This window comes from Pseudomonadota bacterium (genome assembly GCA_016195085.1).
GTDB lineage: Bacteria > Pseudomonadota > Alphaproteobacteria > SHVZ01 > SHVZ01 > JACQAG01.
Genome location: JACQAG010000043.1, coordinates 1 through 56,532, shown reverse-complemented (window position 1 = coordinate 56,532; position 56,532 = coordinate 1). Strand labels below are relative to the sequence as shown.

General features: G+C 64.5%; 50 protein-coding genes, 1 tRNA gene and 2 pseudogenes (1 of these 53 only partly in view). 13 read left to right on the top strand and 40 right to left on the bottom strand.

What is annotated here, in order from left to right:
• Nucleotides 1-855 carry the 3' portion of an EamA family transporter gene (locus tag HY058_13720; GenBank protein MBI3498355.1) on the top strand. 45 nt of this gene lie to the left of the window's left edge, so 855 of the gene's 900 nt are visible here — the last part of the coding sequence; the start codon falls outside the window, past its left edge; it ends in the stop codon at nt 853-855.
• An 18-nt stretch (nt 856-873) separates the two neighbouring features.
• On the opposite strand, the gene kynA is transcribed toward HY058_13720, so the two are convergent.
• On the bottom strand, nt 874-1,725 hold the full coding sequence (gene kynA, locus HY058_13715; GenBank protein MBI3498354.1) for a tryptophan 2,3-dioxygenase: 852 nt from the start codon (nt 1,723-1,725) through the stop codon (nt 874-876).
• A 155-nt stretch (nt 1,726-1,880) separates the two neighbouring features.
• Between kynA and HY058_13710 the strand changes: the two genes are divergently transcribed.
• Nucleotides 1,881-3,332, top strand: a complete 1,452-nt coding sequence (locus HY058_13710) for an aldehyde dehydrogenase family protein (protein ID MBI3498353.1) — start codon at nt 1,881-1,883, stop codon at nt 3,330-3,332.
• 54 nt (nt 3,333-3,386) lie between these two features.
• Here the strand turns inward: HY058_13710 and hisE are convergent, their stop codons facing one another.
• Complete coding sequence (hisE, locus tag HY058_13705; GenBank protein MBI3498352.1) at nt 3,387-3,863, bottom strand: phosphoribosyl-ATP diphosphatase; 477 nt, start codon at nt 3,861-3,863, stop codon at nt 3,387-3,389.
• Nucleotides 3,864-3,942: 79 nt separating this feature from the next.
• Here hisE and HY058_13700 point away from each other — a divergent pair, with 79 nt between their 5' ends.
• A complete protein-coding gene (locus HY058_13700) occupies nt 3,943-5,604 on the top strand; it encodes a Na/Pi cotransporter family protein (GenBank protein ID MBI3498351.1) in 1,662 nt (553 codons plus the stop codon).
• Here HY058_13700 and HY058_13695 read toward each other — a convergent pair.
• The 3 genes from HY058_13695 to iolG form a co-directional block, all read right to left on the bottom strand.
• On the bottom strand, nt 5,601-7,070 hold the full coding sequence (locus HY058_13695; GenBank protein ID MBI3498350.1) for an ImmA/IrrE family metallo-endopeptidase: 1,470 nt from the start codon (nt 7,068-7,070) through the stop codon (nt 5,601-5,603). The two genes, HY058_13700 and HY058_13695, sit on opposite strands and share 4 nt — an antisense overlap.
• A complete protein-coding gene (locus tag HY058_13690; protein ID MBI3498349.1) occupies nt 7,067-7,483 on the bottom strand; it encodes a hypothetical protein in 417 nt (138 codons plus the stop codon). Before HY058_13690 ends, HY058_13695 begins: the two co-directional genes overlap by 4 nt.
• A gap of 245 nt (nt 7,484-7,728) precedes the next feature.
• Nucleotides 7,729-8,730 carry an inositol 2-dehydrogenase gene (iolG, locus tag HY058_13685; protein ID MBI3498348.1) on the bottom strand — a complete coding sequence of 334 codons (1,002 nt, stop codon included), beginning with the start codon at nt 8,728-8,730 and terminating at the stop codon, nt 7,729-7,731.
• 116 nt (nt 8,731-8,846) lie between these two features.
• On the opposite strand from iolG, the gene iolD reads away from it, so the two are divergent.
• The gene (iolD, locus tag HY058_13680; GenBank protein MBI3498347.1) at nt 8,847-10,661 is read left to right on the top strand and encodes a 3D-(3,5/4)-trihydroxycyclohexane-1,2-dione acylhydrolase (decyclizing); all 1,815 of its coding nucleotides are present in this window, start codon (nt 8,847-8,849) and stop codon (nt 10,659-10,661) included.
• A 35-nt stretch (nt 10,662-10,696) separates the two neighbouring features.
• Nucleotides 10,697-11,278 carry a glutathione S-transferase family protein gene (locus HY058_13675; protein MBI3498346.1) on the top strand — a complete coding sequence of 194 codons (582 nt, stop codon included), beginning with the start codon at nt 10,697-10,699 and terminating at the stop codon, nt 11,276-11,278.
• A gap of 503 nt (nt 11,279-11,781) precedes the next feature.
• On the opposite strand, the gene HY058_13670 is transcribed toward HY058_13675, so the two are convergent.
• The 5 genes from HY058_13670 to HY058_13650 all read right to left on the bottom strand — a co-directional run bounded on the left by HY058_13670 (nt 11,782) and on the right by HY058_13650 (nt 18,215).
• Complete coding sequence (locus HY058_13670) at nt 11,782-12,852, bottom strand: ABC transporter ATP-binding protein (protein ID MBI3498345.1); 1,071 nt, start codon at nt 12,850-12,852, stop codon at nt 11,782-11,784.
• A gap of 13 nt (nt 12,853-12,865) precedes the next feature.
• Nucleotides 12,866-15,001, bottom strand: coding sequence for an iron ABC transporter permease (locus HY058_13665; protein ID MBI3498344.1), 2,136 nt, complete (start codon nt 14,999-15,001; stop codon nt 12,866-12,868).
• Between the two features lie 85 nt (nt 15,002-15,086).
• Complete coding sequence (locus HY058_13660; GenBank protein ID MBI3498343.1) at nt 15,087-16,133, bottom strand: ABC transporter substrate-binding protein; 1,047 nt, start codon at nt 16,131-16,133, stop codon at nt 15,087-15,089.
• 217 nt (nt 16,134-16,350) lie between these two features.
• Nucleotides 16,351-17,172, bottom strand: coding sequence for an inositol monophosphatase (locus tag HY058_13655; GenBank protein MBI3498342.1), 822 nt, complete (start codon nt 17,170-17,172; stop codon nt 16,351-16,353).
• A gap of 8 nt (nt 17,173-17,180) precedes the next feature.
• Entirely contained in the window at nt 17,181-18,215 is a 1,035-nt protein-coding gene (locus HY058_13650; GenBank protein MBI3498341.1) for a response regulator, read from the bottom strand.
• Nucleotides 18,216-18,688: 473 nt separating this feature from the next.
• Here HY058_13650 and HY058_13645 point away from each other — a divergent pair, with 473 nt between their 5' ends.
• Nucleotides 18,689-18,967, top strand: a complete 279-nt coding sequence (locus HY058_13645) for a hypothetical protein (protein ID MBI3498340.1) — start codon at nt 18,689-18,691, stop codon at nt 18,965-18,967.
• A gap of 110 nt (nt 18,968-19,077) precedes the next feature.
• Here the strand turns inward: HY058_13645 and HY058_13640 are convergent, their stop codons facing one another.
• From HY058_13640 to HY058_13545, 20 genes and pseudogenes are all read right to left on the bottom strand, one after another.
• A complete protein-coding gene (locus HY058_13640; GenBank protein MBI3498339.1) occupies nt 19,078-19,434 on the bottom strand; it encodes a carbohydrate ABC transporter permease in 357 nt (118 codons plus the stop codon).
• Nucleotides 19,367-20,005 carry a hypothetical protein gene (locus HY058_13635; GenBank protein MBI3498338.1) on the bottom strand — a complete coding sequence of 213 codons (639 nt, stop codon included), beginning with the start codon at nt 20,003-20,005 and terminating at the stop codon, nt 19,367-19,369. The genes HY058_13640 and HY058_13635 overlap by 68 nt, the downstream gene beginning before the upstream one ends.
• Nucleotides 20,006-20,117: 112 nt before the next feature.
• Nucleotides 20,118-22,175, bottom strand: coding sequence for a TRAP transporter large permease subunit (locus tag HY058_13630; protein ID MBI3498337.1), 2,058 nt, complete (start codon nt 22,173-22,175; stop codon nt 20,118-20,120).
• A 40-nt stretch (nt 22,176-22,215) separates the two neighbouring features.
• Nucleotides 22,216-23,223, bottom strand: coding sequence for a DctP family TRAP transporter solute-binding subunit (locus HY058_13625; protein MBI3498336.1), 1,008 nt, complete (start codon nt 23,221-23,223; stop codon nt 22,216-22,218).
• Between the two features lie 146 nt (nt 23,224-23,369).
• Nucleotides 23,370-24,140: a trans-aconitate 2-methyltransferase gene (gene tam, locus HY058_13620; GenBank protein MBI3498335.1), complete on the bottom strand. Its 771-nt coding sequence runs from the start codon at nt 24,138-24,140 to the stop codon at nt 23,370-23,372.
• An 11-nt stretch (nt 24,141-24,151) separates the two neighbouring features.
• Entirely contained in the window at nt 24,152-24,904 is a 753-nt protein-coding gene (locus HY058_13615; GenBank protein MBI3498334.1) for an SDR family oxidoreductase, read from the bottom strand.
• A gap of 163 nt (nt 24,905-25,067) precedes the next feature.
• Nucleotides 25,068-25,580, bottom strand: coding sequence for a GFA family protein (locus HY058_13610; protein ID MBI3498333.1), 513 nt, complete (start codon nt 25,578-25,580; stop codon nt 25,068-25,070).
• Nucleotides 25,581-25,734: 154 nt separating this feature from the next.
• Nucleotides 25,735-26,439: a glutathione S-transferase N-terminal domain-containing protein gene (locus HY058_13605; protein ID MBI3498332.1), complete on the bottom strand. Its 705-nt coding sequence runs from the start codon at nt 26,437-26,439 to the stop codon at nt 25,735-25,737.
• A 78-nt stretch (nt 26,440-26,517) separates the two neighbouring features.
• The gene (locus HY058_13600) at nt 26,518-30,321 is read right to left on the bottom strand and encodes a hypothetical protein (protein MBI3498331.1); all 3,804 of its coding nucleotides are present in this window, start codon (nt 30,319-30,321) and stop codon (nt 26,518-26,520) included.
• A 267-nt stretch (nt 30,322-30,588) separates the two neighbouring features.
• Nucleotides 30,589-30,669, bottom strand: a pseudogene (locus HY058_13595) (hypothetical protein).
• A gap of 1 nt (nt 30,670) precedes the next feature.
• Complete coding sequence (locus tag HY058_13590; protein MBI3498330.1) at nt 30,671-31,552, bottom strand: hypothetical protein; 882 nt, start codon at nt 31,550-31,552, stop codon at nt 30,671-30,673.
• A 218-nt stretch (nt 31,553-31,770) separates the two neighbouring features.
• Nucleotides 31,771-31,866, bottom strand: a pseudogene (locus HY058_13585) (hypothetical protein).
• Nucleotides 31,867-31,915: 49 nt separating this feature from the next.
• Nucleotides 31,916-32,320 (bottom strand): PIN domain-containing protein, encoded by a 405-nt coding sequence (locus HY058_13580; protein ID MBI3498329.1) that lies wholly within the window; start codon nt 32,318-32,320, stop codon nt 31,916-31,918.
• Complete coding sequence (locus tag HY058_13575) at nt 32,317-32,547, bottom strand: AbrB/MazE/SpoVT family DNA-binding domain-containing protein (GenBank protein ID MBI3498328.1); 231 nt, start codon at nt 32,545-32,547, stop codon at nt 32,317-32,319. The genes HY058_13580 and HY058_13575 overlap by 4 nt, the downstream gene beginning before the upstream one ends.
• Before the next feature lie 235 nt (nt 32,548-32,782).
• Nucleotides 32,783-34,330, bottom strand: a complete 1,548-nt coding sequence (gene guaA, locus HY058_13570) for a glutamine-hydrolyzing GMP synthase (protein ID MBI3498327.1) — start codon at nt 34,328-34,330, stop codon at nt 32,783-32,785.
• Between the two features lie 151 nt (nt 34,331-34,481).
• Nucleotides 34,482-35,024 carry a GNAT family N-acetyltransferase gene (locus HY058_13565; GenBank protein ID MBI3498326.1) on the bottom strand — a complete coding sequence of 181 codons (543 nt, stop codon included), beginning with the start codon at nt 35,022-35,024 and terminating at the stop codon, nt 34,482-34,484.
• Nucleotides 35,025-35,143: 119 nt separating this feature from the next.
• Nucleotides 35,144-36,514, bottom strand: coding sequence for an RsmB/NOP family class I SAM-dependent RNA methyltransferase (locus HY058_13560; protein ID MBI3498325.1), 1,371 nt, complete (start codon nt 36,512-36,514; stop codon nt 35,144-35,146).
• A gap of 129 nt (nt 36,515-36,643) precedes the next feature.
• Complete coding sequence (gene guaB / locus HY058_13555) at nt 36,644-38,110, bottom strand: IMP dehydrogenase (GenBank protein MBI3498324.1); 1,467 nt, start codon at nt 38,108-38,110, stop codon at nt 36,644-36,646.
• A gap of 264 nt (nt 38,111-38,374) precedes the next feature.
• Nucleotides 38,375-39,082 (bottom strand): RlmE family RNA methyltransferase, encoded by a 708-nt coding sequence (locus tag HY058_13550; GenBank protein MBI3498323.1) that lies wholly within the window; start codon nt 39,080-39,082, stop codon nt 38,375-38,377.
• Nucleotides 39,083-39,291: 209 nt separating this feature from the next.
• Nucleotides 39,292-40,356 (bottom strand): Ppx/GppA family phosphatase, encoded by a 1,065-nt coding sequence (locus HY058_13545; protein MBI3498322.1) that lies wholly within the window; start codon nt 40,354-40,356, stop codon nt 39,292-39,294.
• A 211-nt stretch (nt 40,357-40,567) separates the two neighbouring features.
• Here HY058_13545 and HY058_13540 point away from each other — a divergent pair.
• Nucleotides 40,568-40,641, top strand: a tRNA-Gln gene (locus HY058_13540).
• A 66-nt stretch (nt 40,642-40,707) separates the two neighbouring features.
• A complete protein-coding gene (locus tag HY058_13535) occupies nt 40,708-41,202 on the top strand; it encodes a hypothetical protein (GenBank protein MBI3498321.1) in 495 nt (164 codons plus the stop codon).
• Here HY058_13535 and HY058_13530 read toward each other — a convergent pair.
• The gene (locus HY058_13530; GenBank protein ID MBI3498320.1) at nt 41,131-42,120 is read right to left on the bottom strand and encodes an IS1595 family transposase; all 990 of its coding nucleotides are present in this window, start codon (nt 42,118-42,120) and stop codon (nt 41,131-41,133) included. The two genes, HY058_13535 and HY058_13530, sit on opposite strands and share 72 nt — an antisense overlap.
• 100 nt (nt 42,121-42,220) lie before the next feature.
• Here HY058_13530 and HY058_13525 point away from each other — a divergent pair, with 100 nt between their 5' ends.
• Nucleotides 42,221-42,463: a hypothetical protein gene (locus HY058_13525; GenBank protein MBI3498319.1), complete on the top strand. Its 243-nt coding sequence runs from the start codon at nt 42,221-42,223 to the stop codon at nt 42,461-42,463.
• Between the two features lie 3 nt (nt 42,464-42,466).
• Here the strand turns inward: HY058_13525 and HY058_13520 are convergent, their stop codons facing one another.
• Both HY058_13520 and HY058_13515 read right to left on the bottom strand, forming a co-directional pair.
• Entirely contained in the window at nt 42,467-43,855 is a 1,389-nt protein-coding gene (locus tag HY058_13520) for a hypothetical protein (GenBank protein MBI3498318.1), read from the bottom strand.
• Between the two features lie 167 nt (nt 43,856-44,022).
• Nucleotides 44,023-44,112, bottom strand: a complete 90-nt coding sequence (locus HY058_13515) for a homocysteine S-methyltransferase family protein (GenBank protein ID MBI3498317.1) — start codon at nt 44,110-44,112, stop codon at nt 44,023-44,025.
• A gap of 468 nt (nt 44,113-44,580) precedes the next feature.
• Between HY058_13515 and HY058_13510 the strand changes: the two genes are divergently transcribed.
• The 3 genes from HY058_13510 (at nt 44,581) to HY058_13500 (ending at nt 47,217) form a co-directional block, all read left to right on the top strand.
• Nucleotides 44,581-45,432 carry a transporter substrate-binding domain-containing protein gene (locus HY058_13510; protein ID MBI3498316.1) on the top strand — a complete coding sequence of 284 codons (852 nt, stop codon included), beginning with the start codon at nt 44,581-44,583 and terminating at the stop codon, nt 45,430-45,432.
• A gap of 341 nt (nt 45,433-45,773) precedes the next feature.
• Nucleotides 45,774-46,427: an amino acid ABC transporter permease gene (locus HY058_13505; GenBank protein ID MBI3498315.1), complete on the top strand. Its 654-nt coding sequence runs from the start codon at nt 45,774-45,776 to the stop codon at nt 46,425-46,427.
• Nucleotides 46,428-46,458: 31 nt separating this feature from the next.
• The gene (locus tag HY058_13500) at nt 46,459-47,217 is read left to right on the top strand and encodes an amino acid ABC transporter ATP-binding protein (protein MBI3498314.1); all 759 of its coding nucleotides are present in this window, start codon (nt 46,459-46,461) and stop codon (nt 47,215-47,217) included.
• A gap of 23 nt (nt 47,218-47,240) precedes the next feature.
• On the opposite strand, the gene HY058_13495 is transcribed toward HY058_13500, so the two are convergent.
• Both HY058_13495 and HY058_13490 read right to left on the bottom strand, forming a co-directional pair.
• Complete coding sequence (locus HY058_13495) at nt 47,241-48,176, bottom strand: homocysteine S-methyltransferase family protein (protein MBI3498313.1); 936 nt, start codon at nt 48,174-48,176, stop codon at nt 47,241-47,243.
• Between the two features lie 224 nt (nt 48,177-48,400).
• Entirely contained in the window at nt 48,401-49,417 is a 1,017-nt protein-coding gene (locus tag HY058_13490; GenBank protein ID MBI3498312.1) for a membrane dipeptidase, read from the bottom strand.
• A gap of 69 nt (nt 49,418-49,486) precedes the next feature.
• Between HY058_13490 and HY058_13485 the strand changes: the two genes are divergently transcribed.
• Nucleotides 49,487-50,590, top strand: a complete 1,104-nt coding sequence (locus HY058_13485; GenBank protein MBI3498311.1) for a mandelate racemase/muconate lactonizing enzyme family protein — start codon at nt 49,487-49,489, stop codon at nt 50,588-50,590.
• Nucleotides 50,591-50,891: 301 nt separating this feature from the next.
• Here the strand turns inward: HY058_13485 and HY058_13480 are convergent, their stop codons facing one another.
• The 5 genes from HY058_13480 to HY058_13460 all read right to left on the bottom strand — a co-directional run bounded on the left by HY058_13480 (nt 50,892) and on the right by HY058_13460 (nt 56,161).
• Complete coding sequence (locus tag HY058_13480) at nt 50,892-52,478, bottom strand: ABC transporter substrate-binding protein (protein ID MBI3498310.1); 1,587 nt, start codon at nt 52,476-52,478, stop codon at nt 50,892-50,894.
• Nucleotides 52,479-52,698: 220 nt separating this feature from the next.
• The gene (locus HY058_13475; protein ID MBI3498309.1) at nt 52,699-54,204 is read right to left on the bottom strand and encodes an amidase; all 1,506 of its coding nucleotides are present in this window, start codon (nt 54,202-54,204) and stop codon (nt 52,699-52,701) included.
• 92 nt (nt 54,205-54,296) lie between these two features.
• Nucleotides 54,297-54,560: an AbrB/MazE/SpoVT family DNA-binding domain-containing protein gene (locus tag HY058_13470; GenBank protein ID MBI3498308.1), complete on the bottom strand. Its 264-nt coding sequence runs from the start codon at nt 54,558-54,560 to the stop codon at nt 54,297-54,299.
• 160 nt (nt 54,561-54,720) lie between these two features.
• Nucleotides 54,721-55,056, bottom strand: a complete 336-nt coding sequence (locus HY058_13465; GenBank protein ID MBI3498307.1) for a peptide ABC transporter substrate-binding protein — start codon at nt 55,054-55,056, stop codon at nt 54,721-54,723.
• Between the two features lie 37 nt (nt 55,057-55,093).
• The gene (locus HY058_13460) at nt 55,094-56,161 is read right to left on the bottom strand and encodes an extracellular solute-binding protein (protein ID MBI3498306.1); all 1,068 of its coding nucleotides are present in this window, start codon (nt 56,159-56,161) and stop codon (nt 55,094-55,096) included.
• Nucleotides 56,162-56,532 lie beyond the last annotated feature (371 nt).

Genomic DNA, 56,532 nt, shown 5'->3' with positions numbered 1-56,532 from the left:
AAGCTCGACCCGACCGTCGTCGGCCTGGTGTTGCTCGCCGCCGTCATGCATGCGAGCTGGAATGCGGTGGTCAAATCCGATTCCGACCGGCTGGTCTCGATGGGATTGGTGATGGCGACCGGATCGGTCATTGGGCTGTTCGCGTTTCCGTTCGTGGCAATCCCTGACCGGGCCGCCTGGCCCTATCTGGTTGGCTCGGTGACCATCCACGCCGGCTATTACTTCGCGCTGCTTCGCGCCTACGCCCACGGCGATCTCAGCCACGTCTATCCGATCGCCCGCGGACTCGGCCCCTTGCTGGTGGCGATGTTCGCCGGTCGGCTGGTGCATGAGGAGCTGAGCTGGTCGGAAGCAGCGGGCGTGGCCCTGGTTTCCCTCGGCATCGCCAGCCTCGCCTTTGCCCGTGGCACGTCCTGGCGCGCCGATTGGCGGGGGACCGCCTTTGCCGTGCTCACCGGCTTCACCATCGCCGGCTACACCGTGGTGGATGGGATCGGCGGACGCAGCGCGGGCGACGTCTTCAGCTACATCGTCTGGCTCAACATCCTGGAGGGACCGTGGGTGATCGCCGTGGCGCTCTTCTTCAGGGGCCGCGCGCTCCTTCCCTATCTCCGGCGTCACTGGCGGCGCGGTGTGGCCGGCGGGATCATCGCCACACTCGGCTACGCCATCGCCATCTGGGCCTTGAGCGTGGGGGCCATGGCGCATGTGGCGGCGTTGCGCGAGACCTCGGTTCTGTTTGCCGCGGTGCTCGGCACGCGACTTCTGGGCGAGCGCTTCGGCCTCCGGCGCGTCGTTGCCGCCGGCGTGGTCGTCGCCGGCCTCTTGTTGATGAATTTGTCGCTTGGACGCTGAGCCGAGGTGTCGGCGATCTTAGAGTTCGGTACGCACCTGCCAGAGCTCGGGAAAGAACACGTGCTCGAGCCGGCTATAAAGATAGGGAACGCCCGCAGTGCCGCCAGTGCCGCGCTTGAAGCCGATGACGCGCTTGACCGTAGTGGCATGGCGGAAGCGCCATTGTTGCACGCTGTCCTCGAGGTCGACGAGCTCCTCGGCCAGCTCGTACAGATCCCAGTAGCGGGTCGTGTCCCGGTAGACCTTGAGCCAGGCGTCGCTGACCGAAGCATGCGGCTCGCGTGGCAGGCTCCAATCGCGCTCGAGACACTCCTTGGCGATGCCGAGGCCGCGGCGGCCCAGGAGCCGGATCGCCTCGTCATAGAGGCTGGGGCTTTCGAGCGCGCTCTGCAGCTGCCCATGAATGTCCGGGCGGTGGATATGCGGGGCCAGCATCGCCCGGTTCTTGTTGCCGAGAACGAACTCGACCAGCCGGTACTGGTAGGACTGAAAACCCGATGAGTGGCCGAGCTGATCGCGGAAGGACAGATAGTCGGCGGGCGTCATCGTCGACAGCACGTCCCAGGATTGGATGAGCTGCGAGAGGATACGCCCGACCCTGGCCAACATCTTGAAGGACGGCGACAGATCGTCGGCGCGGATCCGGTCGATCGCAGCCTTGAGCTCATGCAGCGCCAGCTTCAGCCAGAGCTCGGTTGCCTGATGGATGGTGATGAACAGCAGCTCGTCATGGCTGCCGGAGACCAGCCGCTGCGCCGATAGGAGCTGATCCAGCTGGAGATAGTCGCCATAGCTCATCTCCTTGGCGAAATCCGTATGCGCGCCGCTCTCGGCCGGCGACCCGGAGGCGGAAGACCCGCTCATTTGCATCGATCGAGAGCCATGGCGTCTCGCTCCTTGTGCTCACTCTTGCCGCTGTTGTAGCAACAACGCCCGGGCCGGACCATGACCCCTGACGGGCCGGGGTGGCGCACCGACATCGATTGGCTATGATGGCCGGCAACAGGATCATCGGAGGAAGCGTCATGGCGACCGCAGTCAAGGATCTGCACCCCAATCTCATCGGCGGCGAATGGCGGCCTTCCGGCGAAGCGGCGGAGAACGTCAATCCCTCGAACCTGGCCGACATCGTCGGCCTCTACGCCCGGGCCAGCGCCAAGGATGCGGCCGAGGCGATCGATGCCGCCGCCGCCGCCTTCCCGGCCTGGTCCACCGGCTCGATCCAGGCCCGCGCCGACCTCTTGGACAAGATCGGCACCGAAATCATCGCCCGCAAGGATGAGCTCGGCCGGCTGCTCGCGCGCGAAGAAGGCAAGACCCTGCCCGAAGGCATCGGCGAGGCGACGCGCGCCGGCCAGATCTTCAAGTTCTTCGCCGGCGAAACCGTGCGCATCCAAGGTGAGAAGATCGCCTCGATACGGCCGGGGATCGACGTCGAGATCACCCGCGAACCGGTGGGCGTCGTCGGCCTGATCACGCCCTGGAATTTCCCGATCGCCATCCCGGCCTGGAAAATCGCGCCGGCGCTCGCCTACGGCAACACCGTGGTCTTCAAGCCGGCCGATCTGGTGCCCGGTTGCGGCTGGGCGATCGCCGACATCATCCAGCGCGCCGGCGCGCCTAAAGGCGTGTTCAACCTGGCGATGGGCCGCGGCAGCGTCGTCGGCGAGACGATCCTCAACTCAACGAAGGTCGCCGCCATCAGCTTCACCGGCTCGGTCGAGACCGGCCGGCGCATCGCCCAGGTGGCGGTCGGCCGCATGGCCAAGGTGCAGCTGGAGATGGGCGGCAAGAACCCGCTGGTGGTGCTCGACGACGCCGAGCTCGACATCGCCGTCAATTGTGCCGTGCAAGGTGCGTTCTATTCTACCGGCCAGCGCTGCACCGCCTCCTCCAGGCTGATCGTGACCGAAAAGATCCATGACCGCTTCGTCGATGCGGTGGCCGCCAAGATCAAGGCGCTCAAGGTCGACGACGCGGTCAAGCCCGGCACCGATATCGGCCCGGTGGTGGACGCCAAGCAGCTGAAGCAGGACATGGACTATGTCGCGGTCGCGCAGAAGGAGGGCGGCAAGCTGGTCGCCGGCGGCGAGCGCTTGAACCGCGAGACCGAGGGCTTCTATATGGCCCCTGCCTTGATCAGCGAGACCTCGAATGCCATGCGCATCAATCGCGAGGAGGTGTTCGGGCCGGTGGCGAGCGTGATCCGGGTCAAATCCTACGAGGAGGCGCTGGCGACCGCCAACGATACGCCTTTCGGCCTCTCCTCGGGCATCTGCACCACCTCGCTCAAGCATGCGAGCCACTACAAGCGGCACGCCCAGGCCGGCATGGTCATGGTCAACCTGCCGACCGCGGGCGTCGACTACCACGTGCCGTTCGGCGGCCGCAAAGGCTCGAGCTACGGCCCCCGCGAGCAGGGCCGCTACGCGGCCGAGTTCTACACCACGGTGAAGACCGCCTACACCTTGCCGTAGACAGAAATCGGAAGTCAGAAGGTCAGAAACCGGAACGCGGTCGCCAGGGGCTCGCTATTCCTTCGCGGCTTCTGGCTTTTGAATTCTGATTACTGACTTGGGGCGCTTCTCGGCGATGCCGAGGAGCGCTTCGCGGCGATCCATCTCCGCCCACACGTCGCCGGGCTTGATGCCGATCGCCGACCACAGGACCGCCAGGTGATAGAGGAGATCGGCGCTTTCGGCGATGACGCCCTCGCGCTTGCTCTTGACCGCCGCGATCGCCACCTCGGCCGCTTCCTCGCAAAGCTTCTTCGCCATCTTGGTGCGACCGCTGCCGATGAGCCGGGCAGTGCGAGACGCGTTCGGGTCGGCCCCCCGGCAGGCTTCGATTGCCAGATGCAACCGCGCCAGGGGATGCGCTAGAAGCTCCGCCTCCACGGCCGTCCGTGCGCCCGCCGAATTCAGCGCGGGCACCGCTTCCACCGCCGCCAGCGGCGTCCGAGTTCTCGGCAGGTCCTTTGCCGTTGCATTCGCGGAGAATCGGGCCATGATATTCTTATTGTTACAGATTTATGAAAAACTGCCAACAAGTCATTGTGGATAACTTTTCCGGCGAGGTTATCGGTCCTTGGGCACTTCGGTTCTGATCCATCTCCTGGGCGGTGTCGCCCTCCTGTTGTGGGGCCTGAGGATGGTCCGCACCGGCGTGCTTAGAGCCTTCGGGGCGGATCTGAGACGGGCGGTCGGCGTCGGCTTGCGCAATCGCCTGTCCGCCTTCGGCGCCGGCTTTGCGGTGACCGGCCTCCTGCAGAGCAGCACGGCCACCGCGCTGATGACCGCCTCCTTCGCCGAGCGCGGCTTGGTGGCGACCGCCCCGGCCTTGGCGGTGATGCTGGGGGCCGATGTCGGCACCTCGCTCGTGGCCCAGGCCTTGTCGATCGACCTCGGCTGGCTGTCGCCGCTTCTGGTTTTGGCCGGCGTCGCCGCCTTCATGGTCAGCTCGTCCACCCGCTGGCGCGACCTCGGCCGGGCGGTGATCGGGCTTGGCCTCATGCTGCTGGCCCTCCGTCTCATCGTCGCCGCCTCGGAGCCGGTCCGCCATTCCGAGGTGCTGCAGGACGTGCTGCAGGCCCTCGGCGGCGAGCCGCTGCTGGCGCTCATCGTCGCCATCGGCCTGACCTGGCTCGCCCATTCCAGCCTCGCCATCATCCTCCTGGTGATGACCTTGGCCCAGGTGGGTCTGGTGCCCATCGGGCTCGCCTTCGTGCTGGTGCTGGGCGCTAATCTCGGCGGCGCCTTGCCCGCCGTGCTGGCGACCTGGGGCGGCGACGTGCAGGCACGCCGCGTCACCGTCGGCAATCTCGGATTCCGGACCGCAGGCGTCCTCGTCGCCATGCCCTTGCTCGACACCATCGGGCCGTGGGTCGCGCTGCTCGAGCCCGATATCGGCCGCCAGGTCGTCAATTTCCACACGCTATTCAACGTAACCCTGGCCATCGTCTTCCTGCCGCTGTTGCCGATTGCGGCGCGCCTTGCGACGCGTCTCCTGCCGGCCACGCCGCACCCGGATGACCCGCGTAAGCCGCGCTACCTCGATCCGATGGCGATCGACAGCCCGCCGCTCGCGATCGCCGCGGCGGCGCGCGAGACCTTGCGCATGGGCGATACTCTGGAAGGCATGCTGCGCGACACGCTCAAGGTCTTCAAGAGCGCCGACCGCAAGCTCGCCGACGAGATCTCGCGGCGGGACGATGTGGTCGACAGCCTGCACGAGGCGATCAAGCTCTATCTGACCCAGGTGAGCCGCGAGGCCATGGGCGATACCGACGGCAGACGCTGCATGGAGATCATCGCCTTCACCACCAACCTCGAGCATATCGGCGACATCATCGACAAGAACCTGATAGAGCTCGCGGTCAAGAAGATGAAGCACCGCCTCAGCTTCTCCGATGAGGGCCTGCGGGAAATCGAAGACCTGCATGCCTCGGTCCTGAACACGCTCAGGCTATCGCTGGCGCTCTTCATGGGGGGCGACGTCAAGATGGCGCGCCAGCTTCTGGAGGAGAAGGTGCAGTTCCGCGAGCGCGAGCGCGCCGCCGCCGAGCGGCATCTGGAGCGGCTCCGGAGCGGGCGGATCGAGAGCATCGAGACGAGCTCCTTGCATCTCGACATCCTGCGCGACCTGAAGCGCATCCACTCGCATCTGACCTCGGTCGCCTATCCCATCCTCGAGCAGACGGGCGAGCTCCGCCAAAGTCGGCTCGCAACCGAGCCCGCGCCCCAGGCTTAGGGCAGAGCCGCGTACCGATTTGGTGCGACGCGGTCGAGAATTCGTTTCAATTGAGGATTAACCTCCGAGCCGAGACCATGCTCGAGCTGCCACGCCGCGATGCTCTTAGTAACTTGATAGCGTGCACAGAGAGCCGTTAGAGCTTTGTTTACACCTTCTTCATCCATGGGGCGTCCATGCGCGTGCCACTTATCCGCAGCAACTGAGGGCAGCAATAGGAACGCAGCAGCGAAGGCACGAGCACGCTGCTCCACCCAATGAGCTACTCGACCACCAAGCACCTCTGCCGCAGGAAGTGTGTGCCCGCGATCGAACAACAGGTGACAGATTTCATGAGCAGCAGTCGCGCGAATCGCACCGGCACGCGCCATCGGACCTGTATACGGTGTCTTGTGACGCCGCGACGTTCGGTTGATGATAATCGCCGGACCGTGGCGTGGTCCCCAACAAGCAATTGCGTCGACCTCCGGCGAATTGAGTGATCGCTCTCTAACATCGACATTGTGATCTGCCAGAAATTTGAATGGATCACTTATGTCCACCGGCCGCAGCACGAGCTTCTGACGCAACCATTTCGCCGCACGAATGCCGGCCTCATGAATTAGGCTATCCGTTCTGTCATCATCAGCAAAGTCGAGTGCTTCTTGAGAAAGTCGGTCGAGAGTGTCCGTTTGCCGAAGTCCACAAGACCTGACTTCCCTCAAAATAGCTTCTATTTCCGCAATTGTGAGGATGCCTGACATGCGCGCCGCGATCTTGAGTTCGTCGTTGTCATTGCTCGCATCAATGACTGAGTTAGGCGAAGCGAGAAAGCGGTCGTGAATCAACGCACGAGTGGTCTCCAAATCTTGCCCTATTGCGAACGACTGAATCCGAACCGAATCGCCTCCGTTTCTGGACTCCCACGCAGCAATTATTGCACTCCATCTGCTATCACCGCTGTCGCGAAGGCGGACGCATATTTCGTCACCAACATTGTTGAGTGCCGTGATCGCGCCGCTAAGAGGCACACGATATGGATTGCGCCCTTCTGGTTCGACAACCATTGCCATTTCTTCGCGTACCAACCATAGGGAGGGGATCCCTGAAATACCTCCGAAGGCCGACGCCAGATTGTGCGCCGTCTCAAAATCGTCGACTTCCTGAGCAAGCTTTCGAGCGATCTCCTGGCTAGCTGACACGGAGCTGATGTTCGCTTCGTGCCGCAAAGCCGAAGGATAGGGTGGTTGCAACGAACCAGGATAGGTCTGTTGCAACACCAGTGCCTTCCAATACTCCGTCAAATGCGCAAGTAGCTCGTCGGCAAACCATGCAAAACTGTCATCAACCTGACCCGAGGGCCAAATGCGTGTATCGTCGATTCTGAGTTCGATATCGGCGTGATTGCTTGCCTTCCCCGGAGCGTCAATAGGTCGCCACCGGATAGCAAATGACAAAGCGCGAGCGTTACGGATCGTAGGGATCATGACTGGCTTATATGCTCATCGACCCATTTCTCGAATTCATCGAGACAATCCTTGTTCGCAGCAATCTGCCGTAAGAGATCAATCAATTCTCGTCTTAGCCGACCACGATAAGGGTAACCATGGTACGACCTTCCCGCCGTCGTGGTCCGCGCCTCGTAAATAGCTCCTCGGTGAACGTTGTACAGCCGGGACGGCCACTGCCCTTCACGCAGGTCGCTTTCGACTTCTATCGCCCCATTGAGCAGCTCCACCTTTTGCGCATCGGAAATGTTGTTCGGGCAAATGCCAATTGCGCGTTTAGGACTTCGAGGGTCAAAGCGAATCTCGGCCTTGGAGGATTGCCCCTTATGCTTAAAGCGCCGCTCTCCAGCATCATAGACCCGAAGCGGCTGAGTTTCGTCCCGGCTCGCCAATGCGATCTTCCACCAATCGCTTCGCTCAGGTTCATTAGCGGCGCCTCATGCTACCATGCTCGCAACAATTTTAAATGGTAATGCTGCGCACTCCTCTGAATTAATAATTTGTCTCGATATTTGCAGTTGGGCACTAATACTATGCGGAAATAAAATTCGATAGTAACTGCAACATCAACTACCGTATACAAATGTAGTCCCTATCTTGTCTGAGTGCGTTTCGCCAGCGAGCGAGCGCTACAGACCTACAGTCGCGGCGGCGCCACCTTGACCGGCTTGCCGCTCTGCAGGGATTTGATCGCGGCCTCGGCCAGGACCAGGGCCTGCCTTCCGTTCTCGGGACCGACCGGCATCTTCCGCTTGGCCAGGATCGCATCGATGACCGCGTCCAGCTCGTGGCGGTAGGCATCGACATAGCGCTCCAGGAAGAAATGCAGCGGCTTGTCGGCGCTGACCGCATTGGCGTCGGCCAAGGTCACCATGGTCGGGGTCTGGTTGCCGGCCTGAAGCATGCCCATCGAGCCGTGCACCTCGATCCTTTGATCGTACCCGTAGGCGGCTCGCCGGCTGTTGTTGATGTGGCAGAGCCGGCCGGAGGCCGTGCGCATCACCACCATCACCGAGTCGGTATCCCCGAGCTTCGCCAGCTTGGGATCGACCAGGCATGACCCGGTGGCATAGACCTCGCTCGGCTCCTCGCCCAGGAGCCAGCGCGCCATGTCGAAGTCATGGATGGTCATGTCGCGAAACTGGCCGCCGGAGACCTTGATGTACTCGACCGGCGGCAGGCCGGGGTCGCGGCTGGTGATGATCACCTGCTCGACCGTGCCGATGGCGCCGGCGGCGATGCGATCATGCACCGCCTTGAAGCTGGGATCGAACCGGCGATTGAAACCCACATGCATGGGCGCGCCGGTGCGCTTCAGCACGGCGAGGCACTGGTCCACACGCTTCAAGGATAAGTCGATCGGCTTCTCGCAGAAGATCGCCTTGCCGGCACGCGCCGCCGCCATCGCCAAATCCGCGTGCGTGTCGGTCGAGGAGGCGATCAGCACGGCCTTCACCCTGGGATCGGCGAGTGCGGTCTCCACATCGGTCGCCTTCGCGCCGTGCCGCTCGGCCAGCCGCTCCGCCGCGACGCGATTGACGTCGACGACATAGCGCAGCCGCGCCCGGTCGCTGCGGGCGATGTTTCCGGCATGGATGGCGCCGATGCGGCCCGCGCCGAACTGGGCAAAATCGAGCATTTTCCCCCCTCGCCTCCCCTCACCAAGGGAACGGCATCGTGCAGTGAAGCTGCGGTATATAAGGGTTGCGTCGGCCGGGCGCCAGCAATCACCGGCCCCAAGGGGAGGGATCATTCATGCCGACCATCCGGCTCACCATGGCGGAAGCCATCCTACGCTACCTGGCCCAGCAGCAGGTGGAGATCGGGCGCAGCAGGGTGCCGCTGTTCGGCGGCGTCTTTGCCATCTTCGGTCACGGCAATGTCGCCGGCATGGGGCCGGCGCTCCACGCCAACCGGCAGAGTCTGCCGACCTTGCGCGCGCACAACGAGCAGGCGATGGCGATGGCCGCCATCGCCTATGCCAAGACCCATGCCAGGCGCCGGATGATGGCCTGCACCAGCTCGGTCGGGCCCGGCGCCACCAACATGGTCACCGCCGCCGCCGTCGCCCATCTCGACCGGCTCCCCGTCTTGTTCCTGCCCGGCGACATCTTCGCCTCGCGCCGACCCGACCCGGTCCTGCAGCAGGTCGAGGATTTCGGCGATGGGACGATCAGCGCCAATGATTGCTTCAAGCCGGTGTCGCGCTATTGGGATCGGCTGACCCGGCCGGAGCAGATCCTGGAATGCCTGCCGCAAGCCATCCGCGTGCTCACCGACCCGGTCGATTGCGGCCCGGTCACGCTCGCCTTGCCCCAGGACGTGCAGGCGGAAAGCTACGACTATCCCCGCGAATTCTTCCGGCCCCGGCTGCATCGGTTGCGCCGGCCCGAGCCCGATCGCGGCGAGCTCGCCGACGCGCTGATGCTCCTCAAGGCGGCGCGCCGGCCTCTGGTGATCGCCGGCGGCGGGGTCAAATACTCCCAGGCTGAGCGCCGTCTCGCCGACCTCGCAGCGTCTCGGGGACTCCCGGTGGGCGAGACCCAGGCCGGCAAGGGCAGCCTCGCCTGGGACGACCCCGCCAATGTCGGCGCCATCGGCGTCACCGGTGCGGCTTCCGCCAATCAGCTCGCCGCGGAGGCCGACGTGGTGCTTGCCGTCGGCACGCGGCTGAGCGATTTCACCACCGGCTCGCGGGCACTCTTTCGCAATCCGAACATGCGCCTCATCCAGCTCAATGTCGGCAGCTTCGATTCAGCCAAGCACGGTGCCTTGCCGCTGGTCGCGGATGCCGAGCGGGGCATCGCCGCCTTGGGCAGGGGTCTCGGTCGCTGGAAGGCGCCGTCGGGATGGACGGCGCGCGCGCGCCGCCTCGCCCGTGCCTGGTGGAGGGATGTCGCCCGGCTGACGCAACCGCCGAGCCGAGGCCTGCCCAGCGACGGCCAGGTTCTGGGGGCGGTCAATCGGGCCGCCGGCCGCGCCAGCATCATGGTGTGCGCCGCGGGCGGCTTGCCGGGCGAGCTGCACAAGCTCTGGCGTGCCGAGGACGCCAAGCAGTACCACCTGGAATACGGTTTCTCCTGCATGGGCTACGAGATCGCCGGCGGTCTCGGCGCCAAGCTCGCGGCACCCGAGCGCGAGGTCTATGTGCTGGTGGGCGACGGCAGCTACCTCATGCTCAACTCCGAGATCGCCACCTCAGTGGCGCTCGGCGCTAAGCTCATCATCGTGCTCCTCGACAATCGCGGCTTCGGCTGCATCCACCGCCTGCAGCAGGCAACCGGCGGCGCCCGCTTCAACAACCTCCTGGGTGCGGCCGATCCCGATATCGATTTCGTGCTGCATGCGCGAAGCCTGGGTGCCCAATCCGAGAAGGTCGCCGACATCGCGGCGCTGGAGGCGGCCCTCGCCCGCGCCAAGCGGGCCAAGCGGACGAGCGTGATCGTGATCGATACCGATCCCCATCGCGGCACCGCCGAGGGTGGAGCCTGGTGGGACGTTCCGGTCGGCGAGCGCACGCGGGCAGCCAGCGACTATCGACGGGCGCGCAAGCGGCAGCGGCTCGCGTAGATCCGTACTGTGGGACCTCAATCGGAGGAACGCCAATGCTGACGCTCTACTTCGATCCGGGAACGAGCTCGATGGCGCCGCACATCGCGCTCAACGAGATCGGCCAACCGTTCGAGCGCCGGCCGATCTCGCTTGCGAAGAAGGAGAACCGCGCGCCCGCCTATCTGGCGCTCAATCCGGAAGGCAAGGTCCCGACCCTGCTGATCGATGAACGCCCGCTGACCGAAGTCGCCGCGATCCTGTTCTATCTGGCGAAGCGCTACCCCGCGGCGGCTTTGCTGCCCGAAGGCGATAGCGAAGCGGAAGCGCAGGCGATTTCGTGGATGTCGTTCCTTGCCGCCGCGGTCCATCCGGCGCGACGACAGGGGATCGACCATGCCCGCGCCGTGTACGCCATGGCCGACCAGCGCTTGGGGAACCGGGAGTGGGCGCTCGGGCGCTACTCGATCGCCGACATCCACCTCTTTCGCCTGTATTGGCGCTTCCGCAACTCGCTCAATCCGGCGCAAGGCGAGTTCACCAACCTCTCCCGCCACTACGAGCGCATGATGGCCCGCCCTGCCGTACAACGCACCTGCGAGATCGAAGCGGCGATCGGCTACGAGCTGCCGGCTTAGAAGCGCAGCCGTCCCACTGGATGCTTAAATAAATCTGCGATCACCGCTCAAATGCGGCGGAATGGACATGTTTCATTAAGGAAGATTTCACCTTTGTGCGTCGGACTAGACACCTCTAGAGCGACTAGCATGGCTCGTGTGATGGAGAGGGCACCCGAAACCGGGAGCATGAGCGATGAGCGACTATGCCGATGCGGGACCGGAGCCTAGCCTCGCGGAGATGATTGCCGACCCTGTCATGCAGGCGGTGATGCTGCGCGACCGTGTCACTGAGGAGGCCTTGTGGGGCTTTCTTCGCCAAGCCTGGCTGGGCTTGACGGAACGGGCTGCGATGCAGGCGACCCAGGACGCCGGCCGGGGATCGGGTGCCTCCGGCACTGCGGGCGGGACCGTGCCCAGCCAATTTGCGTCACCGTGCGCGACAGGCGGCGTGCAGCGCCGGTTGCGATCACGCTCCCGGCCAAGCACCGCATTGGCACCAGTCAGAGTCTAGGCGCCGCTGCCTACCGCTCCGGCACCAGGGTCATGCCGTGATCGGCGAAAGAGAGCCAAAGATCCGTGCCGGTGGCGAACGGATGGGCGATGCGGCGGTCGATCACGAATAGCTCGCCCAGCGCGGTCTCGACCGAATACTCCATGTGGGTCCCGAGATAGGCGGCCTTGGCGATGCGGCCCCGGAGCGCGTCCTCATTGGGTTGGTCGACGGCGAGCAGCAGCGACTCCGGCCGAACCGCGATGTGGGCTTTGCCGTTCCTGGCGCCGCGCGCCGGCAATTCGAGCTCGATCGGCCCGAGGCGAACCCGCGCCTGATTGCCGACGATCGCTTCGATCTCCACGGCGATGATGTTGGCATCGCCGATGAAGTCGGCGACGAACAGATTGGCCGGCTCCTCATAGAGCTCCCGAGGAGAGCCATGCTGGGCGATGGCGGCGTTCGACATGACGATCACCTGGTCGGAGACCGCGAGCGCCTCCTGCTGGTCGTGGGTGACATAGACCACGGTCAGATCGAGGCTCCGCTGCAAGGCACGGATGTCTTCGCGCACTTGGCGCCGGAGCTTGGCATCGAGATTGGAGAGCGGTTCGTCGAACAAGAGGACCTGCGGCTCCAAGACCAGCGCGCGGGCGACCGCGACGCGCTGCTGCTGGCCGCCCGACAGCTCGGAAGGCATGCGCCGCTCGAGCCCGGACAAGCCCACCAGCTCGAGCTTCTCCAGCGCCATGTCGTGCGCCTTGGCCTTGCGCTCGCCGGACGCGATCGGCCCGTAGGCGACGTTCTCCAGCACGCTCATATGGGGAAACAGCGCGTAGGACTGGAACACCATGCTGACGTCGCGCTCGGCGGCCGAAAGCCGCGTCACGTCGCGGCCGCCGATCAGGATCTGGCCCTCGCTGGCGATCTCTAGGCCGGCGACCAGGCGCAGGGTGGTGGTCTTGCCGCAGCCCGACGGTCCCAGGAGCGTCGCCAAACTGCCGGGCTCGACCGTGAACGATACGGCGTTCACCGCGACGATCTGCCCGTAGCGCTTGGTGACGCCACGAAACTCGACCGATGCCGGTCCCGATTTGCTCATGCCGCACCTGCGCTCATGCTGCACCTGCCAGGCCGAGATCGCCGAGGCCGCGCCGGCCCAGACGCCGCTTGCCCACCACAAGCTGGATCACCACGATCGCCAAGGCCATGACCAGGATCAAGACCGAGGAGTAGGCGATCGCCAGCGCGATCTCGCCCGCCTCCACGCGATTGACGATGTAGGAGGTCGCCATGTTGTAGCGGGCGCTCACCAGGAAGATGATGGCGCTGACCGCGGTCATGGCGTGCACGAAGCTGAACACCAAGGTCGCCACCACCGCCGGACGCAGGAGCGGCAGGATCACCCGCCGCAAGGTCATCGTGGTGCGGGCGCCCAAGGTGAGCGAGGCCTCATCCAGGCTGCGGTCGATCTGGCTCAAGGCGGCGAGCCCGGCGCGCACGCCCACGGGCATGTTCCGGAACACGAAGCAGATGACGAGGATGAGCGCGGTGCCGGTGATCTCGATCGGCGGCACATTGAAGGCGATGATGTAGCTGACGCCGATGACGGTGCCGGGAATGGCGAAGCTCAGCATGGTGCCGAACTCGAAGAAACGCTGCCCGGCGAAGCGCTGGCGGGAGAGGAGATAGGCGGTCAATAGCCCCATGGCGGCGGTGAGCGGGGCGGAGATGGCGGAGACCTCGAGCGTGGTCCAGAACGAATCCCAGGCCGAGCCCGAGAACAACAGGCCGCGCTCCGTCGTCTCGACATTGAAGGCGGTGATGAAATGCCGCCAGGTGACGGTGTAGTCGGCCCGCCCGATGTCGCGCACGAAGCCGCCGATGAGGATGATCGCGTAGACGACGAGGGTGAAGGCGACCCAGGGGAGCGTGGTCAGATAGCACGCCCAGGAGATGCCGCGGGGCAGCGGCGTCGGCAGGCCGGAATCGCCCTTGCCGGTCACGGTCACGTAGACGCGCTTGCCCAGCCACTGGTTCTGCAGCCAAAAAGCGCCAAGGGTAAAGCACAAGAGCACGACGGCCAGCACCGCGGCGCGTCCGGGATCGTGCTGGGCGCCGACCACGGCGAAGAAGATCTTGACCGAGAGCACGTCGAAATTGCCGCCGAGCACCAAGGGATTGCCGAAATCCGCCATGCTCTCGACGAAGCCCAGCAGCGCCGCATTGGCAACCCCGGGGCGGATGAGCGGCCAGGTGACGGTGCGGAAGCAGTGCCAGCGGCTGGCGCCCAAAGTCTGCGTCGCCTCCTCGAGCGACGGGCCGACGCCTTCGAGCACGCCGATCAGCACCAGGAAGGCGAGCGGGGTCTGGGAGAGGAGCTGAGAGATGAGCACGCCCGGCAGGCCATAGATCCAGCGCGAGCGCCCGAGCCCGAACAAGGCATCGAGCCAGCCGGTGACGAGCCCGGTGCGGCCGAACAGCACGATGATGGCGAGGCTGATGACGAAGGGTGGGGTGATGATCGGCAGCACCGTCATCGCCCTCAGCAGTCGCTTGTAGCGAAACGCCGAGCGGACGGCGACCAAGGCGAAGGCGAGGCCGAGCAAGGTCGAGCCGAGCCCGGCCAGGATCGCCAGCACCACCGTGTTGAACGCGACCCCGCAGCGGAGCTCGCTGTAGAGGCAGTCCATGCCCCAGATGTCGCGGACGAGAATGCGCCGGACGAACAGGCCCGGCACGAAATTTCCGTCATTGTCCTGGAGCGCGCTCGCCAGCGCGCGGCCCACGGGAAAGAACACGAAGAGGCCGATCAGCAGCACCGCGGCGAGGATGGCGCCGACGACGAAGCCGTCGCCCCGGCAGGCGCCGTGCTGGGCAAGCCCGTAGGCGAGGAAGGCCAACAAGGAAGCGACGACGACGACCGCACCCCAGCCGAGCCCGGCCTGGCCTTGGGCGATCGGCCCGCCCAGACCCGCCAGCACGCCGATGAGCGGGCCCTTGAGGCCGATGAGGAAGCCCTGGCCGAAGGTCCAGAGGAGCCCGAGCCCGCCCGACCAGGCGAGCGTGCTGGCGAGGATGCGGTCGCCGGCCGGGCGCCGCATGACCAGGAGCGGCGCCAAGAGGGCGAGCCCGATCGGCAGAAGCCAGCCATGCCCCTCGAGGAGCCCCAGCCCGAGCGCCGGCATCGCTTCAGCAGGCTGGGGATACTGCCCGAGCCAGCGGAAGCTCCAGAAGCCCGCGTCGAGCATGTGCCATGGCAGGACCGCAAAGCCGATCCAGCCCGCGAGGCACCATAAAAAATGCCGACGGTTCACGTCGAGCGCGGGCGGCCCGTCACTTCGGCAGCGACTTCACCTCTTTGTCCCAGCGCGCCAGCAAGCCGCCGCGCACCGCCGAGGAGCCGTATTTGGCGAAATCGTAGGCGATGAGCTTGATCTCGGAGAATTTCGGCGCCTGCGGCGGGGTCTTGGCGTTCTTGTTCGACGGCACCTGATAGGCCTTGGCCTCGGCGCCGATCCCTTGCGCCTCGGGGGTCAAGGCCCAGTCGTACCACTTCTTCGCGTTGGCGAGGTTGCGGGCCCCTTTGACGATGCTCATCGAGCCGATCTCGTAGCCGGTGCCCTCGCAAGGGGCCACCACTTTGAGCGGCGCGCCGGCAACGGCTTCGGTCACGCCGTCATGCATGAAGGTGATGCCGATCAAGCTCTCGCCGGTGGCCGCGGCCCGGGCCGGAGCCGCGCCGGACTTGGTGTATTGATTGATGTTGCGATGCAGCTTCTTCATGTAGTCGAAGGCCGGCTCCTCGCCCATGAGCTGCACCATGGTCGCCAGCATCGTATAGGAGGTTCCCGAGGAGTTCGGGTCGGCGACCTGCACCTCGTCCTTGAATGCGGGGTTCAAGAGATCGGCCCAGCATTTCGGCTCGGGCGCGGCCTTCTTCTTCAAGAGCTCGGTGTTGAAGCTGAAGCCGAGGGCGCCGGAATAGATGCCGACGGTGCGGAACTTCGCCTGCTCGGCCTGACGCACCGCCCAATCCTGCAGCTGGCTCAGCATCGCGGAGTGATATTCCTCGGTCAGCCCCTCTTCGGCGGCTTGCAGATGCGGATCGCCGGTGCCGCCCCACCAGACATCGCCGCGCGGATTGGCGGCTTCCGCCTTGAGCTGGGCATAGATCTCCCCGGAGCTCTTGCGGGTCATCGCCACCTTGACGCCGGTCGCGCGCTCGAAGGCGGCGACCATCGGCCGGCACCACTCCTCCTGCACACCGCAATAAACGGTGAGATCGCCTTGGGCGCGCGCTTGCGTCGTCGGGAGCGCCAACCCAGCGGCCAGCAGCGCCAAGCCGCAGCAGCGGCGGAATTGCGAACGCGATCGTGTCATGGCCCTCAAATCCTCCCGTCACGAGCCGCCCCTGATCCGAGGCCGCGTGTTTCAATTTTATGACAGGGAGGCTAGCACCGCAGCACCGCAGCGGTCCAGAAGCGGACGACGCGGGGAAGGCGTCTCATCCCAGGCCTCTCCGCGTGGGACAAGATGGCGAAGCCGGCGTCGTCGCGAACCTTCACCTCTCCCCATGGGCGAGGGAGGAAGACGGTGACTAGCGCTCGATGCCGGTCGCCTTCTGCATGGCCGCGGCCAGGGCGGGTGTGGCCGCCAGCACCGGGTTGCCTTCCGTCAGCCCATTGCCGGCGAGGAAGTCGTTGGTCCAGCCGCCGGCTTCCTCGATCATGATCAGGCCAGCCAAGCAATCCCAGGAGTTGATGTGGAGCTCGGCATAGCCGTCCGAGCGGCCGTCGGCGACATAGGCGAGACCGAGCGCACCGGAACCGGCGCGCCGGAAGCTGCCGCCCGCCGTCACCACCCGCTCCATGACTGCCGTGTAGGTTTGCATCGGCCGGCGCTTCGACCATCCGAGCTCGACGATCGCCTGGGCCATGTCCTTGGTGGCGCTCACTTGCATCTTGCGGCCGTTGCAGGCGGCGCCGGCGCCGCGGCGGGCGGCGAAAAGCTCGTCGGTGATCGGCTGATAGATGGCGCCGAGCTCGACCTTGCCGTTCCGCATATAGGCGATGGAGATGCAGAAATGCGGCACGCCGCGCGCGAAGTTGGCGGTACCGTCGATCGGATCGATCACCCAGAGCGACGGGGCCGGCCGGCCGCCGCCCTCCTCGCCCAGGAAGCCGTCGCCGGGAAAGGCCCGGCCGAGGCGCTCGATGATGGCGCGCTCGACCGCACCATCGGCCACGGTCAGATAGTCCTGGGGTCCCTTGAAGGTGAGCCCGAGAGAGGCCCGGTCGTAGAAATAAGTCCGCGCCAAGCGTCCGGCTTCGCGGATGACGCCGGCCAGCGCCAGCTCGCGGGCGTCCAGCTCGACCTTGTCGGCCGGGGTGACTGTTTCGGGTGTGCTCGCAACGCGCATGTGCCGCTTCACACGCCGGAGGAAGGGCTGGTTGCGTCGCGGCGAAACATGAGCTCGGCGCTGCGAACCGTCGCCACGATCGTTTGGCCGATACGGCCGCCATCGTCGAAAATGCGGCCGGTCAGCGCCGTCTTTAGCGCCAAGACGTGCGAGGCCAGAAAGCGCACGAGCCGCTGCGAGGGCCGATAGGCGCCGGAGGTGTAATGGTGCAGCGACTTCGCGACCGACGCCATGAGGGTCCACCCGGCGCTGGCGCAATCGGCCGCGATAGTCCACGCGGCGCGATTCATCCGCTTGAGGTGCTCGCCGGTCGCTTCCTGCTCCAGAGCGGCAAGCGACGCTTCCAAGACCCCCTGCTGCCGCTCGACCTTGCGGAAGGTTCTCCGCTGCACCGAGGCCCGGTTCCGCAGGGCGGCTTGCAGATGCTCGCGCGTGAGAAAGTCGCGAAAGCTGACGAGATCGGCGCCGGACACGCGGAGTCTGAGATAATCGAAGATGACGACCATTGTGTCGTCGCCGAGCTCATAATTGGTCGCGTCCTCGACGATGAGTACCGCGCTTGACGCCGTGATCCGTCGCTCATCCCGGATCGGCCGCTTCGCTCCTCGGCGCTCCGGGCCGATATAGGTCGGACTGATGATGAAGTTATGATAGGCGCTCCCCGCACCGTCGATGAACGCCGCTATGCGCCTTTGGGTCAGCGGCTTTTGCAGCAGCAGCCGCGTGCCGGCATTGACGATCTCGGTCGCGGCGGTCGAGGGCAGCGGCCCCTCATGCATCACAACCATGGGCACGTTCGGCCTTTGGCTGTCGCCGTAGGCGCGAGTCCACTTGACCAGCGTCGGTGCGTCCATGTCGGGCAGGTCCAACGCGGTGAAGACGAGGTCGAAGGGCCGTTCCGGGTCGGAAAGCTTCGGCGGCGCCGCCTCGGCCGTGGCCACCGATACGATCTCGGTCGCTCTGAGCGCGCTTGCGGTTCGCGTTATGAGCTCAACGGATGGCGGATCCGGATCGACGACCAGGATCCGGAATGGTTGCACCATGGATCTTCTTCCAGGTAATTCTCTGGCAAGACGTTGAAATCGCGGCCTTCGCCCGGATCTTTCGTTTGGCAAGGGCGGAGCGAAGAATAATCCGATCTTGTCGCATGAACAATTTGAATTTTTGTTGCTGACGGCCTCATTGACGGTCGTTGCGGCCAGCATCGATGCTTATGCCTGCGAACATGGTTGGCGGGTGGCATGAGCGGTCTCACATCAAGGTCCCATTCACAGCCGCGCGAAGGCAGGGCACCAGACGAGCGTCCCGGTCTCGGGGCGTCGAAACTCCGCATCGTCCAGGCGGTTTCTCCCAAGGAACCGGAGCCGGCGATGCTGCTCGAAGTCGCGGAACGCTTCGCGCTTCTCAACCTCATGGGTCAGCGCAGCGCCTATGCGCGACGACCGGCCCAACCGCGACGCGCCCGCACGAACCGGCAAATAACGCTTGCCGGGATGCGGTCGGTCGGGGGCTCCCGATGAGCCTCGCGAGCGCAAGCCCGCCCGCAGGCAATTTTGCGGCGATCGTCCGGGCGGATGCGGAGCTCGAGGCCGAGATCGTCGAAATCGACCGGATGCTGGAGAGCCAAAGCGCCTGGCTCACGCCTCGCTGTCGCACGGCCTTGCTCAGCGCGCGCGAGGTGTTGGTTCACGCATTGGAGCGGCGAAAGGACTACTGGCCGCCCGTGCGGAGGCCCGAGCGCGACGCCGGCGATCATGCCTTCTCTGTCCGGGAACGTGAGCGCTCGAGCGCTTAGGCTGACTTGCAGCGACGATTCGCTGGCTTTCGCCTCTCTCGAGAAGGCGGGGTAGTGTCGTGTCCCGGAAGTTCCTTACCGCCAGTGCCGTCTTCGCCCACGGGTCGCCCTCATCCTTCGACACGCTCAGGATGAGGGTGGTGTGCGTGGAACAAAGGAAAAACCTCATCCTGAGCGTGTCGAAGGATGAGGTTGCCGAAGCACCCATGGCGGCGATCCAAGGCGATCGGCAGGACGACGCTCCAGAAGATCCGGAATTCTCCGGCGCCGTCGAGCCGTGCCGCCTCCAGGAGATCGTCCGGCACGGTCAGCATGTATTGCCGCACCAGCAGACGGTGCGCCTCATGCTTTGGCGAGACGATCGCGAATCCGTCGACGGCAGCCTCGTCCGACCGGGGGCTATCCGCTCCACGGCGTGCGTTCGAGGGCGCGCTCATAGTCCGCACGGGTGTGCACGGGCTCGCCATGCGAGACGATCACCAGCTCGAAGGGGAGCTCGAGCAGGGCGCGGAGCGCCGGCAAGGCTCGTTCCCGATGCCACGGTGTCGCCCAGACCCTGAGCTCTCCCCCCGGTGCCGTCAGCGCGTCGGCGAAGACGAGGGTGCGCTGCTCCGGCAGCCACAGAGGCGTCTCGTTACGGCCCCGTCCATCGTATTGGGCGATGATCCCTCCGGGAAGTCGGCTACCGGGGTAGATGGGCTCCAACCGGGTCTCTGGGATGTCGTCGCGATCGAAGCGATCCGGGCCGAAGGCCCGGGCCTTGTAGCGGCGTACAAATTGATCGACGTGGCGGACGTGATCCGGCTTGAGAACGATGGCGACCGTCGGCGGGCGCGCGTCAAGCCGCTCCCACACCGCAACAGTGCCAGCGGGCGGTGCCAGCGGATCCAGGACCAGGATCTCGCCCCCCGACTCGACGCAGGTCGACGCCACGCGCGGCTCCCAGCCCTGATTCGGTTTCCAATCAGGATGATGGAGGCTCCATATCCACAGGCCCGGCGCCACATCGCGGACCTCGACCGGTGTGTCCTGCTGCATCTGGCCTGCCTCTCATCAGTCTCGCAATCCGCCGAGGGGAACCGCAGAGGGACCTCGCTATCGGTTCGACAATCTGCAAGGGGGTCGGTCTACGCCGAGGACGGCGCGCGTCTCATCGCATCCCGAGCAGCGCCGGTAGAAACAGCGTCAGACCCGGCCAATAGGTCACCAGCACGAGGAACACCAGCATGGTCGCGAGCCACGGCAGGACCGCGATGGTGAGCTCGGTGATCCCCATCCGGGCGATGCCCGAGGCGACATAGAGATTGAGGCCGACCGGCGGATGGCACAAGCCGATCTCCATGTTCACGGTGATGATGATGCCGAAATGGATCGGGTCGATGCCGAGCTTCATCGCCACCGGAAACAGGATCGGCGCCATGATCAGGATGATGGATGACGGCTCCATCACGTTGCCGGCAAGCAGCAGCAGGACGTTGACCACGAGCAGGAAGCTGACCCAACCCAGCCCCTGATCGATCATCCACTGCGCCATGATTTGCGGGATGTTCTCGTAGGTCATCAGGAACGAGAACAGCACGGCGTTGGTGATGATGTAGAGCAGCATCGCGCTCATGTTCGCCGAGGCGAGCAGGACCCGCGGCACTTCGCTGAGCTTGAGGTCCTTATAGACGTAGACGGCGATGACGAACGCGTAGACGGCACTCATCGCGGCGGCTTCGGTGGGCGTGAACACGCCCGAATAGATGCCGCCGATGACGATGACGATCAGCAGCAGCCCCCAGGCGGAATCGCGAAACGTCCGAAAGCGGCGGCTGAAGGTTGCCTTGGCGGACCTGGGGTAGCCGGCGCGCCAGGCGCGGTACCAGGTGGTGACGCCCAGCATGGTCGCCAGCACGATGCCCGGAACGATCCCGGCGATGAAGAGCTTGCCGATCGAGGTGTTGGTGGAGACCGCGTAGAGCACCATGGCGATCGACGGCGGAATGAGAATTCCAAGCGCCCCGGCGGTGGTGACCACGCCCGCGCCGAAGCGCTTGGGGAAGCCCTGCGCCACCATCGCCGGCAACATCACCGAGCCGATCGCGACCACCGTCGCCGGCGAGGAGCCGGATACCGCCGCAAACAGCGCGCAGGCCAGAACCGCACCGAGGCCGAGGCCGCCATGGTGATGCCCGACCATCGAGGTCGCGAAGTCGATCATGCGCCGCGCCACACCGCCATGGGTGAGGAAGTTGCCGGCGAGGATGAAGAACGGCACGGCCATGATCTCGAATCGCTCGATGCCGGTAAAAAGCTTGAGCGCCACCGAGGCGAGCGGCACGTCGGTCAAGGTGAACAGGAAGACGAGCACGGTCATGCCGAGCGCAATGGAGATCGGCATGCCGGTAAGCATGAGGGAGATCAGCAGCAGGAATACGAGCGCGGCGCGCACGCCCTGGGGAAATTCGACCACGCCCGTATGCTGCGCCAGGCACAAGAGGAAAATGAGGATCGGCGCCAGCATCATGGCCCAGCCGATCGCCTCGCCGCGCCGCCAGGGAGTCTTGGCGTCGGCCGCGGTCGCATCGCTCTCGATGCCCTCGACATGGGCGTGGTCGTGATGCGGGAGCATGCCGGTCTGGGCGAACGACCAGGCGACCTGCAGGAACCGGAAGCACATGAGCCCCGAGCCCAGCGGAATCGCCAGATAGACGATCCACATCGGCGCTTCCAGATCGTTCGAGGTCTGCCCGGTCAGATACATGCCGTGGACGAAGCTGGCGCCGAGCCCCGCCACGACGCCGGTGAACACGGCGCCGCTCAGCAAGCCGAACAGGACGACGTTCTTTCGCCGCTCCTCCGGCAGGCGGTTGACGAGCACGTCGACGCCGACATGGATGCCGGTGCGCACACCGTAGGCGGCGCCGAACTTCGCCATCCAAATGAACATGTAGATGCAGAGCTCTTGCGCCCAGGAGAGATCCCAATCGGCGAGCCAGACGAAAAGGCGCTCGAGGGCCGCCGCGAGCGACAGCCAGCCATGGGCGGCCGCCCATTTCGACACGTCGATCGCGCCCGAGGTACCGTAGCGGTGAACGACCGCGACGAAGATGATCACGGTCGCCGCCGCGATGAGGAAGGTGATGAGCCATTCCTCGAGATGGTCGAGCGAACGGAGCAGCGGACCGGCTAGGGCGCGCTTTGCGGAAACGCCGGCGACCGCCATGCCTGCGCTTGCTCCTCGAGGAGGTGCTGTCGGACTCGCCTCAGCCGCTACGATTGCGCTCGAGCAGCGCCAGGATCTCGCCGCCGACCCGCGATTCCGCCGTCTTGTAGACCGGCATCAGCGCCGCGACCCAGGCCTTGCGCTGATCGGCGGTGAGCTCGTGGATCTGGGTCTTGCCGCTGGCCTGGATCTCCTTCAAGGCGTCGGCGTTCTCCTTCTGGGCGATCGAGTTGGTGTAGTCGGTCGCGTCGTTCATGGCCTTCTCGAGCTGGCCGCGGATGTCGGCCGGCAGGCCCTCCCAGAATTTCGTATTGACGATCACCGCATATTGCAGATGCGCGTGCTGGGAGTTGGTGATGTGCTTCTGCACCTCGTGGAAGCGCTGGGTAAGGTAGTTGGACGGCGTGTTTTCGCAGGCGTCCACCACACCCGTCTGGAGGGCCTGGTAGACCTCCGAGAACGCCATGATCTGCGGTTGGGCGCCCATCTTGCGGAAATACATGTCGGCGATCTTCGAGCCGGAGATGCGGATCTTCAGGCCCTGGAAGTCGGCCGGCAGGAGCAAGGGCTTGTTGGCCGAGACCATGTGGAAGCCGTTGTCCCAGAATGCCAGGCCGGTGATGCCGGCGGGCTTCAGCTTGGCCATCAGGTATTTGCCGACCTCGCCCTTCACGACCTTGTCGTAGTTGGCGTCGTCGGCGAACACGAAGGGGAGGTCCATCGCCTCGAATTCCTTCGCTCCCAACGGCGCGAACTTCGCGGTCGAGGGGGCCAGCATCTGGACGGCGCCGAGCTGGAGGGCCTCGACCTCCTCCTTGTCCTTGTAGAGCTGCGAATTCGGATAGACCTCGATCTTGGCTTTGCCGTTCGTGTACTTCTCGGCAAGTTCCCTGAACTTGAGCGAGCCCTTGCCCTTCGGCGTGTCGTCGGCGACGACATGGCTGAACTTGATCATGATCGTTTGCTGCGCCCGGCTCCGCCGAGGCAACACGGTGGCGAGCGCGGCAGCACCCGTGATCGTTCCGAATCGACGCCGGGAAATGGTCATGGCGGCTAGCTCCTCCCTAAGGCTGCGCTGCGCATTGGTTCGCGCTTATCGTTGATTTCCACATACTAGGAAGTTCACCGGCGGCAGACAAGCAAGGGCTGCCGGCTAGGAGTCTGCCCAAATCCTAGGCATAGGCGCGTGGGTTGCTAGCGCATGGCGAGAATGAACAGCCGCGGGAACGCCAGCAGGACCCTTCCGTCGGTGCGGGGCTTGTAGTGCCGGGCCAGCTCCGCGGTATAGGCCGCGATATAGTCCTCGCGGGTCCGGCCTTCGAGCGCTGCCAGATAAGGCTGCAGGGACGATCCCTTGAACCATTCGACGATGCCCTCGGGCCCGGCCATGACGTGGTTGTAGACGGTGTGCCAGATGTCCAGGCGGGATGCGTGCGGCTTGAGGCGGTCATAGTAACCCTCGGGCGCGAGAAGGGCGGTGCGCGCCGCGCCGGACAGCGCCTTGTTGCTGGCCCAGGGCTCGCGCGACGCCACCTCGCGCATGAGGGCGATGGCCGGCTCCTCGGTATTGTCGGGCATCTGCACCGCCAGCACGCCGCCCTCAGGCAGGGTTTGCAGCAAGCGCTGCAGCACCGCCGGATGTTCCGGTAGCCATTGGAAGACCGCATTGGCGAACAAGAGATCGGTGCCGGCGTCCGGGACCCAGCTCTCGATCTCGGCTTGCATGAAGCGGCACTTCGGCAGCCTTTCCCGCGCCTTCTGCAGCATGTTCGGCGAGGAATCCATGCCGATGACCTCGGCCGCGGGGAATCGCTCGACCAGGAGCTCCGTCGAGTTCCCCGGTCCGCAGCCGAGATCGACCGCGCGCCTGACGCTGCCGAGCGGCACCTGCGCCAGGAGGTCGCGCGGCGGCCGCGTGCGCTCGTCTTCGAATTTGAGATACTGCTTGGCGTTCCAGTCGGACATCGGTTCAGTCCCTAGTACTGATAGCGCCGGAGCCCGCCGTCGACCGGAATGACCGTCCCGGTCATGTAGCGGGCCAAAGGCGAGGCGAGGAAGACGGCGAGGACGGCGAGGTCTTCGGGCTCACCGTACTCGCCCACCGGAATCTCCCGCTCCGCGAATTCGCGGCGCTCGGCTTCGGGATAGAGGCGCCGGATCTGCTCGGACATGATCCGGCCGGGCGCGATCGAGTTGACGGTGATGCCGTGCTTGCCGATCTCGCGGGACAAGCCCTTGGCCCAGGCATGCACCGCCGCCTTGGCGGCGAAGGCGGCGTTGATCCGATCCGGCTCGGACTTGCCGGTGATGTTGATGATGCGGCCCCACTTGCCCTGGATCATGCCGGGCAAGACGGCGTGGGTGATCTGGCGGAGCCGGGTGAAGTTGAGCATCAGCGCCTCGTCCCAGGCGGCGTCGGGCGCTTCCACGGGGATCGGACGGCTGCCGCCGGCGCTGTTGACCAGGATATCGATCCGGCCGAGCGCACGGACCGCCTCGTCGCGGATGCGGGAAGGCGACTCCGGCTGCATGACGTCGGCCACGATCAGTGACGGCTTGATGCCGCCGGCGGCCTCGATGCCCTTGGCGACCTCTTCCAGCAGCTCCTTGCGGCGGGCGACGAGCGCAATCCGTGCCCCTTCGGCCGCGAGGCCGATTGCGATGGCGCGCCCGATGCCCTGGCTGGCGCCGGTCACGAGCGCGGTGCGACCCTTGAGCTTGAGGTCCATGCTGTCTCCCGCTGGGGGTTGATTGGCCGATGCCGCAATCGGGGGCGAAGATGCAACGACGAGCGATCGATCGGTTAGGATAGCGCCACAGCGCCGCCCCATGCCAGGCCCCGCACGGCGACGGTCGCCACGCGAAGAGAACGCCGGTACGGCGAGAAACGCGTCACGGCTCGAACGACAAGTCTTTGGCGGTTTCGGATTGCCTTTTCCGTCGCGGACGCTCCCACACGACGCCGGGGAATCCCTTGAGCGGACGCAACGGCTGGCCTCGATAGGCCCATTCGGGCGACTCCCCGATGGCGATGTGATAGAGCGGTTCCCTGCCGGTCCGGCCGTCGAACAGCGCCCGGGGTATGTTCACCATCTCAGGCGAGTGAGCGCGCTCATAAAGGACGGGGGTACCGCATCGAGCACAAAAGCTTCGGGCCTTACCCGCAGCCGCATCGTTGAAACGGGTGACGTTCGCAGCCCCCTTGGTAAAGCGGAAGCGGCTCCGCCAACTGCCCACATAGGTCGCGTAGGCAGCACCCTGTGCATGCTGCGTCTTGCGGGAATGGTCATGCCACGCCCATCGCGCCGGGATGTCGATCTCGAACCTGACCTTGCCGCAAAGACACTGTCCCGCTGCGATGCCTGCGGGTGCTTTTGCAGACCCCTCGGATGTCGCCCTACTCATCTCTCACCTCGACCGTCAGCCCGAAACGCCCCGGGGATTCCGTCACGACCATCTCCCTGGCGACGATAGAGGCTGTTGTAGGGAGTTATACTTGCCACCTGCCGTCAGGTATTTATGCGAGGCTTGAAGACTGCGAGCAAGCCGCGGCGCCTCTTCACGCTCGCTTGGGAATCTCCAGACCCCGTTGCACCGCCGGTCGTGCCAAACCGCGCTCCAGCCAGGCCGGAACATACTTCAGGCTATCGAACGCGACGAGCTCGCGCGCGCCGTAGAAGCCGATCAGATTGCGGACCCAGCCGAGGAGAGCGATATCGGCGATGGTGTAGTCATCGCCCATGATCCAGTGCCGATCGTCGAGGCGCGTCTCCATGACACCAAGCAATCTTTGAGACTCCGCGCGATAGCGTTCGAGCGGACGCTTGTCGGCGATCTCCTTTCCAGCGAATTTGTAGAAATAGCCGACCTGGCCGAACATCGGCCCGACCGCTGCCATCTGAAAGAACACCCATTGAATGGTCTCGTAGCGGAGCGCCGCATCCTTCGGCAGCAGCTTGCCGACCTTCTCGGCCAGATAGAGCAGGATCGCTCCGGATTCGAACAGCCCGAAGGGGGTGCCGCCTGGCCCGTCCGGATCGATGATCGCCGGGATCTTGCCGTTCGGATTGAGCGACAGGAATTCCGGCGTCCAGGTCTCGTTGGCGCCGATGTCGATCCGGTGCGGCTCATAGGCAAGCCCGATCTCCTCCAGTGCGATCGACACCTTGACGCCGTTCGGCGTCGGCAGGGAATAGAGCTGCAGACGGTCGGGATGCTTGGCCGGCCAGCGCTTGGTGATGGGGAAGTGGGATAGATCGGGCATTAGTCAGACCTGCTCGCCTCCCCTTGCTAAGCGCCGTGCAACTCGCACCACGTTCGCCGATGCGAATCAATGTTACTCTTATTCAAATCGCCCGCTGCGGGCCTTGTCTTCTTCTGTCTCGCGACGGCGCTCTATTTCTATGCATTGCTTCAGCATTGACTTGGCACTATCGAGAGGCGCCGCTAGCGTCGGGATTGCGCTGACATCAAGTTGAATGAGCAGCGTAAGGCGGGATTCAAGCTTCGTCGCTAGCGATCCGCTCCAGCCCGTGGGACGCAGGCGCTTGACGACTTCCTTGAAGACGGCTTCCGGATCAGGTGCCTTCATAAGAAGCTGGTGCGTCAGGCTCGTCCATTCATGTGGGGCGTTGTCATTAGGCCGTTTGAACAGCAAAGCAACAGCAGCTGCCAACCGGTACCGGTCTTTCGGCTCGCGATCGCACCAGCCGAGCATGACCTCGTCGGATACCGCGTCAATCGGAGTCTTGCCAAAACGCAGAACATCATTCAGCAACCGGATACTGTTGTCCTGGGACTTCCTGTCCCCTGAGAATAGCTCATCGAGCACGTCGACCGGGTGGACCTGAAAAAGTGCTTTCAAGAGGTCGTCGTGGTCGTAGGCATGCACTTCATACCGCGCAGCTGCGGCCATCAGATTACGGCACAACTGCTGCGCAATCGCCTTTCCTTCCTCTCCAGCGAGCGAAACCCGGACGATCACGCCTATCTCGTAATCTTCGCGCGTTGCGCGGTTATCCTTGCGATGAAACTCATAGGCTCTAAGAAGCTCACGGCCCGCTTCAGCAACCTCCGGCACGAACGCTTTCTTGCCGCTGCGGTCAGAGTGCATGCGCATGGCAAGAATATCCATGGCAACTGGAACTCCGCCAGGTTTCTGTCCGATCGACAGCATGAGACGCTTAAACTCGGACCCAGGGATGACATCACAGGTACGCCCGTAAGCAAGACCAAAAAATCGATCGATCGGCGCCTTGCCAAGCTCAAGCGCGCGATGCAGCCGACGCAGCCCATCTTCATCGATGCGGACGCCGGCTTGCAAGGTGGGAAGCCACGCGGCGAGCGTCGGATCGTCCAACGCTTCATCCAGCAGGGCATTGGCGAGAGCGCCATCCCGCTTCTGAAGGCCGTCGAGAAAACCACACAAGAGGTCGATGCCCGGCTTCCCCGTCTCAGTTACCTGTGCGACCATGGCACTCCACATCTCACGCGGCTGTTCGGCTTCAAGCGCCATGCCTTGGCCAAAGCCAACGACTTTGCCATACGCGTCGATCAGCTCAGGTAGCAATACCTTGAACGCTTGCTCGTCGGTGGCCACATCCCGACCAAGGTTTTCGACCGCCGTAGCCACGCGCGAGGCCGCCGCATCGTAGCCGTCATTTTCAACCTCGTTCAATTCGTCGAGATCGACGCCGCCGCCGTTCGAGCCAAGGACAAGACCACGAACCTTGTCGATCAGATTCTCAGGCTTTAGAGATTTTTCAAGGGCCGTGAGCCGCGCCAGTAATTTTGGTGGAAGACCTTTGCCCTCATAAATTCGAGTGTGACGCGCGGCGATCCAGCCTTCGCGCCAGAACTTCTCGGTGGCGACAGCATATGCCAACCGCTCCAGTTCATCGGCCGCCTCCGTATCTGTCCAAAGCCCGCGAAATTCACGTGCGATAGCTTTTCGCACCAGTTCAGCGACCGGATTTTCCAACAGCGCGAATGGTTCCGCGAGCCTCAAAACAGACGTGAACCAATCTCGTACGTCCTGGCGAGTTGGAGGGTAATACCCGTAGTCGCGTGACCGCGCGCCAAACTCGAATTCATACGTGGACGAGAAATGACTTGTCTTGAGCATTGCTTGCAGCGCCTTGACTCCCAAGCCTTGCTCAACAGGGTCCGAGGAGCGCAGCAAACGTTCAACGAGGGAAAGACGCAATTTAAGTGGTGCGTGCGTGCCGGACAGAACGATGTAGAAGAGTGACTCAATGATATTCGCCGCATCGCTGTTAGACAGGTCACTACTGGGCAGCCGGGCAAACGCAACGAGAAGTGAAACAGCGCGCTCGAAGTGCACCGGATCGAAAGCAAGCGAGCGCAGGAGCCTAAGGAAGTGGGTGCATTTTCTAAGAGTGGCCTCATCCGATTCCACGAAGACCTTCTCCAGTACCGAAAGTACGGCATCCGGCATCACCGGCGCGACATTGTCGAACATGGCGCGGCCTAGCTCGGTGAGGTTGGTGACATCACTCAATATTCCGCCCGGCGCCAGCCAGCTTTGAACAATGGCCTGCGCTTCCCTGCTGCCATCGAGATAGCCAAGGCGACGCGAGAAGGACCGAAGGAGGCGCTCAGGCGCGCTCTCTATAAACACCGACAACAGCTTGGAACGAGGAATATTCTCAAGCCCAATGGCTGCAAGGCGGTTCGCAATGGCGTGTGGCAGTACCGCCCGCCATGGCCCGCGTTGCTGAACCAGATCGCGCCGCTTCAATTCGGCAACCGCACGGAATACTTCTTCAGCAGATTTTCCAATCAGGCCGCCGAGGATCGGCAACTCGGCTCCGTCGCCCGAGACTTTCTCTCCTTCAAATGAGTAAACGAGCGAGCACACTTGCGCGATTGACTGGAGCGAAGCGTCGGGATCATGCCGCTGTTGAAAGAGCCGACGGAACAAGTCGGCATCGCTCAACCCCGCAATCGTTTCGTTCTTCGCCACCGTACCGGCCAGCGCCAAGGCGACACGCGCGTTCCCACCCGAGAACTCAGCAATCGTTCGGGCATCGATCTGAGAAAGGTTGGGAAACCGCTTCGAAATCAACGTTTCGATTAGGATTACCGAAGATGTGTCCAGCACGAAGACCTCTGTGCCTTCGGGCTGGTCTTCGCGGATGTCGTACTCGACCGTAATGACGCTTATCGTCGTGCGAGCCGATCGGGCGATGTCGGACAGCTGGCGATGGATGTCTGGCGGGCAATTGTCGATGACAAGGATCGCACGCGTGCGTCCTGCGATCAGATCGGAGGCGAGGCCGGCAGGCTGAGGATCGGGCCCTTCGGCAATATTCGTGTAGATGGCGAGAGATGGGTCGAGGCTGCCTGAGCCAACAGCCGAGTCGAAGAGCGCTTCGACCAACCGCGTCTTTCCGACGCCTGAAAGTCCGACAAGCCGCACGACATGGCCCGGTGTGCGAAGCACATCTCGAATCTTGTTTATCCCGTTCGTTGCGGTGAGGCCATCTCCTTCTTTCTCGTCACCCGTCTTGATGCGGGCCGCCTCGTCGACCAGATAGGTGGGGTCAGCACCATCAGGCGCATACGACCACGAACCGTAGGGTCGCCAACCTGGAATTGACTTGCCAATTCTTGAACGAGTCCACGGTATCAAGCCCGCGTGACCGCGCACCCAGGTCGCGATGCGGTTGCAGTCATAAAAATCCAGGATGAGGTTTTCGGCGCCGGCAATATCCCGCACCGATTCCGCCATCGCGACCCTGCGGTCCTTGAGCGCCGAGTCCGACGTCGAGTCCGCTGAGCTCACAATGATATACGCACCCGATGCCATAGCCAGTTCGCCGATGACCGGCCGTACGACACCCTTTGGCCTCATTTCGCCGTTGATCTCTGAGGGCGGCATATACTGCTTCTTGATCTGGTAACCCGTGTTGGCCTTCGGAATGAAGCCATCGATGCTCGTCCCCAATGCGAGAGCCACGCGAACGTCGATGCCGCCGTCCTTCGCCGTTTGGTCACCACCCCATGTGACGGCCGACGAAGGAAGGTTCCGACGGCGCAGCTCTGCCTCGCAAAGATTACCGACGAGCGTGCGCAAATCTTCGTCGTTCAACGCGGCAATGTCGTCACCGGTGATTTCAAACATGCATCGAGGTTAGGCACGCTGCCTGGCGCCGTCAAATGACGGGCTGAAATCCAAACTTTATGTCCCAAGGGGCAAACACAGGGTCACGAAGCGCAATGACTATGCGGCTTGATTGGATCGTGATGCCGCTCGCGATTCGGACGGCGATCGTTAACGAAACCGCGCTCAACTCTCTACTCGTTCAAGGATATTCCTCGCAAGAGCACGGCAGAGTATCTCTGCCCCCTATTCCCACTCGATGGTGCCCGGCGGCTTCGAGGTCACGTCTTAGGCGACCCGGTTGATGCCGCGCACCTCGTTGATGATGCGCGTCGCCACGCGGGCGAGGAAGGCATGCTCGAAGTGATAACTACCCGCCTCGTGCTGTCGCCTTCAACACGATGTGGATGAACGCGTACATGCGGAAGAATAGGAAATCGATCTGCTCCGCGGCGGTTAGTAATACCTGATCCGTCTCGGAGTGTCGGATTCTGAACGTATTCCCGATTTTGGTGAGTGCGACGGCCTCATCGCCGAGCACCTCCCGAAGTTTCGAGCCAGGCTGCGCTACGCGATCGAGCAGGGCGTCCGCCTGTGCTCTCTTGTTCTCCCCCGACCCCAGAGTCTTCAGGCGCTCAAACGCGTCCCATAGCTTTTCTAGCGCATCCTGGCGATCATCGGTCTTCGGCGAAACGATTCGGAGGCGCGCCACCTCAAGCAGGCGGTCGGTCTCGCCGTCCCCTGTCGCAGATACGGCCCAAGCAAGAGCCTCAGCAAGTGGCTGCGGCAGAAGGCGACGCGCCTGACCTGCCGGTGTCAGTTCATATGCGACGCCATTGCGGGCAAACAAGAGATTAACGTCCGCCACAAAGCGCTGTAGGCCGACGTCACGATCCCAACTTAAATGATGGTGCCCATAATAGGAGTGGTAACCGCCTTCGATCGGCTGGCCGACCGCGGCCGCGCAGAACTCCAGTAAGTCCAGGATACGGGGCGCGACCGGCAACTGATCAGGTGACAGAGGCCAGTCAACGTAAGGTACCTCGGCGTTAGCTACGAGCCGAAATGCCTGTTCATCGCAGCCGCAGGGTCCATTGCCGTCCGGGCACTGTTCGGGAAAGCGCTGGCCGAACGAGCCATCGCCCAAGCGTGCCATAATCAGGCTGTACAGCCCTCCCCACAGCCGAGCATCAATGGTATCGACCGTCCGTGGGCGTGCCCCATACTCCCGGTCGGTGAAATACGCCGTCATGGCATGTGGGCCCAGAGCGGGATCATAGTTGCTTCTAGACGTCTATAGCGCGGCCACAGCCAAAAAGGCACGCATCTCCGAGGTGGCGGAACGTCCTTACAAGCCGAATTCAGCTTTCCACCAAGGTGATGCGGTTGGTGCGACGCTTACTTTTCCCGGGATGGCACTCCAAACCCCTGCTTAACCGACCAAATCCCGACGACTATCGTGTGACTCCCCTACTCCCACTCGATGGTGCCCGGCGGCTTCGAGGTGACGTCGTAGGTGACCCGGTTGATGCCGCGGACCTCGTTGATGATGCGGGTCGCGACGCGCGCAGCACATGCGCGAAGTTCCAGACCTTGGCGACGAGAGTTTGGGAGTTCATGCGGGCGCGTCCGCGAAGGGATTGACGATGGTCAGCCCGCCGACGCTTCCACCGTGCTGCATGTCCTCGCTGTAGAGCGTGGCGCAGCCGGCTTCGAGCGCGGCGGCAACGATCAGGGCGTCATAGAAGGCGAAGCCATGATCGCGGGCGAGCGCCACCGCACTCATATGAATCGCAGCGGTGATCGGTACGATGTCAGGGAACCGGTCGCAAATGACCGCGAGCGCAGCTTCGACTTCCGGCCATTCGCGCCGATACTTCTTGCGTGCGACATTGGCGAATTCGTTCAACACCTGAACGCTGATCATGCCGCCATCGGCAAGGACATCGATCGCGCGTCCACGCTTCGTGACGTCGAGAAAGGCGTAGACGAAAACGTTCGTGTCGAAAAACCGAGTCAACGCTCGTTCGCCTCGTCCCGGTCGAACTTGTAGCCTTCCGGAACGCGCCAGCGGAATCGCTCCAGGCGCCTCAGGAACTCCCCGCGCCGATCGACCTTTTCGACCTCGATCTTGCCCTTTGACGCCGCGATGATGAGGAGCTCGTCGCCGGGGCGCAGTTCAAGCTCCTCGACTACTCTTTTTGGCAGCCTCACGGCGAGGCTGTTACCCCATTTCGAAACCTGCATGGCGCCCTCGATGATATCCTACGGTAATAAGATATCATAGGCAGGATATCATCAGCGTTCAAGGCCGCGGCTCCAGCCGAACTTGGCCCCTCGGCCGGCCGCAGGCCGATCCGCCTTCAAACGCCCAAGCAGCGCCGCGGCGAGCGAGACGGCGGGATCCTGCGGCACCGGGCCGATCTCTAAGTCTGATCGCGTCGCGCAACCCCTCTAATTGCGTAGAGAGACGTCGCCGCCCCTACTCCCACTCGATCGTGCCGGGCGGCTTCGAGGTGACGTCGTAGGTGACCCGGTTGATGCCCTTGACCTCGTTGATGATGCGGGTTGCCACGCGCGCGAGGAAGGCGTGCTCGAAGGGATAGGAGTCGGCAGTCATGCCGTCGCTGGAGGTGACGGCGCGGAGCGCCAGGGCATAGTCGTAGGAGCGGGCATCGCCCATGACGCCGACGGTCTTGACCGGCAGCAGCACGGCGAAGGCCTGCCAGATCTTGTCGTAGAGCCCGGCGGCGCGGATCTCGTCCAGATAGACGCGGTCGGCGCGGCGCAGGAGATCGAGCTTCTCCGGCGTCACCTCGCCCGGGATGCGGATGGCGAGCCCGGGCCCGGGAAACGGATGGCGGCCGATAAGGCGCTCGGGCAGGCCCAGCTCGCGTCCGAGCAAGCGCACCTCGTCCTTGAACAGCTCGCGCAACGGCTCGACCAGAAGCAGCTTCATGCGCTCGGGCAGACCGCCCACATTGTGGTGCGACTTGATGGTGACGCTGGGACCGCCGGTGAAGCTGACGGACTCGATGACGTCGGGATAGAGCGTGCCTTGCGCCAGGTAGCGCGCATCGCCGATGCGCTTGGCCTCTGCCTCGAATACCTCGATGAAGGTGGCGCCGATGCTCTTGCGCTTGGTCTCGGGGTCGGTGACACCCTGGAGCCGGCCCAAGAAGAGCTGGCTCGCATCCTTGTGCACCAAGGGAATGTTGTAGTGGCCGCGAAACAGCTCCACCACCTCCTCCGCTTCCCCGGCGCGCAGGAGCCCGTGATCGATGAACACGCAGGTGAGCTGCTCGCCGATCGCCTCGTGCAGCAGCACGGCGGCGACCGAGGAGTCCACACCACCCGAGAGCCCGCAAATGACGCGGTCCTTGCCGACGCGCTCCCGGATCCGGCGGATCGCCTCAAGGCGGAACGCCTTCATGCTCCAATCCCCGGAGCAGCCGGCGACACCGTGGGTGAAGGCGCGCAACAGCTTGGCGCCGTCGGGGGTGTGGGCGACCTCGGGATGGAATTGCACGCCGTAGATGCGCCGCTTGTCGTCGGCGATGGCGGCGAAGGGCGCGTTCTCGCTGATGGCGACGGTGCGGAAGGCGGGCGGGATGGCGGTGATCTTGTCGCCGTGGCTCATCCACACGGTATGGCGCGTGCCCTTCGGCCAGACTCCGTCGAACAGCCCGCAGCTGTCCGTGACCTCGACCTCGGTGCGGCCGAACTCGCGCGCATGGCCGGCCTCGACCGCGCCGCCGAGCTGCCCGCAGATGGTCATCTCGCCATAGCAGATGCCCAAGACCGGCACGCCCAGCTTGAACACCACCTCGGGCGCCCTGGGCGTGTCGGATGCTGCAACCGAGGCCGGGCCGCCGGAGAGGATGATCGCCTTCGGCGCGAACTCGCGCACCCGATCCTCTGCGACGTTGAAGGGCAGGATCTCGGAATAGACGCCGCTCTCCCGCACTCGGCGCGCGATGAGCTGGGTCACCTGGCTGCCGAAATCGAGAATGAGCACGCGGTCGGTCATGGAGCGGCGGACCATATCCGATCGGCGGCGAATTGTCAGTCCGCCGGTTTGTCGCAGGCCGGCATAGGAGCCATGCCGGAATCGCCGGCCTCGCGAATCGGCAGGGGTCGGGCGGGCGTGCCATAGGGACGGCGGCGATCCGGCCCGAGCCTCACATCTTCGGCTTTAGTCGGCGGCGCAAATCCGGCCAGTCATAGGCGACCTCGACATAGCTCTCGCCGCCGATGTCGGTCGAGCCCTCGCCGGCCAGGAGCCCGCCCAACCGCTCGTAGAAGAGTCGGGCCGCGCGGTTGTCGCGGAGCGTCCAGATCCTGGCCGAGGTCATGCCGAGCTCCGCCAGCCGGGCGAAGGATGCCTCCACCAGACGCTGGCCGATGCCCTGCTTTTGCATGGTCTCCACCACGTAGAGCGCATAGACCTCGCCTTCGCTGGCCGCCCGCGCATTCTGCCGCGGGCCGCAGCTGGCGAACGCGATGACCCGCTCGCCCACGGTGGCGACCAGAATGAAGCTGCGTCCTTCGTCCTGCGAGAGCACTTGCGCCCAGAACGCGGCGACCCGCACCTCGTTGAGCCCCTCCAGGATGCGGGACGACATGATCTCCCGGTAGGCCGCCCGCCAGGTCTCCACCTGCACGCGCGCGATTGCCGCCGCCTCGTCGAACTCCGCCTCTCTGATGTCGATCGCTTCTTGCATCGCCTGCCTGTCATAGCGCATCCAGCGAAGCGCGAGCTATCAAGAATAACCGCTGAGAACGCGGAGGAGCGCCGAGGTCGCAGAGACCACAATTCGCGCGAAGCGGCCCTCGAAAAAACTTAGCGCCCTCCGTGTATCCTCTGCGCCCTCTGCGGTTCCTTCGAGGGCTTCGCCCGCTCGAAGACGGCGGCGAAGAAGCCGTCGGTGCCGTGCTGGGCCGGGGTGAGCGCCAGATAGGGGCCGGCGACCGGACAGCCGGTGCCGATCGTCTCCCGCCAGGCATCGCCGATCGGGACCAAGGTGAAATCCGGGTGAGCGGCGAGGAAATTCTCTGCCTGGCGCTCGTTCTCTTCCGGCAACAGCGCGCAGGTCGCATAGACGAGCCGGCCGCCCGGCGCCACCAGCCTCGCCGCATCGGCCAGGATCCCCGCCTGCAAGCCAACCAGCCGCTCGATATCCGCCTCGCCATAGCGCCAGCGCGAGTCGGGGTTGCGCCGCCAGGTGCCGGACCCGCTGCAGGGCGCATCGACCAGCACGCGATCGAAGAAGCCGCGATGCCGCTTTGCCCATTTGTCGCCGGCGGTGCCCAAGACATGCGTCTCGACATTGAAGGCACCGGCGCGCTTCAAGCGTTCGGCGGCCCGCTTCAGGCGGAGCGGCAACACATCGCAGGCGATGAGCCGGCCCTTGTTCGCCATGGCGCCGGCGATCGCCAGGGTCTTGCCGCCGGCGCCCGCACACCAGTCCAAGACCTTCTGGCCGGGCTTGGCGCCCAAGACCAGCGCCACCAGCTGCGAGCCTTCGTCCTGCACCTCGATCAGCCCTTGGCGAAAGGCCTCCATGCGATCCACCGGGCGGCGCCGGTCGAGGCGGATGCCCAGGGGCGAGAGCCGGGTCGGCTGGCCTTCGATACCGCCCTGGGCGAGTGCCGCCAGAGCCTGGTCGCGGCCGGCCGCCTTCAGCGGGTTCACCCGGAGATCGAAGGGCGCGGTCAAATTGAGAGCGGTCATCTCCTGGGCGAACCGCGGCCCGAAGACGGCGTGCAGGCGTTCGGCGAGATAAGCCGGGCATTCGGCGCGCACCTCCGCCGGCATGTCGGGAGGCTCGAGCGGCCGGCCCGCCAGCCTAGCCGCCAGCGCCCGCTCTTCGGCGGCGAGGGGTTGGGGCGCGTACTGGCCGCCGGGGAAGAGGGACGCCGCTGCCTCGAGGGTGAGCCCATCGGCCAGCATGAGATCGGCCAGCGCGCGGGCGCGGGCCGAGGCGGCGCTCCGAATGCCTTCGCGGGCCAGCCACCAATCCAGCCTGGCGCGGCGGCGGAGCACGCCGAAGACGCGCTCGGCGATCGCGACCCGGTCCTTCGAGCCGATGTAGCGCCGGGAGCGGAAATAGCGATCGAGCACCCGATCGGCGGGCGGCGCATCGGCCCCGGATGCCGCCCAAACCTCCTGCAAGGCCTCGATCGCGGCGGCGAGCCGCGCGGCGGGGGTCATTGCGGCAATTGCCCCCACCCCAGCCCTCCCCCACGCTGCGCATGGGGGAGGGAGTAGAACGCCTCTTTGCTCCCTCCCTCGCCAAAGGCGGGGGAGGGCTGGGGTGGGGGCATGTCGGCGGCGATCGCTTTACGCGTCGCGGCGGTAGTTGGGCGCCTCGCGGGTGATCGAGACGTCGTGCACATGGCTTTCGCTCAAGCCGGCGCCGGTGATGCGCAGGAACTGGCAGCCGCCCTGCATCTCGGCGATGGTGCGCTTGCCGGTATAGCCCATCGCCGCCTTGAGGCCGCCGATGATCTGGTGCACGACGGTGCCGACCGGACCCTTGAACGGCACCTGGCCTTCCACGCCCTCGGGCACCAGCTTCAAGGCGTCCGTGACTTCCTGCTGGAAGTAGCGATCGGCCGAGCCCCTGGCCATGGCGCCCAAGGAGCCCATGCCGCGATAGGCCTTATAGCTGCGGCCCTGATAGAGATAGACCTCGCCCGGCGCCTCCTCGGTGCCGGCCAGGAGCTGGCCCATCATGGCGCAGTCGGCCCCGGCGGCGATCGCCTTGGCGAGATCGCCCGAATGCTTGATACCGCCATCGGAGATGCAGGGCACGCCGTTGTCGTGGCAGACCTCGACGGTGTCGAAGAGTGCGGTCAGCTGCGGCGTGCCGACGCCGGCGATGATGCGGGTGGTGCAGATCGAGCCGGGCCCGATGCCGACCTTGATCGCATCCGCCCCGGCATCGATGAGGGCTCTGGCACCGTCGGATGTCACCACGTTGCCGGCAATGATCTGGGTGGCGTTGGCGAGCTTGCGAAGGCCGCGCACGGAGTCGATGACCCGGCTCGAATGCCCGTGGGCGGTGTCGACCACGATCACGTCCACCTCGGCCGCCATCAGCTCCTCGGCCCGCGCCATCCCGTCCTTGCCGATGCCGGTGGCGGCACCGACCCTAAGGCGTCCCTGCTCGTCCTTGCTGGCATTCGGGTGGCGGGCGGCCTTCTCGATGTCCTTGACGGTGATGAGGCCGACGCAGCGATAGGCGTCGTCCACAACCACGAGCTTCTCGATCCGGTGCCGGTGCAGGAGCTGCTTGGCGTGGTCGCGGCCGACCGCACCGTCCTTGACCGTGACCAGGTTCTCCTTGGTCATGAGCCGGCTCACCGGCTCGGCGGTGTTGGTGGCAAAGCGCACGTCGCGGTTGGTGAGGATGCCGACGAGCTTGCCATTGCCGCGCTCGACCACGGGAATGCCAGAGATCTTGTGCTCGAGCATGAGGGCGAGCGCGTCGGCCAAGGGCTGGTCCGGGTGGATGGTCACCGGATTCACCACCATCCCCGACTCGAACTTCTTGACCGCGCGGACCTCGTCCGCCTGGCGGCGCGCATCCAGGTTCTTGTGGACGACGCCGAGGCCGCCCAACTGCGCCATGGCGATGGCGAGCCGGCTCTCGGTCACCGTGTCCATGGCGGCCGAGATGAGCGGGATGCCGAGCTCGATGGCGCGCGTGAGGCGCGTGCGCGTATCCGCCTCGCCGGGCAGGATCGAGCTCGCGGCAGGTTGCAGCAGGACGTCGTCGAAGGTGAGGGCCTCGCGGATGTTCATGCCGTCTCCACCGCTAAGGCGGCGCTAGATACCACGCAATCCCGGCCGATGGGAAGGGCCGGCCGCGGAATTCGTCCGCATGGCTGGGTTGTGGCTTCAAACGACGCGCGCGCCCCCACCCCAACCCTCCCCCGCCTTCGGCGAGGGAGGGGGTAGAAAGGCGTTCTACTCCCTCCCCCATGCGCAGCGTGGGGGAGGGCTGGGGTGGGGGCATTCCTCTCGTGTCCCAGGGCGGGCGTGCCCGGGACTGGGACGCTGGGACAGCTAGGGTTTAGAGCGGAAGCCCTGGGCCACCAGATAGGTTTCGGCCGATTCCTTGCGGCTTGCCGGCGGCTTGGCGTGGCGCACCCGGGCGAAATGGCGCTTCAAGGTCACCAGCATGGCGCGCTCCGCCCCGCCCTGAAACAGCTTGCAGACGAAGCTGCCGCCGGGCGCCAGCACCTCCAGGGCGAAGGCCAGCGCCGCCTCGGCCAAGGCGATGATGCGGAGATGGTCGGTGGGCTCATGCCCGGTCGTCGGCTGCGCCATGTCGGACAGCACGACATCGGCCGGGCCCGCAAGCTCCGCCTTGATCCGCTCGGGTGCTGCCGCAGCGAGGAAGTCGAGAGTGATGAGGCGGGCGCCCGGCACCGGGTCCATGGGGCTCACATCGAGGGCCACCACCCGTCCCCGCCCCTCGCCGGCCTTGCTCCGCTGGGCGGCCACCTGGGTCCAGCCACCCGGGGCGGCGCCGAGATCGACGATCTTCTGCCCGGGTTTCAATAGGTGGAAGCGCTGGTCCAGCTCGATCAGCTTGAAGGCCGCACGGCTGCGCCAACCCTGGCGCTTCGCCTCGGCGACGTAGGGATCGTTGAGCTGGCGGGCGAGCCAGCGCTGCGAAGACGGCTTGTGCCGCCGGGCGGTGCGCAGGCGCTCGGCCGCCCGCCGCCTGCCGCCCGACGGTCCGCCCCCCGATGGCGTGCGCCCGGTCATGGTCGGCGACGACCACGAGCACCCCCCTCCCCAACTCTCCCCCGCGCAGGGAGGGCCTGGAAAGGGGTGAGGATCACCCCCTTCCAAAACCCACCCCCCGGGGGCGGGAGCTGGAAGAGGAGCGCTGCCGGCACTTCTCTTGTTCCCTCTCCCCTTGCGGGGGAGGGTGAGGGTGGGGGGTATCGCATGGTCGAGTACGCCATCAGCGTTTATACGACGCGTGACCGGGCCTCGCCGATGAGGCTGATCAGGATGCCTTCGCGCACGCCACGATCGGCGACGCGCACGCACCCCACCGGCCAGCGCCGGCAGATCGCCTCCAGGATGGCGCAGCCGGCCATCACCAGATCAGCCCGGTCGCGGCCGACGCAGGGTTGGCGGGCGCGGCCGGCGACGTCGAGGGCCAAGAGCCGGCTGGTGACCTCGCGGATGGCCTCAAAGCCGAGGGTGTAGCCGTCGACCTGGGTGCGGTCATAGCGGGGGAGCCCGAGATGGATGCCGGCGAGCGTGGTGACGGTGCCCGAGGAGCCCAGCATCTGAGTGCGGCCGAGCTCGACCTTGGCGGCGATCCCATGGGCCGCATCGAACTGGGTCAAATGCTGGCCGATTTCGGCCACCATAAGATGATAGGTATCGGCATCCATCGCTTCGGCCGGATGGCGCTCGCCCAGGGTCACCACGCCCAAGGGGAGCGAGATCGAGGCTTCGGTCACCGGCCCGCCTGAGGTGAGGTCGACCCAGCTGAGTTCGGTCGAGCCGCCGCCGATGTCGAAGACGATGGCGCGGGGGATGCCCGGATCGAGCAACGCCGAACAGCCGGCGAGGCTGAGCCGCGCCTCCTCGCGGCTGGAGATGATTTCGAGAGCGAGCCCGGTCGAGGCCTCGACGCGCTGGAGGAAGTCCTCGCAATTCACCGCCCGCCGGCAGGCCTCGGTCGCCACCGTGCGAGCGCCGGCCACGCGCCGGCGGCGGATCTTGGTCGCGCACACCCGGAGCGCATCGATGGTCCGCGCCATCGCCCGCTCCGACAGCCGGCCGCTGGCGGCGACGCCCTCGCCCAGCCGGACGATGCGCGAGAACGCATCGACGACGCGAAAGCCGCCGCCCTCGCCTGCTTCGGCCACCAGGAGCCGGCAGTTGTTGGTGCCGAGGTCGAGGGCGGCGTAGCTCGGCCGCCAAGCGGGGGCGGAACGGTCCGGCGGACGGCTGCCGTCCAGGCCATCAAGCTGGGCGAACACAGCCTCTCGGCCGCGATCGATCTCGGTTCGCGCCATCCCACACCCCTGTTCAACGCCGGCTTCCGTCCGCACCGCGCACGAGGCGGCAGCGATCCCATGAGCCTTGCGGCCGAGTGTACAGGAGCGCGGGAGCAGATGAAACCGGCGGCGGGCGCAGGAGCGGGCTCGGGCATCTCGCCGGCCCGCGCCTTGGCAGGCCTGGGATGCTATGCTAGAAGCCCGGCTGACGCGGCCCACGCGTCCCCGTTGGGGGATCGTCTAACGGTAGGACAGCGGACTCTGACTCCGCCAGTCTAGGTTCGAATCCTAGTCCCCCAACCAACTTGCATCGGTATTAGGGCGCAAACACCACAAGCCAGAAGTCTAGCACGTCCCTAGATTCTCGGCATGGCCGAACCGATTGCCGTGATGGCGTTGAAGCGCAAGCGTGACCTGATCTCGGGCACCATTGCGCACTATGAGCGACTCATCCGCGAGGCAGAGCACGACCTGGCGCATATCAATGCAGCCCTCCGGCTGTTTGAAGCCACGGGCGAAGCGCAAGACCTGCCGCCCTACGTAGACCTCAACCGGGTTCTGCGGCGCGGAGAGACGACCAAGATCTGCATGGACGCCTTGGCGAACGAAGGGCCGCTAGATACCCGCCAGCTCGCGCTCCGGGTCGTCCGCGCCAAGGGCCTCTCCGAGAGTGACAAGGTGCTAGCGCAGACCGTGGCGCTGCGAGTGGTTCAGACGCTCAGGATGCGAGCGAGGCGAGGCAAGGTCGAAAGCGTGACGCGGACCAAGGGCGTCTGCGTCTGGCGCTTGCCCTCAGACCGGCCGGTCAACATGACGCTGCCAATAGCCTGTGAAGTCCACGGACGGCCCGCGCCGCATCGCTAGGTGGGCGACGCGCTCGGTTTGCTCGCCATTGGTCACCCGGCGGTTGTCTTCCCGCCAAGACGCCTCTTGCGCGTATCGCAGGAGATAGACGCCCGCGATATGGTGGTGGTGCCCGATCTCCGCGCGGCGCAACCGCGAGAAGTATTCCTCGGCCATGTTAGTGCAGGCTTCGCCGTCGCTATAGGCGTCTTGGTGATTGATGCGGCGCATTTCAAAGCGCTTGTTGAGGCTATCCCACCCGGCCGCTTCGTCGGCATTCACGACCGTGCCCGGCTGAATGCGAGACGTGATCCAGGAGAGGGCCTGGCTCTCGGTCGAGAACACGGCGGGGACGGAGTTCCCGTTGCGCTCACGGACGATCACAACGGCCTTGCGCTTGCCATTCTGGTTACGGGCCAGCCGCCGATCGCGCCGATGCTCGCGCCAGTTGGCCGGCTTGATATAGCCGCCGAAGTACCCGCCATCGATCTCCGCGACCTTGCCAGCGCCGCCGACCGTGCGGCCCTTCATCTCTTCGGCCATCGCTTCCCGCAACTTGTGGGTCAAGACGAACGCGGCCTTGTAAGACATGCCGAGGTCGCGGGAGAGGGCGAGCGCGCTCTTGCCCTTCACTTCGTTGCAGAAGATGGCGATGGCCGCCAGATAGGCCCGGAGCGGCAGCTTATGGGAGGCGAACAGCGTCCCGGACGTGATGCTGAAGTCTTTCCGGCAACCCCGGCAGCGGAACCGTAGGGCGCCCGTATGCCGGCGGCACTCATAGGCGTTCAATGTGCCGCAGCTCGGGCAGAACGGGGCGCCATTGGTTTCGGGCCAGCGGATCTGGCGGAACATGGCCTCGGCCTCCGCATCCGTCATGCGAAAGACCGACGCTAGCGTGAGCGTCTTGGCTTTCGATGATAGGAGGAAGTGCTGGGTCATGGGATTGTTTGCGGCCTCTAGGTATCATTTATAATCCTTTCTTGGCCCTTGTCAACACCAAAAAGGTCAAATATGATACCTAAAGAACGGAGGTAATCCCATGGGACTTGCAAAGACAGAGGCAGAGATTGGGGAGCGAGCGTCACGGTTTCTGAAGGCCGAACTAAAGCGGGCCGACGTGACCTATGAGGAGTTGGCCAAGAGATTGAAAAAGCATGGCCTGCCAACCGAGACGAAAGACTCGATCAAGGCCAAGCTCATGCGGGGAACGTTCGCAGCCACGTTCCTGCTGGCGTGCCTAGCGGCCCTCGAATTGGAAGGCGTGAGGTTGGAGGATCTATAGGCGTTAGAAGCTGGAAACCTTCACGCCGCGCTGCTCTAACACTGCAAGCACGTCGGCCCTTACGGGGGTGCGTCCAACTGTGAGATCAGCGAGTGCCGGAAGATCCAGCAACGGCGAGATATCGAATACCATAAGGCCAGTCAGGGCCATTTTTTTGAGGAGTTTTAGTTTACGCAACGGCTCGACCGAGAAGATAGGAAGCTCACGAAGATTGAGTTCAGTGAGGTTCTTGAGATTTTCAATGAACGTGACATCCGCGATAAGAAGGCTCCCCAAGGTGAGCGTCCTTAGCTCTGTTAAGTCGCCTATCACTTGTGCATCTTTTACCGGCGCCTGGGTTCCGAACCCGAGCGCCGAGATCATAAGCTGGCGTAGCTTAGCGAGCCTCTGAAGTGGCGCGATGTCGTACTGTTGGGTGCCCCCTAAGATGGTTAACGTTTCTAGATTAGTTAAATCGCCTACTCGCGATAGATCGATGGCTCGTTGGTCGATAATGGTGAGCTTTTTTAGGTTCGCCAGACTCCTTAAATGCGAAAGTCCCGGAACCTGCATTCCATCAATCGTTAAATCATTCAGATTCTTGTTCTGAGCAATCGGGAGCAAATCAGTTACCCGCGTTCCTCGGACGTCCAATGTCTCAAGGGAAGCCAGACCGGCCACCGCCGATACATCATCGACAAATGTTTGCCCCAGATTGAGCACCTTCAAGTGAGGGAGGGCAGCAACAAAATCCGCGTTCCTGATCTTTGTCATGCCCAATCGAAGATCTTGCAGGCTTGTGAGTGATGAAAGGACAGCGGGGTCCACCGTCCCGCTTCCGTTGAGCGGTAATTGCGAGATCGTGAGGCTGACAAGGTGGGTGAACCCGCGAAGCTCAGAGATGTCCGTGAATTGTCCGGCACTGATTACGATGTTTGTGCAGTTTGGTGCGTCCGCGAGATAGTGAAGGCCGGCAATCCCATTCATCTGCCCAAGCTGGAGCGAAAACGGCCTCTTTAGCATTCGAAAAAATGCCGCCGATTCTTCCATCGGGGGTAATGAACGGCCGGCGATTTCAAATGAGATTCCATCGGACGTTGGCCTCACCGCCCACCCCAGTCCTGCGAGCCGCGCGATGGTTGTGGTGTCAGACTCGGCGGTCTGGAATCCTCCCTCTTGGGCTAAGCCAAACCAATTCGGCCTTAACGCAAATGCGCTGAGCCCTAGAAAACCAATCCCTGAGATCACAAGGCCAATTGTGACCGCCATTCGCCGGGCCTTTCGGTCGGTAATGCGCTTGAGCGTGCCGTGGGCCATGCTGAGAACTAACCCACCGACGCCAATATATAGCGCCCAGTCCCCGACGTAGATCATGACGAGGCTGGCGAAAAATAGAACGAAGTCCCACCGCATCTCAGACTCCTATCGCGAGTCCGGGAAACGGGCAAACTGAACAATAATGTTGCGTGCGAAGCCTCGGGCTCGCCTTTGTGGCGTTTGCGCCCTAATACCGATGCAAGTCGGTATTAGGGCGCAAACGCCACAAGCACCAAAGGCCAGCCACGCCTCGTTGCGTCGCCTCACGGCGCGCTCCTTGGAACCACGGCGCGAAATGCTGCGATATGCTCGGGCGTCGTCGCACAGCAGCCACCGACGATCTGGGCACCCATGCCGAGCCATGCGGCGGCGTGCGGGAGACCTTTGTCGTCGTGCCCTCGCCGTCAGCCCGTGTTGACGCAGATCTCGTTCAGAGCGCCAGGCATGACCGCTCCTGACGCGGCTTTCGGCAGCAACCGCCGATCCGCAAGGGGGTCAATGCACGCATCCGCCAACGGCCGGATAATTGACAGTTCAACGACCAGGGGCCTACCTTCGCGGTTCTCGGGCGCCGGTTGCCGCAAGAGTTCATGCGGCTCCCAAGGCAGCCTGCCGACCGGGCCCCTGTGCTCACCTCTGAAGCCGAATTCTGCAAAGCAGATGGGCAAGCTGCGCAACGGTTCTGGGCAAGTGGAGTGTGCTGCAAGGCAACAGGACGAAGCCGGCAGCGGAGTGATCCGAAGCCCGCGCACAGCCGACCAATGTCTCTCCTGCCGGAAGTCCCCGATCGGCGAATACGGTCAATGCGGAGGAAACCGACGATGAAGGTGATGGTGATGCTCGGCGCTGCTCTCGGATTGGCCGCCGCGGCTTCGATGAGCGGTCCGGCGAACGCCCAGACCAAGAACCTTTGGAACAAGATCTCGGAGAGCGGGACGCTCACCTGCGGGGCCATGGCCGCGGTTCCGATGAATTCATGGAAGGTCGACGGTCCGGTCCGGTACGAAGGCTATTCGATCGGATTCTGCCGTGAGCTGGTCAAAGAGCTCACCAAGGCGATGGGCAAGCCGATCAAGCTCGACTTCTACGAGACGACCTTTGCCAACGTGGTACTCGATCTGCAGTCGGGAAAGATCGATCTCTGGGCCGGCATGAGCGCCACTGAAGAGCGCAAGAAGGCGCTCGACATGACGGGCCCGCTATACGACCTCGCGCACTGCGTCGTGCAGCGCAAGGGCATGGGCGCCTTGAAGACCTGGGAGGATTACAGCAAGCCCGAGATCAAGATCTCCTCGGCCACCGGCACCAGCGACGAGAAAGCGCTTCAGGAGATGGCGCCGAAGGCCGCCAACATGTCTTTCAAGGACAACGCCGCCGCCATCCTCGCGGTGCAGTCGGGCCGTGCCGATGGCTACGTCACCAACGTGCTGTCCTGCCTCAGGATCCTCAAGGAAAGCCCGACCGTGTTCGGGGAAATCGTGGTGCCGACGCCGGTCCGCAGCCTGCCTTCGGCCGGCGGCGTGCGCAAGGATGGCGACGGCCGGTTCTTCAAATTCGTCGACGAATGGGCCGCGCGGTCGCGCGCCGATGGCACGGTGAAGGCCGTCATGACCGAAGCCATCATCAAGAACGGCCTCGACCCGACTCAGTTGCCGGCTGGGTTTAGCTTCTAGAACAGGTTCCGCGACGGTGGAGTCATTTTTTGACTCGTCACTGGCGGACTTGACCCGCGGCTGTCCGGTGGAACTAAACCGGCGGCATCATCGCCAGACAAGCCCAACTCTGAATCGTCATGGCCGTGCTTGTCGGGGGTGGACTTTGGGGTCGGGGCCGCGAAGAGCGGACCGACGGGAGGATCACCCCCGCCCCGACCCTCCCCCGGCCATCGACGTCGTGGCGTTGCACGATCAAAGGCGTGGATCGCCGGGACAAGCCCGGCGATGACGCTTTTAGATAGGATTTTGCCTCGCACCGGTTTCGGGGCGCGGCGGGCGGAAAGTGAGATGAGGCTTCCATGGGTTACCAATATGATTTCGGCGTAGTCCTCAAATCGGCTTGGTTCGAGGCCGTGCTGATGACGCTCACCTACGCCGTCGGCACGGTCGTCGGCGGCCTCCTCATCGGCGTTCTCTGCGGCGTCGCACTGCTGCTGCCTTATCGCTGGATCACCATTCCGATCAACGTCTACGTCCAGTTCTTCCGCTGCACCCCGCTCCTGATCCAGATCGTGTGGTTCTTCTACGCGCTCCCCATCGTCATCAATTTCAATCTGCCGGCGTGGGCGGCGGCGGGGCTCGGGCTGACACTCTACATGGGGTCGTTCTGCGCCGAGATCTTCCGGGCCGGCGTCATGTCGATCGACAAGGGACAGTGGCAGGCGGCGCGCGCGCTGGGCATGACCTATCTGCAGCTGATGCGCCGCATCATCCTGCCGCAAGCGACGCGGCGGATGGTGCCGCCCTTCGTCAACCAGTCGGTGCTGCAGCTGAAGAACACCTCCCTTCTCTACGTCGTCGCGGTCCCCGACATCATGTATGTGAGCTCGCAGATCACGTCCAGCACCTACCGGCCGCTCGAAGTCTATACATTCGCCGCGATTCTCTATTTCCTGCTCTTGTACCCGATGACCCAGTTGGCGCGCCGGCTCGAAACCCGTGTCGACGGCTGAGGCTGGCGTGCCGATAACCAGCGCCAAGCCGATGATCCGCATCACCGAGCTGCATAAACACTATGGCGATCTGCACGCGCTCAAAGGCGTGTCATTGCAGGTGCCCAAGGGCGGCAAGTGCTTTGTCATCGGACCATCGGGCTGCGGCAAGTCGACGCTGCTCCGCTGCATCAATCTGCTCGAGGATCCTTCCAGCGGATCAATCGAGGTCGGCGACGACGTGATGCGCTTTGGACCCGGCCACCGAATGCCGCCGGGCCGCGTGCTGGCCCGATACCGCTCCCATGTCGGCATGGTGTTTCAGCAATTCAATCTGTTCCCCCACAAGACGGCGATCGAGAACGTCATGGAGGGTCCGGTCGTGGTGAAAGGCACCAAGCTCGCGGAGGCGCGCGATCTCGCCATCGACCTCTTGCGCAAGGTCGGCTTGGCGGAAAAGGCCGGCGTCTATCCCTCGCAGCTCTCGGGCGGCCAGGCGCAGCGAGTGGCGATCGCCCGCGCGCTCGCCATGCAACCGAACGTCATGCTGTTCGACGAGGTGACCTCGGCGCTCGACCCCGAACTGGTGAGCGAGGTGCTGAACGTGATCAAGCGGCTCGCCGTCGACGGCACCACCATGGTCGTGGTCACCCACGAGATGGCGTTCGCGCGCGACATCGCCGACACCGTGTGCTTCATGGATTCCGGGGCGATCAGCGAGATGGGGACGCCCGAGGCGATGCTCGTCCGGCCGCAGAACCCACGCCTGCAAGCGTTCCTCAGCCGCTTCCTGTCCGAGCGGCAGGCGTAAGGGACGCGCCTACTCGAGCCGCCTCATGGCGCGCTCCTTGGAACCACGGCGCGAAGGGCTGCGATATGGTCGGGTGTCGTGGCACAGCAGCCACCGACGATCTGGGCGCCCATGGCGAGCCAGGTGGCGCCATCCTGGGCGAGATTTTGAGGCGTATAGGTCGTGGTATCGAGCTGGTGCCACTGACGGCCCTGATCGAACGCCTCGCTGGCGCGGCGGTAGCCGATGTTGGGGTAGGCGCCGATGGGACCCGAGTAGGCCCGGCGCAGCTTCGGCAGGCCGGCCGAGATGGACCCGGGGCTGCTGCACATGAGCAGCATGGCGTCGACTTTGCGCGGGCCGAGGGCGGCCACGAGCTGATCGTAGGTTTCGCCCAATTGCATGTTGCCCTCCGGGGTGACGTGCCGGATCCCGATCATGATCGGCAGACCGACCGGCTTGACCGCGTCGATAGCGGCGACGATATCGTCGACATAGCCGATATATTCGACCAGCAGCAAATCGACCCCACCCTCCTTGAGGGCGCGCGCCTGCATGGCGAACTCCCTGGGCAGATCGATGGGATCGACCGGCACGCGACCGCCACGGGGCGGCGCCATGCCGCCGGCGACATAGGCGTCCGGACGCAACCGATCGCGCGCCTCGACGGCGATCTCGCCGGCTTGGCGGGTATACTCCGCCGCCTTGTCGCCGAGGCCGACGAGGCCCAGCTTGAGCGAGTTGGTCCAGAAGCTGTTGGTGGTGGCGATGTCGGCGCCGGCCTTGAAATAATCCTCATGGATCTCGCGCACAGTCTCGGGGGCATCGCGCATGGCGGTGGCCGACCAGGCGCCGAGCTTGTCCGCGGTGGCGCCATGGGAGACCCAGACCCGGCGCCGCTGCAGCTCCGATCCCATGGCGCCGTCGAGCACCAGCGGCGCTCCGGTCGCGAGACGCTCACGAATATCCGGTCTAGCCATGGCGGGCACCCCCCTGGTTCGAAGACGGTCGCAGTTTGAGCGCCGCCTATAGTCTGATCCGATGGCGTGGAATCCCCCTCACCCAGCTTCGGCTAGGCTCGGCTTCGCCTCGCCAAGCCTTCGCAACCCTCTCCCCCATTGGGGGAGAGGGTAGGGTGAGGGGGTGATCGAACCTCGTCGGATCAGACGCTAGCCTACCTCCAACGAGCCCATTTCCAGGGGGCCTATTTCCAAACCGTCTCCGCCACCCTGAGGAAGTTGCCGCCTAGGATATTGCGGATGTCGGTCTCGCCATAGCCGCGCTCCAGGAGAGCTTGGGTCAGGCGCGGCGCCTCCTCGGGCGGCACATAGCCGGATCCGCTGTCGGGATATTGCCGCTCGGGCCAGTATTCGCGCGAGCGGGAGGAGGGCCAGGGCTGGTTCGGCTTGTGGGCATGCAGCACGCTGTCCATGCCGAAGCCGACGTGATCCGGGCCCACGAGCTCGACCATGTAGTCGATGTGCTGGGCCAGGTGCTCGACCGTCGGCCCGTCGGGCCCGAGGAAGCGGCCGACACCGGTGACGCCGATGACGCCGCCGGTCGCCGCACAGGCCTTGATCTGGTCGTCCCAGATGTTGCGCTCGTGGTCGCAGAGCTTGCGCGCATTGGCATGGCTATAGATGACCGGCGCCTCGGACAGCCCGATCGCCTCCATCGAGGTCTTGTAGGAGCAATGCGAGCAATCGACGACCATGCCGACCCGGTTCATCTCGCGCACCACCTGGCGGCCGAACTCGGTCAAGCCGATGTCCTCGTCGTGGCAGCCGCCGCCGGCCAAGTTGTTGCGGTTGTAGGCGAACAGCATGTGGCGCACGCCGAGCCGGTAGTAGAGGTCGACCATGCCGATGTCGCCATTGAGCGCGTCCATGCCTTCGAGATCGAAGGTGACTGCGAGCTTGCCTTCCTTGCGGGCGCGGTGGATGTCGGCGACGGTCTCGACCTGCAGCACGATCTCGGGATGGGTGCGGATCCAGTGGCGATACTGCGAGGTGGCTTCCAAGGTTTTGGTCCAGGGCATCACGTCATAGCCGGCATTGATCGAGAGATAGTCGATGCCGGATGAGCCCCAGCGTTCCAGGTCCTTCAGGACTGATGCAGTGGTGTAGCCGAAGCCGCCATGCTCGTCCCAGACCAGCGACTCGGCGTGCAGCCGCGCGGCGCGCTCGGACACGCCCCAGCTGGCGGTATTGTCGAGCGGCATCATGAGCCTCCTTGCCCTTGACCCAAACATCAGGGACGGTAGCACATCTCTCTCTTCCGGAACCCCGCGATGAAGATCACCCGTATCCGCACCGGCATCGTCAACCTGCCGGCAGACGAGCCGCTTGCCAATGCACCCGACAACCCGAGCGGCAAACGGCCGATCGTCTGGCTCACTGTGGCGACCGATGCCGGGGCGGAAGGCCTGGGTGTCACCTATTTCGGCGCCGCCTTGACCGGCACGTTGCGTCACGCCATCGACGCGCTGGGCCAGCTCTGCCTCGGCGAGGACCCCATCAGGCTCGAGGCGGTCCACCAGAAATTGCGCGACGCCGCGGGCAGCTCGGCCGGGCCGGGCGGGATCTATCACCTGGCGTTGTCGGCGCTCGACATGGCGCTGTGGGACATTCGCGGCAAGTCCTTGGGCCTGCCGCTTTGGAAATTGCTCGGCGGCTTGCGCGACCGGGTGCCGACCTATGCCAGCGGCGCCTTGATGCGGGGCTTGCCACTCGACCGGGTGGTCAAGGCCGCCGCCACGCTCAAGGACAAGGGCTGGTGCCAGATGAAGACCCAGCTGGCTCTCCCCGGTGAGACCACACCGGAAAAGGAGGTCGAGCGCATGCGGTTGATCCGCGAAGCGATCGGCCCCGACATCAAGCTCATGTGCGACATCAATCAGCGCTGGCGGCCGGAGCAGGCGATGGATATCGGCCGCCGCATCGAAGACGCCGGTGTCGGGTTGTTCTGGCTCGAAGACGTCACCGCCGCCGACGATTTCGCCGGCCTCGCCAGGGTCGCCGATGCGCTCGCGACCCCGGTTGCCGGCGGCGAATATGTCTGGGGCATCGTGCCGTTCCGCCACATGATGGAAAGGCACTCGGTCGACATTCCGATGATCGACCTGGTCAGGGTCGGCGGCATCACCCAATGGATGAAGGTCGCCGGCATGGCCGAGGCCTTCAACCTACCGGTCGTGAGCCACCTGATCCCCGAGGTGCATGTGCACCTGATCGGCGCCATCCCGAACGGGCTGACGGTGGAGTACATGCCGTGGCTGACGCCGCTGTTCAAGGAAGTGCCGGTGCAGCAGAACGGCGAGCTCACGATGCCGTCGAAGCCCGGGCTCAGCCTGGAGTTCGATCAGGCGGCGCTCAAGCGCTACGACGCCGGCTGAGGAGGCTCATGTGTCGCGGGCTTTCGCCTGAGGACTATTGCCGCCGGGCATGAGGGTGCCCGCCGGAGCGCCAGCCTAGGTTCGAATCCGCGTCCCCCAACCAGCCTTCGCCGCTTCGCGGCTACGGCTGGCAAGCCAGCTTAAGAAGTCGGCTATTTCCCGTTGCGAGATGCCGCAAGGCGGCGAAGGCTGCCCGTCGAAGCTTTAGCGAAGACGGGCTGTCCGATGAAGTATGTCTACCTTCTCGAAAGCGTGACCACTCCCCGCCGCGCAAGCGACGGGGAGGGTAGAACAGCTCTGCTCATCCCGAGAAGTAGACGTTGGCTGCGCGCGGGATGCGGTAGGGACGATAGTTCTGCACGTTCGCCCTGACCGCCTGCACCTTGGTCAAGGAGCCGAAGGGCAGCGCATAGACTTGCTCCAGGAGACGCTTTTGCGCGGTGGCGAAGGCGGCCTTGCGGATCTCCGGCGTGGCGCCGTTCACCATTTCGCCGAAGGCGGCGTTGAACGGCTTGTCGGCCTCCTCGGGGGACTTCGGCTTATAGACGCTGTTGGGAGCGGCGAAGGTGCGGATGCCGGCAACCGGGCCCAGCACCGGGTCGGTGCCGAGGCCGGTGAAGAACCAGTTCCAGCCGGTGCTGCTCGTCGTCCGCATCGCAATGGTCGCCGGCCAATCCAGCACCAAGAGCTTCGCATTGACGCCGATGGCTTTGAGCTGCTCGGACATGACCAGGGCGGCATTGTACATGCTGGTGTAGTCGCGGTTGGTCAAGAGGACCATCTCCTCGCCCTTGTAGCCGGCCTCGGCCAGGAGCTGCTTCGCCTTCGCCGGGTTCTTCTGGTTGTAGGTCTCCTTGCCGGCGTCGGTGTAAGCGGCTTGGCCCGGATACTGGTAGCCGACATTGAGCTTGTAGGCGCCGTCGGAGGCCGCCTCCATGATCTCGTCCATGTCGAGGGCGGCCTGCACCGCCTGGCGGAACTTGAGATTGTCGGTGGGCGGTGCCGAGACGTTGGCCATGGCGATCTGAATCCACCAATTGTAGAGCGGCTTCAGCACCACGTCCTTGTTCTGCTTCAAACGCTCCTGGGACTTCGTCGGCACGTCCTCCACACCTTGCAGCTCGCCGGTCTCGATGCCGGCGACGCGGGCACCGGGCTCGGTCACGATGCGGAAACTGACGCTGTCGACGCAGGCGAGCTTGTAGCCGCCGAAGCCGTCGATGTCCTTGAAGCGGCTATCCGGCGTATAGGCGTCGAACCGCTTCAGCTTCACGTGGCTGTCGGGCACGAACTCGACGAATTGCCACGGGCCGGTGCCCACCGGCTCGAGCTGCATCACCGGCGCCTTGGCGTTCTCTGCCGGAACGATCACGATCGGCACCAGGAACGAGCTCAGATTGTCGAGGAAGGTCGGCTGCGGCGCCTTCATATGGATGACGAAGGTGGACGCATCGGGCGCATCCCAGCCCTCGACGATGTCGAGGATGCCGCGGTCGATGCCGATCGGCTTGTAGCGGTCGAAGGAGGCAACCACATCGGCGGCGGTCATGGGCTTGCCGTTGTGGAACTTGACTCCCTGCCTCAGCTTGAAGACGTAGGTCTTGCCGTCCTGGCTCATGTCCACCGACTGCGCCAGCTCGAGTATCGGGCTAAAATTGTTGTCCCGGGTCATCAGGGACTCGAAGATGTTCATGGCGACGTTGCGGGTCGAGATCGCCGAGGAGGTATGCATGTCAAGGCTGTTGACCTTGGCTTCCTGGCCGAAGACGAACTCGCCGCCCTTCTTCGGGCAGGTGAATTGCTGGGCCACGGCATCGCCGCCGGCAAACGCCAGCCCGGCGACCGAGGCCAGGAGCCACGTCAAGCCGCGATTTCCCCTGAGTGTCATGGCCGATCTCCTCTTTGGTGAGCCTTACCTGTCGGAAACTTATTTCCTTTCCGGCAACGGTAGACCCGGCCATGGGCCGGCACAAGCGAGCGGTGTCCCTCGTCGGCGATTGCAACGCGGGCACCACACACGATCGCTAAGCTGCTGAAATCGGTCGGATTGTAGCGATCTCGACCTCCGCCCGCCTAGGTCCGAATACCAGTCCCGCAACCAGCTTGCATTAGCCGATCCCCCGCCACGGCTTCCGGTCGAGCGGGGGTGTGGTCACCTTGTAGTCACGGGTGATCGGGGCGGCCTTCGCCAGCTTCTTCAAATCCGGTACCGGGCGGCAGAGCTCTTTGTCGCCGGCGACGGCCTGCTCGATCGAATGCGCGGCCGAGAGCGTGAAGAGATCGGCCGCGGCGGGCCCCGTGATCATCAGGCCGAACGGTGTTCCCGTCGGCTCGAGGCCCATCGGCAATGACAGGCTGGGGTTGCCGGTCAGCGAGATCATGTAGGTGAGCGAGAACCAATGGTAATACGTATTCAGCCGCTTGCCGTTGATCTCGTTCATGTAGAGCTGGCTCCACGGGAACGGCGGGATGGCGACCGTCGGCGACAAGATCAGATCGTAGTCCTCGTAGACTGCCTGGACCGCGCGGTAGATGCGTGTCTGCTCGGCTTGCGCCCAGGCGACGTCGGCGGCCGAGTAGCGCAAGCCCTCCTCGTAGTTGGCGATCATGTTGGGCCCGAGCAGATTGCGGTGTTTGGCATAATTGGCACGCTGGGCGTTCAGCATCCCCGTCGCGCGGAGCACGCCGAAGGCCTCGTGCGCGCGACCCATGCCCGGCGTGATGCGGTCGCACGCCCTGAACAGCGATCCGAGCTTCCCGATACGCCGGCGGAACGTCTCGGCGATCGCCTTGTCGACCGGGCACACACCCCAATCTACGGTGTAGCCGACCCTGAGCCGAGACAGATCCATGGCAGCGGGATCGAGGAACACCTCGCCATCGATCGGCCGCGACAGGGGATCGAGTTCGTCGAACGCCGCCTGCGCCGAGAGCAAGAGGCAGGTGTCGGCGACGCTGCGGCCCATCGGCCCCTGGGTCGGGATCATGTTCCAGCCCTGGGCGCGCGTGTCGGTCGGCACCAGGCCCGGCGATGGACGAAAGCCGACGATGCCGCAGAACGCCGCTGGAATGCGCAGCGAGCCGCCGCCATCGGAGCCGGTGCAGAGCGGCAGCATGGAGGTCGCCAGCGCCACCGCCGAGCCGCCGGACGAGCCGCCGGGGGTGCGCCTGGGGTCGAAGGGATTGCCCGTGGGTCCGTAGACCGGGTTGTTGGAATTGGCACCGGCGCCGAACTCCGGCACGTTGGTCTTCCCCACCACGATGGCGCCCGCCGCACGGCAGCGCCGGACCATCCGGTCGTCCTCTTTCACGAGGTTGTTGGCGAAAATCGGCGAGCCGAAGCTGTTGATCAGCCCTTGGGCATCGTCAAGATCCTTCACGCCCAGGGGCAGGCCATGCAGCGCCTTCAAGTCGTCGCCGGCCATAACGGCTTTCTCCGCCGCCTTCGCCTCCCGCATGGCGCGGCCCCAGATCGTGTCGGTCACCGCCTTGACCGCATGGTTCACCCGATCGATGCGGCGGCGGCAGCTCCGCAGGAGCTCGACCGGCGACAATTGCTTGGCGCCGATGAGACGGCGCGCTTCGACGGCGGAGAGGTCACAGGGCTCGGTCATCTCACTCTCTTCAAAGGCGCGGTTCAGGATGGTGTTGTTGCGGAGCGCGCGCCCGTTGATGGCCGCGATCACGGTGTCGGTGTCGAGCCCGACTATTCCTCGAACACGGGACGCGCAGGCGGTATCGATGGCTGCCCCGGCCGTCGCTCGGTGAGGAAATCGGCGCCGCCCAAGCGGTCGATCTCGGCGAAGACTGCCTCGATGTCCCGCAGGTCCCGCTCCACGGGCTCCAGCAGGACGCCGCGCCCGACGCGCCGGACGCGTACTTCCTTGCCGGGCAACCGAAAGGATTTGGGCAGCCGCACCGCCTGGCTGCGGCCGTACTTGAACAATTTTGCGGTGCCGGTTTCAGCCATCGCAGCACCCCAGCGCTGGTTCTCAAACTACTTGATAGATACCATAGATATTCATCGGCTCGATGCCTCAAGCACAACGCCCGATGCTGCATTTGCCCGCCAATACGCAACGGGCTCTAGGCAGGCTGGCGCCAGGACGGCTGAGTTGGGTCCGAGCGGGCTACCCCCGGTCAATCCCGAGAACGCTTCGTACCGTCCTCTGCGTCCCCTCGGTGAAACGCGCAAACTCCGCTTCGGTGAGCAGGTCGAGGCGCTGTATGACGCAAAGCCGCATCACGGCTCTCGATCTCCGCATGTCGTTGAATGCGTCGGCGATCTCGTCGTCGCGATCCTTAATCAGACGGAAGATCGCGAGATATCGTTCATGGTTGCTCCGGCTCGTATCGGCACCGATGCTCCCGATCTCATCGAGGATACGGCGGCAAAGGCGATCGAGTGCGATCGGATGGAGCTCTCTCAGAACCCTCCAATCCCGCTCCGGAAAATCGCTCGCCATCGGCAGGATCCGCTTTCGGAGACGAGCCCTTCGCCGGTCAAATCCCGAAATACTGCGCGTACTTCTGCTTGATGGTCTCCATGGCCTTCTCCTGCTCCGCCGGGTCGGAGCGCAGGATCTTGATCTCGGAGAGGGGCTTGCGGCCGGCCTTCAGCTTGACCTCGGGGTGGAAGGACCGCAGAGCCGCGACGTCGCTCATCAGCTGCTGGCCCTCGCGGGAAAAGAAGTAGCTGACGAACAGCTTGGCCGCGTTCGGATGCGGCATGTTCTTGGCGATGGCCAAGCCGCCGATGGCAATGGGCGTGCCCTCGCTCGGATAGATCACGTCGACCGGGCTGCCGCTCTCCTTCATCTGCAGGACCAGGTACTCCGAGCCGTCGGCCATGATCGCCCGCTCGCCCAAGGCGATCTTCTTCGGCGGCTCGGTCGCCGATTGCAGCTGCATGACCCGCTGCTTGCCCAGCTTCTCGAAATACTCCCAGCCGAGTGCCTGGCTGATGGCGAAGGTGGCGGTCATGATGATGCCGCTATAGCCCGGATGCGCCTTGACGATCTTGCCGCTCCATTTCTTGTCGAGAAGATCGGCATAGCTCTTGGGCGCGTCTTCCGGCTTCACCTGCTTGGTGTTGTAGCCCATGGCCGAGAGCGTGTAGCGGACGCTGGCAAAGCAGCCATCGGGGTCGCGCTCGGCGGCAGGCCACTTCTCCGCCACCTCGGTCGGCAGGAACGGCTCGAGCCAGCCCTGGCGCTTCCAGGCGAGGAAATGCGTCTGGTCGGAGGATTCGAGCACGTCGGCGGCGTAGATGCTGCTGCCGCGCTCCTGCGCCAGGCGCTGGAAGATGCGCTCGGCGCCGTTGCGCTCGACCTGGACGGAAACGCCGGGATAGGCCGCCTCGAAGGACTTGGCCAGGTTCTCGATCACCTGCACGTCGATCGAGGTGTAGAAGACGACCTTGCCTTCCTTCTTCGCCGCCTCGATGAGCGCCGGCGTGATCGGCGCCGGCGCCGGTGCCGCGGCCAGAGCCGGCTCCGCCGCGAGCATGAAACCTGCGGCAAGCGCGAGGCGCCGGAGGCTCGCGGCTGCGCCGATGCGGTCGGATCCCATCATGGCTTCCTCCCTTGGTGCCTTGTTTGAGCCCATGGTAGTCGTATCGCCGTTGGGCGCAATGCATTCGTGTGGACGCTTCAGCATTACGAGGTTCACCACGGAGACACAGAGGACACGGAGACGAGAATGATTTCTGCGCGCTTCGCGCGCGAGATCCTTCTTTCTCCTCCGTGCCCTCCGTGTCTCCGTGGTGGATCTTTCTTCGATTATCGTCATGCCCGGACTTGATCCACGGCTGTCCGGTTTAGTTTTTGTAGACAGGGCGCATGACGTTGATTCATCTGCGTCTGGAACGTCTGGCAACGTTTCTGAACACGGAAGGGACCAACGTCATGCGCCACCAGAATAGCGTATTTCACAGCGTTCAT

What these genes read in the sequence shown, in the direction of transcription:
- kynA (MBI3498354.1), bottom strand. Translation starts at nt 1,725, where the DNA reads ATGCAAATGAGCGGGTCTTCCGCCTCCGGGTCGCCGGCCGAGAGCGGC.
- HY058_13710 (MBI3498353.1), top strand. Translation starts at nt 1,881, where the DNA reads ATGGCGACCGCAGTCAAGGATCTGCACCCCAATCTCATCGGCGGCGAA.
- hisE (MBI3498352.1), bottom strand. Translation starts at nt 3,863, where the DNA reads ATGGCCCGATTCTCCGCGAATGCAACGGCAAAGGACCTGCCGAGAACT.
- HY058_13695 (MBI3498350.1), bottom strand. Translation starts at nt 7,070, where the DNA reads ATGATCCCTACGATCCGTAACGCTCGCGCTTTGTCATTTGCTATCCGG.
- iolG (MBI3498348.1), bottom strand. Translation starts at nt 8,730, where the DNA reads ATGCTCGATTTTGCCCAGTTCGGCGCGGGCCGCATCGGCGCCATCCAT.
- iolD (MBI3498347.1), top strand. Translation starts at nt 8,847, where the DNA reads ATGCCGACCATCCGGCTCACCATGGCGGAAGCCATCCTACGCTACCTG.
- HY058_13675 (MBI3498346.1), top strand. Translation starts at nt 10,697, where the DNA reads ATGCTGACGCTCTACTTCGATCCGGGAACGAGCTCGATGGCGCCGCAC.
- HY058_13670 (MBI3498345.1), bottom strand. Translation starts at nt 12,852, where the DNA reads ATGAGCAAATCGGGACCGGCATCGGTCGAGTTTCGTGGCGTCACCAAG.
- HY058_13665 (MBI3498344.1), bottom strand. Translation starts at nt 15,001, where the DNA reads ATGCTCGACGCGGGCTTCTGGAGCTTCCGCTGGCTCGGGCAGTATCCC.
- HY058_13660 (MBI3498343.1), bottom strand. Translation starts at nt 16,133, where the DNA reads ATGACACGATCGCGTTCGCAATTCCGCCGCTGCTGCGGCTTGGCGCTG.
- HY058_13655 (MBI3498342.1), bottom strand. Translation starts at nt 17,172, where the DNA reads ATGCGCGTTGCGAGCACACCCGAAACAGTCACCCCGGCCGACAAGGTC.
- HY058_13650 (MBI3498341.1), bottom strand. Translation starts at nt 18,215, where the DNA reads ATGGTGCAACCATTCCGGATCCTGGTCGTCGATCCGGATCCGCCATCC.
- HY058_13645 (MBI3498340.1), top strand. Translation starts at nt 18,689, where the DNA reads ATGAGCCTCGCGAGCGCAAGCCCGCCCGCAGGCAATTTTGCGGCGATC.
- HY058_13640 (MBI3498339.1), bottom strand. Translation starts at nt 19,434, where the DNA reads ATGGCGAGCCCGTGCACACCCGTGCGGACTATGAGCGCGCCCTCGAAC.
- HY058_13635 (MBI3498338.1), bottom strand. Translation starts at nt 20,005, where the DNA reads ATGCAGCAGGACACACCGGTCGAGGTCCGCGATGTGGCGCCGGGCCTG.
- HY058_13630 (MBI3498337.1), bottom strand. Translation starts at nt 22,175, where the DNA reads ATGGCGGTCGCCGGCGTTTCCGCAAAGCGCGCCCTAGCCGGTCCGCTG.
- HY058_13625 (MBI3498336.1), bottom strand. Translation starts at nt 23,223, where the DNA reads ATGACCATTTCCCGGCGTCGATTCGGAACGATCACGGGTGCTGCCGCG.
- tam (MBI3498335.1), bottom strand. Translation starts at nt 24,140, where the DNA reads ATGTCCGACTGGAACGCCAAGCAGTATCTCAAATTCGAAGACGAGCGC.
- HY058_13615 (MBI3498334.1), bottom strand. Translation starts at nt 24,904, where the DNA reads ATGGACCTCAAGCTCAAGGGTCGCACCGCGCTCGTGACCGGCGCCAGC.
- HY058_13610 (MBI3498333.1), bottom strand. Translation starts at nt 25,580, where the DNA reads ATGAGTAGGGCGACATCCGAGGGGTCTGCAAAAGCACCCGCAGGCATC.
- HY058_13605 (MBI3498332.1), bottom strand. Translation starts at nt 26,439, where the DNA reads ATGCCCGATCTATCCCACTTCCCCATCACCAAGCGCTGGCCGGCCAAG.
- HY058_13600 (MBI3498331.1), bottom strand. Translation starts at nt 30,321, where the DNA reads ATGTTTGAAATCACCGGTGACGACATTGCCGCGTTGAACGACGAAGAT.
- HY058_13590 (MBI3498330.1), bottom strand. Translation starts at nt 31,552, where the DNA reads ATGACGGCGTATTTCACCGACCGGGAGTATGGGGCACGCCCACGGACG.
- HY058_13575 (MBI3498328.1), bottom strand. Translation starts at nt 32,547, where the DNA reads ATGCAGGTTTCGAAATGGGGTAACAGCCTCGCCGTGAGGCTGCCAAAA.
- guaA (MBI3498327.1), bottom strand. Translation starts at nt 34,330, where the DNA reads ATGACCGACCGCGTGCTCATTCTCGATTTCGGCAGCCAGGTGACCCAG.
- HY058_13565 (MBI3498326.1), bottom strand. Translation starts at nt 35,024, where the DNA reads ATGCAAGAAGCGATCGACATCAGAGAGGCGGAGTTCGACGAGGCGGCG.
- HY058_13560 (MBI3498325.1), bottom strand. Translation starts at nt 36,514, where the DNA reads ATGACCCCCGCCGCGCGGCTCGCCGCCGCGATCGAGGCCTTGCAGGAG.
- guaB (MBI3498324.1), bottom strand. Translation starts at nt 38,110, where the DNA reads ATGAACATCCGCGAGGCCCTCACCTTCGACGACGTCCTGCTGCAACCT.
- HY058_13550 (MBI3498323.1), bottom strand. Translation starts at nt 39,082, where the DNA reads ATGACCGGGCGCACGCCATCGGGGGGCGGACCGTCGGGCGGCAGGCGG.
- HY058_13545 (MBI3498322.1), bottom strand. Translation starts at nt 40,356, where the DNA reads ATGGCGCGAACCGAGATCGATCGCGGCCGAGAGGCTGTGTTCGCCCAG.
- HY058_13535 (MBI3498321.1), top strand. Translation starts at nt 40,708, where the DNA reads ATGGCCGAACCGATTGCCGTGATGGCGTTGAAGCGCAAGCGTGACCTG.
- HY058_13530 (MBI3498320.1), bottom strand. Translation starts at nt 42,120, where the DNA reads ATGACCCAGCACTTCCTCCTATCATCGAAAGCCAAGACGCTCACGCTA.
- HY058_13525 (MBI3498319.1), top strand. Translation starts at nt 42,221, where the DNA reads ATGGGACTTGCAAAGACAGAGGCAGAGATTGGGGAGCGAGCGTCACGG.
- HY058_13520 (MBI3498318.1), bottom strand. Translation starts at nt 43,855, where the DNA reads ATGCGGTGGGACTTCGTTCTATTTTTCGCCAGCCTCGTCATGATCTAC.
- HY058_13515 (MBI3498317.1), bottom strand. Translation starts at nt 44,112, where the DNA reads ATGGGTGCCCAGATCGTCGGTGGCTGCTGTGCGACGACGCCCGAGCAT.
- HY058_13510 (MBI3498316.1), top strand. Translation starts at nt 44,581, where the DNA reads ATGAAGGTGATGGTGATGCTCGGCGCTGCTCTCGGATTGGCCGCCGCG.
- HY058_13505 (MBI3498315.1), top strand. Translation starts at nt 45,774, where the DNA reads ATGGGTTACCAATATGATTTCGGCGTAGTCCTCAAATCGGCTTGGTTC.
- HY058_13500 (MBI3498314.1), top strand. Translation starts at nt 46,459, where the DNA reads ATGATCCGCATCACCGAGCTGCATAAACACTATGGCGATCTGCACGCG.
- HY058_13495 (MBI3498313.1), bottom strand. Translation starts at nt 48,176, where the DNA reads ATGGCTAGACCGGATATTCGTGAGCGTCTCGCGACCGGAGCGCCGCTG.
- HY058_13490 (MBI3498312.1), bottom strand. Translation starts at nt 49,417, where the DNA reads ATGCCGCTCGACAATACCGCCAGCTGGGGCGTGTCCGAGCGCGCCGCG.
- HY058_13485 (MBI3498311.1), top strand. Translation starts at nt 49,487, where the DNA reads ATGAAGATCACCCGTATCCGCACCGGCATCGTCAACCTGCCGGCAGAC.
- HY058_13480 (MBI3498310.1), bottom strand. Translation starts at nt 52,478, where the DNA reads ATGACACTCAGGGGAAATCGCGGCTTGACGTGGCTCCTGGCCTCGGTC.
- HY058_13475 (MBI3498309.1), bottom strand. Translation starts at nt 54,204, where the DNA reads ATGACCGAGCCCTGTGACCTCTCCGCCGTCGAAGCGCGCCGTCTCATC.
- HY058_13470 (MBI3498308.1), bottom strand. Translation starts at nt 54,560, where the DNA reads ATGGCTGAAACCGGCACCGCAAAATTGTTCAAGTACGGCCGCAGCCAG.
- HY058_13465 (MBI3498307.1), bottom strand. Translation starts at nt 55,056, where the DNA reads ATGGCGAGCGATTTTCCGGAGCGGGATTGGAGGGTTCTGAGAGAGCTC.
- HY058_13460 (MBI3498306.1), bottom strand. Translation starts at nt 56,161, where the DNA reads ATGGGATCCGACCGCATCGGCGCAGCCGCGAGCCTCCGGCGCCTCGCG.